Origin of the sequence: Devosia sp. YR412, assembly GCF_900110945.1 — a bacterium.
Taxonomy (GTDB): domain Bacteria; phylum Pseudomonadota; class Alphaproteobacteria; order Rhizobiales; family Devosiaceae; genus Devosia.
The window spans coordinates 907,567-963,425 of record NZ_FOFL01000001.1 but is presented as its reverse complement, the minus strand read 5'-3'; the positions used below and the strand labels follow the sequence as shown (position 1 = coordinate 963,425).

The 55,859-nt window shown below is 63.4% G+C and carries 55 protein-coding genes (2 of these 55 only partly in view); 31 read left to right on the top strand and 24 right to left on the bottom strand.

The window, feature by feature from the left end:
• Positions 1-665 carry the 5' portion of a nitrilase-related carbon-nitrogen hydrolase gene (locus BM045_RS04630; RefSeq protein WP_092180073.1) on the bottom strand. It extends 355 nt beyond the left edge of the window, so the window shows 665 of its 1,020 coding nt (coding positions 1-665); the start codon lies at positions 663-665; its stop codon lies beyond the left edge, outside the window.
• A 174-nt stretch (positions 666-839) separates the two neighbouring features.
• Between BM045_RS04630 and BM045_RS04625 the strand changes: the two genes are divergently transcribed.
• Entirely contained in the window at positions 840-1,529 is a 690-nt protein-coding gene (locus tag BM045_RS04625) for a GntR family transcriptional regulator (protein ID WP_092180071.1), read from the top strand.
• A gap of 42 nt (positions 1,530-1,571) precedes the next feature.
• Entirely contained in the window at positions 1,572-2,999 is a 1,428-nt protein-coding gene (locus BM045_RS04620) for an MFS transporter (protein WP_092180069.1), read from the top strand.
• Between the two features lie 67 nt (positions 3,000-3,066).
• Here the strand turns inward: BM045_RS04620 and BM045_RS04615 are convergent, their stop codons facing one another.
• Together BM045_RS04615 and BM045_RS04610 are read right to left on the bottom strand one after the other, a co-directional pair.
• Positions 3,067-3,993 carry a dihydrodipicolinate synthase family protein gene (locus BM045_RS04615; RefSeq protein ID WP_092180067.1) on the bottom strand — a complete coding sequence of 309 codons (927 nt, stop codon included), beginning with the start codon at positions 3,991-3,993 and terminating at the stop codon, positions 3,067-3,069.
• Positions 3,994-4,048: 55 nt separating this feature from the next.
• Positions 4,049-5,035 carry an ABC transporter substrate-binding protein gene (locus tag BM045_RS04610; RefSeq protein WP_092180065.1) on the bottom strand — a complete coding sequence of 329 codons (987 nt, stop codon included), beginning with the start codon at positions 5,033-5,035 and terminating at the stop codon, positions 4,049-4,051.
• 145 nt (positions 5,036-5,180) lie between these two features.
• On the opposite strand from BM045_RS04610, the gene BM045_RS04605 reads away from it, so the two are divergent.
• Positions 5,181-6,368, top strand: coding sequence for a M20 aminoacylase family protein (locus BM045_RS04605; protein WP_210184976.1), 1,188 nt, complete (start codon positions 5,181-5,183; stop codon positions 6,366-6,368).
• Between the two features lie 66 nt (positions 6,369-6,434).
• Here BM045_RS04605 and BM045_RS04600 read toward each other — a convergent pair whose 3' ends face one another.
• Positions 6,435-7,202 (bottom strand): ABC transporter permease, encoded by a 768-nt coding sequence (locus tag BM045_RS04600; RefSeq protein WP_092180063.1) that lies wholly within the window; start codon positions 7,200-7,202, stop codon positions 6,435-6,437.
• A complete protein-coding gene (locus BM045_RS04595) occupies positions 7,199-8,050 on the bottom strand; it encodes an ABC transporter ATP-binding protein (RefSeq protein WP_244522873.1) in 852 nt (283 codons plus the stop codon). Before BM045_RS04595 ends, BM045_RS04600 begins: the two co-directional genes overlap by 4 nt.
• A gap of 210 nt (positions 8,051-8,260) precedes the next feature.
• Between BM045_RS04595 and BM045_RS04590 the strand changes: the two genes are divergently transcribed.
• Both BM045_RS04590 and BM045_RS04585 read left to right on the top strand, forming a co-directional pair.
• Positions 8,261-8,938, top strand: a complete 678-nt coding sequence (locus BM045_RS04590) for an SDR family oxidoreductase (protein ID WP_170848372.1) — start codon at positions 8,261-8,263, stop codon at positions 8,936-8,938.
• A 19-nt stretch (positions 8,939-8,957) separates the two neighbouring features.
• Positions 8,958-9,641 carry an SDR family oxidoreductase gene (locus tag BM045_RS04585; protein ID WP_170848371.1) on the top strand — a complete coding sequence of 228 codons (684 nt, stop codon included), beginning with the start codon at positions 8,958-8,960 and terminating at the stop codon, positions 9,639-9,641.
• Between the two features lie 9 nt (positions 9,642-9,650).
• On the opposite strand, the gene BM045_RS04580 is transcribed toward BM045_RS04585, so the two are convergent.
• Positions 9,651-11,009 (bottom strand): sensor histidine kinase, encoded by a 1,359-nt coding sequence (locus BM045_RS04580; protein WP_092180057.1) that lies wholly within the window; start codon positions 11,007-11,009, stop codon positions 9,651-9,653.
• On the bottom strand, positions 11,006-11,674 hold the full coding sequence (locus BM045_RS04575) for a response regulator (RefSeq protein WP_092180056.1): 669 nt from the start codon (positions 11,672-11,674) through the stop codon (positions 11,006-11,008). The genes BM045_RS04580 and BM045_RS04575 overlap by 4 nt, the downstream gene beginning before the upstream one ends.
• A 170-nt stretch (positions 11,675-11,844) precedes the next feature.
• Here BM045_RS04575 and BM045_RS04570 point away from each other — a divergent pair, with 170 nt between their 5' ends.
• The 6 genes from BM045_RS04570 (at position 11,845) to BM045_RS04545 (ending at position 19,675) form a co-directional block, all read left to right on the top strand.
• Complete coding sequence (locus BM045_RS04570; protein ID WP_092180055.1) at positions 11,845-12,132, top strand: hypothetical protein; 288 nt, start codon at positions 11,845-11,847, stop codon at positions 12,130-12,132.
• Positions 12,133-12,315: 183 nt separating this feature from the next.
• Positions 12,316-13,509, top strand: coding sequence for an efflux RND transporter periplasmic adaptor subunit (locus BM045_RS04565; protein WP_170848370.1), 1,194 nt, complete (start codon positions 12,316-12,318; stop codon positions 13,507-13,509).
• A 3-nt stretch (positions 13,510-13,512) separates the two neighbouring features.
• The gene (locus tag BM045_RS04560) at positions 13,513-16,668 is read left to right on the top strand and encodes an efflux RND transporter permease subunit (RefSeq protein ID WP_092180051.1); all 3,156 of its coding nucleotides are present in this window, start codon (positions 13,513-13,515) and stop codon (positions 16,666-16,668) included.
• Positions 16,669-16,793: 125 nt separating this feature from the next.
• Positions 16,794-17,540: an SDR family NAD(P)-dependent oxidoreductase gene (locus BM045_RS04555; RefSeq protein ID WP_092180049.1), complete on the top strand. Its 747-nt coding sequence runs from the start codon at positions 16,794-16,796 to the stop codon at positions 17,538-17,540.
• 69 nt (positions 17,541-17,609) lie between these two features.
• Positions 17,610-17,921: a hypothetical protein gene (locus BM045_RS04550; RefSeq protein WP_092180047.1), complete on the top strand. Its 312-nt coding sequence runs from the start codon at positions 17,610-17,612 to the stop codon at positions 17,919-17,921.
• A 29-nt stretch (positions 17,922-17,950) separates the two neighbouring features.
• Complete coding sequence (locus BM045_RS04545) at positions 17,951-19,675, top strand: ABC transporter ATP-binding protein (RefSeq protein WP_092180045.1); 1,725 nt, start codon at positions 17,951-17,953, stop codon at positions 19,673-19,675.
• Here BM045_RS04545 and cobM read toward each other — a convergent pair.
• Genes cobM through cobF form a run of 7 tightly spaced genes read right to left on the bottom strand, consistent with a single transcriptional unit; the run spans position 19,672 to position 25,679 of the window.
• Positions 19,672-20,430, bottom strand: coding sequence for a precorrin-4 C(11)-methyltransferase (gene cobM, locus BM045_RS04540; protein WP_092180944.1), 759 nt, complete (start codon positions 20,428-20,430; stop codon positions 19,672-19,674). The genes BM045_RS04545 and cobM overlap by 4 nt on opposite strands.
• Complete coding sequence (cbiE, locus tag BM045_RS04535) at positions 20,427-21,632, bottom strand: precorrin-6y C5,15-methyltransferase (decarboxylating) subunit CbiE (protein ID WP_092180043.1); 1,206 nt, start codon at positions 21,630-21,632, stop codon at positions 20,427-20,429. Before cbiE ends, cobM begins: the two co-directional genes overlap by 4 nt.
• The gene (locus BM045_RS04530; RefSeq protein WP_092180041.1) at positions 21,629-22,390 is read right to left on the bottom strand and encodes a precorrin-3B C(17)-methyltransferase; all 762 of its coding nucleotides are present in this window, start codon (positions 22,388-22,390) and stop codon (positions 21,629-21,631) included. Before BM045_RS04530 ends, cbiE begins: the two co-directional genes overlap by 4 nt.
• Positions 22,387-23,109 carry a precorrin-2 C(20)-methyltransferase gene (locus BM045_RS04525; RefSeq protein ID WP_092180039.1) on the bottom strand — a complete coding sequence of 241 codons (723 nt, stop codon included), beginning with the start codon at positions 23,107-23,109 and terminating at the stop codon, positions 22,387-22,389. Before BM045_RS04525 ends, BM045_RS04530 begins: the two co-directional genes overlap by 4 nt.
• Positions 23,106-23,738 carry a precorrin-8X methylmutase gene (locus tag BM045_RS04520; RefSeq protein WP_092180037.1) on the bottom strand — a complete coding sequence of 211 codons (633 nt, stop codon included), beginning with the start codon at positions 23,736-23,738 and terminating at the stop codon, positions 23,106-23,108. Before BM045_RS04520 ends, BM045_RS04525 begins: the two co-directional genes overlap by 4 nt.
• Before the next feature lie 2 nt (positions 23,739-23,740).
• Positions 23,741-24,913: a precorrin-3B synthase gene (gene cobG, locus BM045_RS04515; RefSeq protein ID WP_170848369.1), complete on the bottom strand. Its 1,173-nt coding sequence runs from the start codon at positions 24,911-24,913 to the stop codon at positions 23,741-23,743.
• 37 nt (positions 24,914-24,950) lie between these two features.
• Positions 24,951-25,679, bottom strand: coding sequence for a precorrin-6A synthase (deacetylating) (gene cobF, locus BM045_RS04510; RefSeq protein ID WP_092180033.1), 729 nt, complete (start codon positions 25,677-25,679; stop codon positions 24,951-24,953).
• 90 nt (positions 25,680-25,769) lie between these two features.
• Between cobF and BM045_RS04505 the strand changes: the two genes are divergently transcribed.
• From BM045_RS04505 to BM045_RS04495, 3 genes are all read left to right on the top strand, one after another.
• Entirely contained in the window at positions 25,770-26,111 is a 342-nt protein-coding gene (locus tag BM045_RS04505) for an ArsR/SmtB family transcription factor (protein ID WP_092180031.1), read from the top strand.
• Between the two features lie 10 nt (positions 26,112-26,121).
• Positions 26,122-26,625, top strand: coding sequence for an SRPBCC domain-containing protein (locus tag BM045_RS04500; protein WP_170848368.1), 504 nt, complete (start codon positions 26,122-26,124; stop codon positions 26,623-26,625).
• Positions 26,626-26,762: 137 nt separating this feature from the next.
• Positions 26,763-27,116: a CopM family metallochaperone gene (locus tag BM045_RS04495; RefSeq protein ID WP_092180028.1), complete on the top strand. Its 354-nt coding sequence runs from the start codon at positions 26,763-26,765 to the stop codon at positions 27,114-27,116.
• A gap of 42 nt (positions 27,117-27,158) precedes the next feature.
• Here the strand turns inward: BM045_RS04495 and BM045_RS04490 are convergent, their stop codons facing one another.
• The gene (locus BM045_RS04490) at positions 27,159-28,196 is read right to left on the bottom strand and encodes a LacI family DNA-binding transcriptional regulator (RefSeq protein ID WP_092180026.1); all 1,038 of its coding nucleotides are present in this window, start codon (positions 28,194-28,196) and stop codon (positions 27,159-27,161) included.
• A gap of 191 nt (positions 28,197-28,387) precedes the next feature.
• Between BM045_RS04490 and BM045_RS04485 the strand changes: the two genes are divergently transcribed.
• The 4 genes from BM045_RS04485 (at position 28,388) to BM045_RS04470 (ending at position 32,952) form a co-directional block, all read left to right on the top strand.
• Entirely contained in the window at positions 28,388-29,929 is a 1,542-nt protein-coding gene (locus BM045_RS04485; protein WP_092180024.1) for a sugar ABC transporter ATP-binding protein, read from the top strand.
• Positions 29,922-30,914, top strand: a complete 993-nt coding sequence (locus BM045_RS04480; protein WP_244522872.1) for an ABC transporter permease — start codon at positions 29,922-29,924, stop codon at positions 30,912-30,914. The genes BM045_RS04485 and BM045_RS04480 overlap by 8 nt, the downstream gene beginning before the upstream one ends.
• Positions 30,915-31,019: 105 nt before the next feature.
• Positions 31,020-31,970: a substrate-binding domain-containing protein gene (locus BM045_RS04475; RefSeq protein WP_092180020.1), complete on the top strand. Its 951-nt coding sequence runs from the start codon at positions 31,020-31,022 to the stop codon at positions 31,968-31,970.
• Between the two features lie 265 nt (positions 31,971-32,235).
• Complete coding sequence (locus BM045_RS04470) at positions 32,236-32,952, top strand: DUF1428 domain-containing protein (RefSeq protein WP_092180018.1); 717 nt, start codon at positions 32,236-32,238, stop codon at positions 32,950-32,952.
• Between the two features lie 168 nt (positions 32,953-33,120).
• On the opposite strand, the gene BM045_RS04465 is transcribed toward BM045_RS04470, so the two are convergent.
• The 3 genes from BM045_RS04465 to BM045_RS04455 are packed head-to-tail and all read right to left on the bottom strand — an operon-like array spanning position 33,121 to position 35,964.
• Positions 33,121-33,315: a heavy-metal-associated domain-containing protein gene (locus BM045_RS04465; RefSeq protein WP_092180016.1), complete on the bottom strand. Its 195-nt coding sequence runs from the start codon at positions 33,313-33,315 to the stop codon at positions 33,121-33,123.
• 1 nt (position 33,316) lies between these two features.
• Positions 33,317-33,727, bottom strand: a complete 411-nt coding sequence (gene cueR, locus BM045_RS04460) for a Cu(I)-responsive transcriptional regulator (RefSeq protein WP_092180014.1) — start codon at positions 33,725-33,727, stop codon at positions 33,317-33,319.
• Complete coding sequence (locus BM045_RS04455; RefSeq protein ID WP_092180012.1) at positions 33,724-35,964, bottom strand: heavy metal translocating P-type ATPase; 2,241 nt, start codon at positions 35,962-35,964, stop codon at positions 33,724-33,726. The genes cueR and BM045_RS04455 overlap by 4 nt, the downstream gene beginning before the upstream one ends.
• A gap of 147 nt (positions 35,965-36,111) precedes the next feature.
• On the opposite strand from BM045_RS04455, the gene BM045_RS04450 reads away from it, so the two are divergent.
• Positions 36,112-36,828, top strand: coding sequence for a Crp/Fnr family transcriptional regulator (locus BM045_RS04450; protein ID WP_092180010.1), 717 nt, complete (start codon positions 36,112-36,114; stop codon positions 36,826-36,828).
• Here BM045_RS04450 and cydC read toward each other — a convergent pair.
• Positions 36,825-38,474: a thiol reductant ABC exporter subunit CydC gene (cydC, locus tag BM045_RS04445; protein ID WP_092180008.1), complete on the bottom strand. Its 1,650-nt coding sequence runs from the start codon at positions 38,472-38,474 to the stop codon at positions 36,825-36,827. The two genes, BM045_RS04450 and cydC, sit on opposite strands and share 4 nt — an antisense overlap.
• Entirely contained in the window at positions 38,471-40,192 is a 1,722-nt protein-coding gene (gene cydD, locus BM045_RS04440) for a thiol reductant ABC exporter subunit CydD (RefSeq protein ID WP_170848367.1), read from the bottom strand. The genes cydC and cydD overlap by 4 nt, the downstream gene beginning before the upstream one ends.
• A 136-nt stretch (positions 40,193-40,328) precedes the next feature.
• Here cydD and BM045_RS04435 point away from each other — a divergent pair, with 136 nt between their 5' ends.
• From BM045_RS04435 to BM045_RS04420, 4 genes are all read left to right on the top strand, one after another.
• A complete protein-coding gene (locus tag BM045_RS04435; protein WP_092180005.1) occupies positions 40,329-41,939 on the top strand; it encodes a cytochrome ubiquinol oxidase subunit I in 1,611 nt (536 codons plus the stop codon).
• Positions 41,936-43,084: a cytochrome d ubiquinol oxidase subunit II gene (cydB, locus tag BM045_RS04430; protein WP_092180003.1), complete on the top strand. Its 1,149-nt coding sequence runs from the start codon at positions 41,936-41,938 to the stop codon at positions 43,082-43,084. Before BM045_RS04435 ends, cydB begins: the two co-directional genes overlap by 4 nt.
• Before the next feature lie 9 nt (positions 43,085-43,093).
• Positions 43,094-43,225, top strand: coding sequence for a cytochrome bd-I oxidase subunit CydX (cydX, locus tag BM045_RS04425; protein WP_092180001.1), 132 nt, complete (start codon positions 43,094-43,096; stop codon positions 43,223-43,225).
• A 261-nt stretch (positions 43,226-43,486) separates the two neighbouring features.
• Positions 43,487-43,633 carry a DUF1127 domain-containing protein gene (locus tag BM045_RS04420; protein WP_092179999.1) on the top strand — a complete coding sequence of 49 codons (147 nt, stop codon included), beginning with the start codon at positions 43,487-43,489 and terminating at the stop codon, positions 43,631-43,633.
• 76 nt (positions 43,634-43,709) lie between these two features.
• Here the strand turns inward: BM045_RS04420 and ybaK are convergent, their stop codons facing one another.
• Complete coding sequence (gene ybaK, locus BM045_RS04415; protein WP_092179997.1) at positions 43,710-44,183, bottom strand: Cys-tRNA(Pro) deacylase; 474 nt, start codon at positions 44,181-44,183, stop codon at positions 43,710-43,712.
• Between the two features lie 39 nt (positions 44,184-44,222).
• Complete coding sequence (locus BM045_RS18685; protein ID WP_139198700.1) at positions 44,223-44,402, bottom strand: hypothetical protein; 180 nt, start codon at positions 44,400-44,402, stop codon at positions 44,223-44,225.
• A gap of 118 nt (positions 44,403-44,520) precedes the next feature.
• Here BM045_RS18685 and BM045_RS04405 point away from each other — a divergent pair, with 118 nt between their 5' ends.
• Entirely contained in the window at positions 44,521-45,426 is a 906-nt protein-coding gene (locus BM045_RS04405) for a LysR substrate-binding domain-containing protein (RefSeq protein WP_092179993.1), read from the top strand.
• A gap of 126 nt (positions 45,427-45,552) precedes the next feature.
• Here the strand turns inward: BM045_RS04405 and rhaI are convergent, their stop codons facing one another.
• Together rhaI and BM045_RS04395 are read right to left on the bottom strand one after the other, a co-directional pair.
• Positions 45,553-46,842 carry an L-rhamnose catabolism isomerase gene (rhaI, locus tag BM045_RS04400; protein ID WP_092179991.1) on the bottom strand — a complete coding sequence of 430 codons (1,290 nt, stop codon included), beginning with the start codon at positions 46,840-46,842 and terminating at the stop codon, positions 45,553-45,555.
• 10 nt (positions 46,843-46,852) lie between these two features.
• Entirely contained in the window at positions 46,853-48,952 is a 2,100-nt protein-coding gene (locus BM045_RS04395) for a bifunctional rhamnulose-1-phosphate aldolase/short-chain dehydrogenase (protein WP_092180941.1), read from the bottom strand.
• A 188-nt stretch (positions 48,953-49,140) separates the two neighbouring features.
• Here BM045_RS04395 and BM045_RS04390 point away from each other — a divergent pair, with 188 nt between their 5' ends.
• From BM045_RS04390 to BM045_RS04360, 7 genes are all read left to right on the top strand, one after another.
• Positions 49,141-49,947: a DeoR/GlpR family DNA-binding transcription regulator gene (locus tag BM045_RS04390; RefSeq protein WP_092179989.1), complete on the top strand. Its 807-nt coding sequence runs from the start codon at positions 49,141-49,143 to the stop codon at positions 49,945-49,947.
• A gap of 36 nt (positions 49,948-49,983) precedes the next feature.
• A complete protein-coding gene (gene rhaS / locus BM045_RS04385; RefSeq protein ID WP_092179987.1) occupies positions 49,984-50,970 on the top strand; it encodes a rhamnose ABC transporter substrate-binding protein in 987 nt (328 codons plus the stop codon).
• Between the two features lie 65 nt (positions 50,971-51,035).
• Positions 51,036-52,541 carry a sugar ABC transporter ATP-binding protein gene (locus tag BM045_RS04380; protein ID WP_092179984.1) on the top strand — a complete coding sequence of 502 codons (1,506 nt, stop codon included), beginning with the start codon at positions 51,036-51,038 and terminating at the stop codon, positions 52,539-52,541.
• Positions 52,538-53,515 carry an ABC transporter permease gene (locus tag BM045_RS04375; protein WP_092179982.1) on the top strand — a complete coding sequence of 326 codons (978 nt, stop codon included), beginning with the start codon at positions 52,538-52,540 and terminating at the stop codon, positions 53,513-53,515. Before BM045_RS04380 ends, BM045_RS04375 begins: the two co-directional genes overlap by 4 nt.
• The gene (locus BM045_RS04370; protein ID WP_092179980.1) at positions 53,512-54,510 is read left to right on the top strand and encodes an ABC transporter permease; all 999 of its coding nucleotides are present in this window, start codon (positions 53,512-53,514) and stop codon (positions 54,508-54,510) included. The genes BM045_RS04375 and BM045_RS04370 overlap by 4 nt, the downstream gene beginning before the upstream one ends.
• Positions 54,507-54,839: an L-rhamnose mutarotase gene (gene rhaM, locus BM045_RS04365; protein ID WP_092179978.1), complete on the top strand. Its 333-nt coding sequence runs from the start codon at positions 54,507-54,509 to the stop codon at positions 54,837-54,839. Before BM045_RS04370 ends, rhaM begins: the two co-directional genes overlap by 4 nt.
• A 42-nt stretch (positions 54,840-54,881) precedes the next feature.
• Positions 54,882-55,859, top strand: the 5' portion of a protein-coding gene (locus tag BM045_RS04360) for an aromatic amino acid ammonia-lyase (RefSeq protein ID WP_092179976.1). It continues 582 nt past the right edge of the window; 978 of the gene's 1,560 nt are visible here — the first part of the coding sequence; it begins with the start codon at positions 54,882-54,884; its stop codon lies beyond the right edge, outside the window.

Sequence of the window (55,859 nt, the reverse complement as noted above, 5' to 3'; positions counted from 1 at the left end):
TAGCACATGTTTTCGGCGGCGCGGCAGATCTTGGCCGCGTCGGCGCGGGCATTGGCCGGCTCGTTGGACGGGTGCAGCAGGATTTCGGCGCCGCGCAGCATGAAGACGCGAGACAGTTCCGGCGAGGCGACTTCACCACAAGGGAAGATGGCCATGCGACCCAGTTCCGTATCGGCCACCGGGAAGATGCCGTCTTCACCATAGACTTCGCGGTATTCCTCGATGATATCGTGCGGCGACGTCCAGCTGGCCGTGTTGATGCGGCGGTAGCGCAGGATCACTTCGCCCTTGGGGTCGAGCAGGAAGGACGAGTTGAAATAGCGGTCAGGCCACTTGGGATCGACCTCGAAGTGGTTGCCGGCGATGTAGATGTTGAACTTGCGGGCAACGTCGGCCAGCGTTTCGGTGATCGGGCCGGGAATGGCGGCGCAGGCGCGCTCGATCCATTCGCTCACTGGCGTGGCGCGTGGCGGACCCTGGAAGGCAAATTCAGGCAACACCACCAGCTTGGGCGGGTTCGGCCCGGTGCAGGCTTCCTCGATCTTGGCAATGGCGACGGCCATGTTCTCGTCGATGATCGCCCAGGTCTCTGCCTTGGTCGTGGCATTGCTGGCCACCTTGCTGTCGATTTGAATGCATGTGGCGCGCCACGGTTTGATCGCCATTTGTAAGCTCCAGGCAGAAGGTTGGCAGGAAGGTGTTCCAATGGAATACCAATGGCACACGGTACTTGCAAGCCCTGCGTTCATGCATTAATATGACTGTAATAGTCAGATTAAATACGTCGCGTTGACGGCGGTATATCCTTGGTCTACCAAGGTATAAAGTGAGGGTTCACTATGGTTCTGCTCGATTCTGTCGACGCGGCCCGCCTTGATCGTGGCGAGTCCGAGGTCAGCCTCAGCGATTTCGCCTATACGCAAATCCTCGACCTGCTGCTGGCGGGCCAGTTGCACGCCGGTGCCATCCTGCAGGAGCGGCGCCTGGCCGAGCTCTTGTCCATCTCGCGCACGCCCGTCCGCGAAGCGCTGGCGCGGCTGGAAAACGAGTCGCTGGTGTCGCGCCGCCATGGCCGCATGCTGGTGGTCACCGATGTCAGCGTCGAGAGCTACATCAATCTACTCGACATGCGCCGCATCCTCGAAATGGAAACCGCCGCCCGGGCCACTGGCCGGCTCGATGCCGCCAAGGCGCAGGCAGTGCGCGAAGCCATCGACGAGCTCACGCAATATGAGACTATTACCCCCGGCCAGCACTGGGCCGTGGATGATCTGGTGCACAGCACCATTGCCCAGGCGGCCGGCAATCCGCTGGTGGCCGATTCCATCCGCGACCTGCGCCGCCGCACCCATATCTTCAACACCTCGCGCATTCCGCAGCGCCTGTTCGTCGGCGCCTCCGAACATCTCGGCCTGATCGACGCGGTTATGGGCTCCGATCCGCAGGAATCCGCCCGCCGCATGGCCGAACACCTCGACAACGTGCGCGACGCCATCATCGATTTCATCCTGGGACGCCGCCGCTCCTGATCCCTGCCGCAGGTCCGCGACGGGCCGCTTGAAAGGCCCGCCATGACGACCGCCTCTATTAACTCTGAAATCGGCTCCGGCAAGGAGCGCCTTGTCATCGGCGCGGTCATGCTGGCGCTGTTCATGGCGGCGCTGGAACAGACCATCGTCGGCCCCGCCATGGGCGATATCGCCGCCGACCTCGGTGGCGGCGCATTGCTCTCCTGGGTTCCCACCGCCTATCTGTTGGCCGCCACGGCAGCCTCGCCCATCCTCGGCGCCATTGCCGACCTGCGTGGTCGCCGGCTGGCGCTCTATCTTTGCGTTGGCCTGTTCCTCGCCGGCTCGGTCCTCGCGGCTCTGTCGCCCAATCTCGCCACCCTGGTGGCCGCGCGCCTGGTCCAGGGTGCCGGGGCAGGTGGCCTCACCGCACTGCCCTTCGTCGTGATTGCCGATCGCGTGCCAATGAACCGCCGCGCCACCTATTCCGCCTATATTTCCACTATCTATGCGGTGGCCAGTATCTTCGGCCCGGTAGCGGGCGGCGTGCTATCCGACTATGTGCATTGGAGCGCCATCTTCTGGATCAATGTGCCGCTCAGCCTGATTGTGCTGTTCGGCATCTGGTCGCTGTTCCGCGACGATACGGTGGCCAAGCCGCGCTCGATCGATTTCATCGGCGCGGGCCTGTTGATCGGCGGCACCACCACCAGCGTCATGGCGCTCAATGGCTTCACCGGCGTCTCCGAGACCGGCATTCCGGCGCTAGTCTGGTTGATCGGCGCAGTGACTTTCTGGGCCGGCTTTGGCTGGCGCATGGTCAAGGCGCGGGCGCCGCTGGTGCCGCTGCAGATCCTGACCGACCGCACCATCCTGCTCTGCGCGTTGGGTCTGCTGTGCTGCCAGGGCAGCAATATCGGCATGGCGGTCTATCTGCCGCTCTATTACCAGCAGCAATTCGGCCTCTCGGCCAGCGGTGCCGGCTTTGCCATTCTCGGCCTGCTCTGCGGCATCATGTCGGGCGCCTATATTCCGCCGCGCCTGCTGCTGCTCAATCCCAGCTACAAGCCTTTGGTGCTGGGTGCCGCTGTCGTCGCCCTTTGCGGAGCGCTGGCCTTGACCCTCGTGCTGGCCTTCATGCCTACCCTGGTTGGCGTCGAGATCGCCACGGTGGCGCTGGGTCTCGGCATCGGCTCGGCCTATCCGATCTTCACTCTGGCCACCCAGAATGCCGCCGGCAATGCCCGCATGGGTGCCGCGCTCGGCGTGCTGGGTTTCATGCGCGCCATGGGCGGTACCATCGGCGTCGCCGCCGTGGGTGCCGCGGCAGTGGCCTCGGGCCTGACCCGCATGGAGGGCGAGGCGGTCGCTTCGGGCGGCATTCCGATGTGGACGATTTCGCTGGTCGCCGCCGGCCTGCTCAGCCTCTGCGTGCTGGCTCTCGTCGCCCTGCCGCCGCGCGAACTCGAAGGCTATGTCCGCACCAAATAGAAGAACCCTCGGCGCATAAAAAAGCCCCGGCGCGATGCCGGGGCTTTCTTTGTTTTGTGCAGGGAAATCAGCCCAGTTCGGCCAGCCGCTTTTCCTGGCGGGCGATCAGTCGTTCGATTTCGGCAATGCCGGTCGGGGGCAGGGGTGCTGCTGGATTGCGCTGCGCCGCGCTGGCGATGACGCCGCGCTTGGCCAGCACATATTTGCGCACGCCGAGGCCCGCGCCCGGCTGCTGCTCGTAGCGCACCAGCGGCAGATAGGCGTCGAAAATGTCCTGCGCCCGGTCCACATCGCCAGCAGCCATCAGGCGCACGACCTCGACCATCATTTCGGGGAAGCCGAAGCCGGTCATCGCGCCGTCGGCGCCACGGGCCATTTCCTCGGGCAGGAAAATGCCGCCATTGCCGCAGAGAATGGAAATGCGGCGTCGGCCATTGGCCTCGGCCTTGCGCAATTCCGAAATCTTGGTCAGGCCCGGCCAGTCTTCATGCTTGAGCATGACAATGCTCGGATGGGCCTCGATGATCTTGCCCAGCGCCGGGATGCTGATCGGCACATTGGTCGAGAGCGGAAAATCCTGCAGCACGACCGGCACGTCCGTGCCGATCTGGGCAATGACCTGGTCGTAATAGCCGGTGATCTGTTCATTGGTGCGCAGGCCCATCGGCGGCGCCACCATGACGCCGGCAGCGCCGAGATCCATCACTGCCTTGGTCAATTCGCCAAGCGCTGCGAGACCCGGTGCCGAGACGCCCACCACCACAGGCTTGTCGCCGGCACGGGCGAGTGTCTGGCGGGTGATATCCAGCGCTTCTGCCTGGGTCAGCTTGGGCGCTTCGCCCATCATGCCCAGAATGGTCAGTCCATCCGCGCCGCTCTCGAAGTAGAAGTCGTTGACGCTGTCGACGCTCTTGCTGTCGATGGCGCCGGTTTCGTCAAACGGGGTCACCGCGATGACATAGACGCCTTTGCTATCGGCGGAGATGGTGGGCATGCAAATACTCGCTAGGTAGAGAGAAGAACGCCGCCCGAAGGCGGCGTTCGGATGATTATTCGGCGGTGTAGACCACGTCTTCGGCGGTCAGGTCATAGGTGGTGTGGTGCACCTTGCCGACCACGTCGATATTGTGGGTGACGCGGTCCATGTTCCACTTGAAGCCATTTTCGGCAAACACGGCATTGTCCGGACCAAAGGAGAAGGTCATGGCGAAGGGAACGGCATCGACCTGGGTCTCGCGCAGCATGCCTTCGACGCCAGCGGTGATCGCATCAACGGCCGCGTCTGGATCGGCAGCGGCGGCTTCGAACGAGCACTGCACGCCCTTGGCAAAGCGGGCAACGAGGCCGGGATTGCTTTCGATCAGCGCGTCAGAGGTGAAGACCGAAGCGTTATAGATGTCGAGCTTGTCGCCATAGAAGATCGGGCGAACGGCCAGGCCACTCTGCTGGGCCAGCGTGTTGAGCTGGACCGTGGACGTGATGTAGCTGGCCAGGGCATCGATCTGGCGACCGAGCAGCAGGCCGTTCAGCGCCGAACCGTCGACCAGCACCTCTTCAACCTTGGAATAGTCGCCGCCGGCCAGTTCGAGGCCATATGGCACGTATTCCAGCGCAGCATTGCCAACGGACGAGCCGAGCTTTTTGCCTTCGAGGTCGTTCAGCGTCTTGATCGGGCTGTCTTCCAGCACAGCGACGGCCAGTGGCGACAGCGAGACGATCGGCAGGATGGCCTTGACCGGAGCGGCTTCACGGCCGATCGAGCCGATGATCACGCCGAGGTCGGTCACCGAGAAATCGGCCACGCCGGTGGCGACCTTAGTCACGGCATCAGCCGCGCCATAGCCGCGCGAAATGGTGATGTTGATGTCCTGCTCGGTGAAGCAGCCCTTCTCGGCGCCGAGGTAATAGGCAGCCGAAATGCCGCCTGGCGTCCAGTCGAGCTGGAAGGAAACATCATCGGCCGCGAAAGCGGTTCCGGTCTGCAGAGTCAAGGCGAGGCCAGCGAGAAGTCCGGCCGATTTAAGGATCGAATTCATGTGTGATGCCCTTCCAGTTACGATGCCGTTGCAACTGGCATACCATTAGAATACCGTAGGTGTATCGTCTAGCGGATTTTTTGAGCGCTTTGCGTTTCTGCCTAAAGTTCGCGCGACTTCGCGATTGTCAGCTGAGAAGAGACCCATGATTGATACGGAAAAGGTAATGCAGGCGCTCAAGGCGCATGAGGCGGAAATGATTGCGATCCGGCATGATATCCACATGCATCCCGAAACCAGCTACGAGGAATTCCGCACCTCCCAGCTCGTCGCCGACAAGCTGACCGAATGGGGCATCGAGTTCGAGCGCGGCATTGCCGGCACCGGCCTTGTTGCCGTCATCAAGGGTAACCGCCCGGGCAATCGCGCCGTCGGCCTGCGCGCCGATATGGATGCGCTCAACATGGTTGAGACCAATACCTTTGCCCATCGCTCGACCATCCCCAACAAGATGCATGGCTGCGGGCATGACGGGCACACCGCCATGATGCTGCACGCCGCGCGCTACTTGAAGAACAATCCCGATTTCGCCGGTACGGTGAACTGCATCTTCCAGCCGGCCGAAGAGGGCGGTGCCGGTGGCCTCAAGATGATCGAGGAAGGCCTGTTCGAACGCTTCCCCTGCGACGCGGTCTATTCGCTGCACAACAAGCCCGGCCTGCCGGTCGGCAAGTTCGTCACCCGCAATGGCCCGCAACTCGCCTGCGCCGACAGCTGGACCATTACCCTGCACGGCACCGGCGGTCATGGCGGCGCGCCGGAAAAGTCGACCGACACCACCATCGCCCTGGCGCAGCTGATTCTGGGCATCCAGACCATCATCTCGCGCAATGTGCCTGCGCTCGAAACCGCCGTGCTCAGCATTGGCACCGTGCATGGCGGCATGAGCTTCAACGTCATGCCCTCCGAGATCGTTATCACCGGCACCACGCGCTGCCACAAGCCCGAGATTCGCGACCTCTTGGAAAAGCGCCTGACCGAGATCTCCCATGCCGCTGCCGCCATGAGCGGCTGCACGGCCACGGTCGATTACCAGCGCGGCTATCCGCCTCTGATCAACACCCGCGCCGAAACCGACAAGGCGATCCTCGCCGCCGCTGCCGTCTCGGGCATGGACAATGTCGATGGCGACAATCCGCCGATCAATGCCGCCGATGATTTCGCCTACATGCTGCAGGTGCGGCCGGGCTGCAATGTCATGCTGGGGCAGGGCGATGATCCCAAGTGGAAGAACAACCACATGCCCGGTTATGACTTCAACGACGAGATCATCTCCATCGGCGCCGCCTATTGGGTGTCGATCGTCGACCAGGAACTCAATACCGTCGACTGAGGTGTTGGCCAAATGACAGAGGGCGGGTCCGCGGACCCGCCCTTTTTTGCTGCGCTGAATTTGGTCTCAGTGGCCGGCTTCGCGGCGGATCGACCAGCCGAAGAACACGCGGTGCACCAGGTTGACGCTCTCGTAGAGCAGCACGCTGATGATCGCCAGCATCACCACGCAGGCCATGGCTGTGGGGATGGCGAACTGTGCCGTCGAAGAGGTCACGAGGAACCCTAGCCCCTTGTTGGCATTGACGAACTCCGCCACCACCGCACCGACCACCGCAACGGTTACGCCGATGCGCAAGCCGCCGAAGATGAAGGCCACGGCATGCGGCAGGCGGACGGTGAGGATTTCCGTCAGAGGCGAAGCGCCGGCGACGCGCGCCAAGTCTAGCATTTCCTCGGGCGTATCGAGAATGCCGCTGGCCGTCGCCACCATGATCGGGAAGAAGGCGATCAGTGTGACAATGATCAGGCGGGCGGTGATGTCGGTGCCAAAGATCACCACGAGGATCGGCGCGATCGCGACGATCGGAATGGCATTGAGAAAGACGATCAGCGGATAGATTGCTTCCGAGGTCACCCGGTTGACCGAGACCAGCACGCCCAGCGGAATGCCGACCGCGCAGGACAGGGCAAAGCCGATCAGGATGGTGGTCAGCGTCTCGAGGCTATTGCTGAAAATGGTCGGACCCAGCCGCATGCCGCCGTTCCAGATGTCGAGCGGTGATGGCAGCAGGTAGACCGGCACCTTGAGGCCCCAGCTGATCACTTGCCAGGCGACGAGGAATAGCAGGAAGGTAAAGAGGGGCGCGAGGATGCGGCGCGTGGTGGAGCTCATGACACTGCCTTGCGGTGGCCGCGCGGTCCGAAGATGTCGTCGCGGATGCGTTGGGAATATTCGATGAAGGCGGGGAGGGCGGCGCTTTCATGCGAGCGCGGCTTGGGAATATCGATCTCGATCAGGTCCTGCAGGCGACCCGGCCGGGCCGACATCACCGCCACGCGATCCGACAGCAGCACGGCCTCGTTGATCGAATGGGTAACCAGGAGAATCGTCTTCTTGGTGCGCGCGTGAATGTCGAGCAGGTCGAGCTGCAGGTCTTCGCGCGTCAGCGCGTCCAGCGCCCCGAACGGCTCGTCCATCAGCAGGATCTTGGCGTCGAGGATCAGGCTGCGGGCAATCGCCGCGCGCTGCTGCATGCCGCCGGACAGCTCATGCGGCATGCGTTCGGCCATGTCGTCGAGCCCGACCAGCGCCAGCAGGTCATGCGCCCGCGCAATATCTTCGGCGCCGACCCGGCCCTTCAGCACGCGCACCGGATAGAGCACGTTCTTCAGAATGGTCAGCCAGGGCAGGAGCGTTGCGCGCTGGAACACGATGGCGACTTCCGAGAAGCCGCGCAGGTTGGGATCGCCACCGATCCAAACATCGCCGCTGGTGGGCTTTAGCAGCCCTGCCAGCATGCGCAATACCGTCGACTTGCCGCAGCCCGATGGGCCAACCAGCGAGACGATTTCTTCGCGGGCGATATTGAGGTTGAAATCTTCCACCGCAACGACCGGATCGCCGCGCTTGGTGGGAAAGGTCACCCCGACATGCGAGAGCTCGATGAGCGGCTTCGACGCCGCAGCGTCGGCGTCTGGGGTGGGGTTTTTGCCTGTCGGCATGTCGGAAACTGCGAGCATGAGCGAGATGCGCCTTTGATCATTCCACGACGTTTCAGAGACGTCAGTGCCAAAGGTATACCAACTGTGCACCGATTTTGCCAAGCACGAATGCTGGCTTGCTAGGCAGTTTCCACCAGCGCGCACTTTCTGGGCAGTTTTCCACCGTCTCCGCCTTGCACAATGCTCACAATTAGGTATACCAACGCTATACCAATAGGTCAGGTGAACATGCCCACGCTTTTGATATCCGGCGCCAACAGAGGGATCGGCCTAGAGCTGGCCCGGCAGTTTTCCGCAGGCGGCTGGACGGTGATCGGCACCGCGCGCGACGTTGCTGCGGCCACCGAACTCGCAGCCCTTCCCAACACCACCGCCATGCAGCTCGAAGCCACCGACGGCGACTCGATCGCCGCTCTGGTCAAGCAGCTCGACGGCCAACCCATCGACGTGCTGATCGCCAATGCCGGCATTGCCGTCAATCTAGCGGCCAAGCCGGCGGAAGTGACGCGCGAGGATTTCCTCCACGTCGTGCGCACAAACACCTTCGCTCCGCTGGCCCTGGCCGGCGCGCTCAAGGCCAATATCCTCGCCAGCGAGCGCAAGATCGCTCTGGCCATGTCGAGCCTGATGAGCTCGATCGAGGCCAATAACTGGGCGACGCAATATACCTATCGCGCCTCCAAGACCGGCCTCAATGCCGTCTGGACCGCGCTCACCCAGGAATGGAAGCCGCTGGGCATCACCTGCGGCCTGATCCGTCCCGGCATGGTCGCCACCCAGATGACCGACTTCAAGGGCATTGCCGTGGAAACCAGCGTCGCCGGCCTCAAGAAGGTCGTCGAAGGCCTGACCCCCGCCGATGCCGGCCGCATCATCGGATATGACGGCACGGACGTGCCCTGGTAAGCGCTGGAGATCGCAGAAAATGCCATCAGTTTTGATCACTGGCGCCAATCGGGGCATCGGCCTCGAATTCGCCAAGCAATATTCCGCCGCCGGTTGGCAGGTCATCGCCGCCAGCCGCACGCCTTTGGCCGCCAAGGATTTTGCCCTGCTCGGCTATGACGTCACCGAAATGCGCTATGACGCCATGGACGACAAAAGCGCCGCGGCGCTGGCCAATCGCCTGAAGGGCCGTCCCCTCGATGTCGTCATTCTCAATGCCGGTATCGGCAGCGGTCCCGAACTGGCGCCCGAGGCCATCACGCCGGAACATTGGGAGCCCATCATGCTCACCAATACTTTCGCGCCGCTGCATCTCGCGGCCCTGCTCGAACCCAACCTCAAGCTCGGCGAGCGCAAGGTGCTGGCCACCGTCTCTAGCCTTGCGGCCTCGATGAGCCAGTACAAGGTGCCCGGCCAGTTCGCCTATCGTGCTTCGAAAGCCGCGCTCAACCAGATGTGGCGCAGCCTCTCGGTCGACTGGAAGGACTGGGGCTGCATCTGCCTGCCTTTGCGTCCCGGCAAGGTCAGCACCCGCATGACCAATTTCGACGGCGATCTGACGCCCGAAGAATCCGTCCGCGGCATGCGCAGCGTCATCGACAGCGCCACGCCCGAAATGAGCGGCCTGCATTGGGGTTACGACGGCAAGGTCGTGCCCTGGTAGTCGAAACTTCTAGCCGGCGCCTGGTGGCGCCGGCAGGCTGATCTCGAAGCAGGCGCCACCGTCCGACATGTCGGACACCGAAATCCGTCCACCATGGCGCTGCACAATATCCTGCACGAGGCTCAGCCCAAGACCCGCCCCCTGCTGCAACACCGCCAGCCGGTGGAACGGCCAAAAGATCTCTTCGCGATGCTCGGGTGGAATGCCCGGGCCGGTATCGCAGACCCGGATCATCCGGTCGGCGGTGACCTCGACAGTGATCGCCACCTTTGGCCCACCATGCGCCAAAGCATTCTGGATCAGATTGGCAATGGCCCGCGAAAGGGCAGGGGCGTCGCCCACGATGGCGACCTTCCCTCTTGGTGCCTCGAAAGCAATCTCGCTGCCCGCCGCAATGGCCAGCGGCGCTAGATCCGCCGTGACCTGAGACACCATATCAACCAGTTCGATCGGCCGGAAATCGGCCGGCGACAGGTCCATGCGATGCAGGTCGAGCAATTGATTGGCCATGCTGGAGAGCCGCGCCACATCGATAAGCAATTGCTGCTGCTCGGCACTCGGCGGCAACAGCTCCAGTCGCGTCTGCAAAATAGCGATCGGCGTGCGCAATTCATGCGCCGCATCGGCCATGAAGCGCTGTTGCCGGGCAATGCCCTGGTCCAACCGCTCCAGCGCCGCATTGAACGCCTGCACCAGTGGAATAAGCTCGGCCGGCACCGCCGTCGACGACAGCCGCAGGCCATGCTGGCCCATATCGATCCGCTCAGCCTCCGCCGCCACCTGCTCGACACCGCGCAGTGAGCGCCGGATCAGCTGCGGAATGGTCAGAAGGGTAACGATCGTCAGGAACAGCAGCAGGCCAACAAAGAACGGGTTGGAAAAGGCGATGGTGAACAGGCGCCACGAGACCGGCGGCCCGCCCGCGGTCATGATCCAAACCTTGCCAATCTTGGTCTCGCGACTGCGGACCAGCGCATAGGGGCTCTCCGGCGTGCCCACATTGTTGAGATTGGCCGAGGATATGTGCAACAGCGCGCCGGGAAACACCCGCATCTGCTCCGGCACGGCGCCGAGGCTGACCGTCTTAGTGTCGGCGTCGACGGCGTAGAACCAGAATTGTGGATAGCTATCGACCACCTTTTGCAGGTCGCGCGTCACATCGACCGCCAGCTCTCCAGCCTCGGTTCTCTGCAGCGACTTAACGATGTCGTCGATAACCCCGTCGTCGAGACCCTGGCTGCTGGCAATGAGGTTGACCAGGGGGAAGGCGGCAGCCAGCGTGAAGGCCACCAGCACCAGCGCCTGCATGGTGATCAGGCCCTTCGACAGCGCCCGTCGCAGCGAATTCTTGTACTCGCTTTTGTTCATGGCAGCGCCCGCAGCAGATAGCCTATGCCGCGAATGGCGTGGATTTCGACACCCGCCGGCGTCAGCTTCCGGCGCAGTCGCGAGATATGTGCGTCCAAGGTATTGGAGGCGATGTCGTCGTCAAAGCCATAGACCGCCTCTTCCAGCGCCGAGCGGTTGACCACCCGGCCGGCGCGCCGCACCAACAGGTCCAGCGCCAGCAGTTCGCGACGCGGCAGCACCAGCGGCTCGCCATCGATCATGGCCGCGCTTTCATGTAGGTCGAACTTCAGCCGCCCGACCGTGACGCTGCTCTCCATCATCTGCACCGGCCGCCGCATCACTGCGCGGATCCGCGCCAGCAGCTCGTCGACGAGGAAGGGCTTGGCGAGATAGTCGTCAGCCCCGGTCTCCAGCCCCGTCACCCGATGATCGGGCGATCCGAGCGCCGACAGTACGATAATCGGCAGCCCTTCCTGGATTTCGCGAAGCCGCGGAATAAGGCTCAACCCGTCGCCGTCGGGCAATTTCCGATCGAGGATCACCGCGCTATGCACGCCGCTATGCGCGGCCTCCTCGGCCAGTGCCAGCGTGGTCACGTGATCGACCACAATGTCGTGTCGCGCCAGCGCCGCGATGAGCGCCTTGGCCAGATCCAGTTCGTCTTCGACGAGCAATATACGCATGAAAACCTCGGTATCCGACGACGATAGCGGACCAACATTGCCCCTGCATTGCGGCGGTTCAACCAGCCAAACCCCTGTCCGGCAAGCGATCTCCGAATAATTTTCGGACGCAATGTTTGGACAATCCAGCGGCGCGAAACAGCATTCATCACCAACCAAGGAATGATGAAATGAACAAGTTCGTATTTGCCGCCGTCGCCGCCACACTGTCGCTGGGCGCCCTGTCAAGCGTTGCCATCGCCGAAGAAGACATCAGCGCCAGCACCTGGGAAGATAACGCAGCCGTCATCACCGACGAGTCGAAAATGGCCATCACCGAGGCGCTGGTTGCGCAGGGCGTGTCGGTCGGCAGCGTCGAAGAATGGGGCAATAATGTCATGGTGTGGTCCACGGGTGCCGATGGTTCGTATTCCATGAGCCTCTACGATTCCGCGACGCTGCAGCCTGTTTCGCGCTGATTTCGCCAAGGCCGCGGACGGTTTATCGTCCGCGGCTTGCTGCCCAATACTGTGCTGCGACAACCCGCTGGTTTCGAATGCCGCGGTTTTGTCGCATAAAACCACCAGATTGGCTCAGGCTTTCGCCCGGGCCATTAATCTTTTCTTTTCAGGGTTCTCCCCGCCACAACGAGGATGCGCGACATGACCGCAGCACACGACAAGCCCGAATGGGCACAAAGCAAGCGTGAGAAGGCCAATGCCCAGCGCGTCGCCGAGGGCAAGAAACCCCGCCGCCGCATCATGCCCTGGATCGTCTTGGCGGTGATCGTCATTGGCGGCGTCGTGTTCTTCGTAACGCGCCCGCCAGCGCCCGTCGCCGAGGTGGCCTCCACCGAACCCGTCGCGCGCCAGCTGCTAAGCTCCGAAATTGCCGAAATCCAGCCAACTCTGCTGCAGCAGAGCGCGCGCGTCACCGGCACGTTGGTCCCGGCCAAGCTGTCCGCCGTTGCCTCGCAGGCCTCGGGCCGCGTGTTGAGCGTTGCCGTGCGTCCCGGCGATGCCGTCAAGGCCGGCGACGTCCTCGCTGAGATCGATCGCGCCACCCTCGAACTCCAGCTCAACCAGCAGCGCGCCACCGCCGATGCCACCAGCGCTCAGTTGGTCTCCTCAGAGCAGGCGCTCGAACGCACCGAACAGCTGGCAAGCCAGGGACTGGCTAGCCCTTCGACGCTGGAACAGGCCCGTTCGGCCACCGCTGCCTTGCGGGCCAATCTTGTTGCACTCGAAAGCGGCGTGCAGACCGCCGAAATCGCTCTCAGCAATGCCTCCGTCCCGGCGCCCTTCGACGGCATCATTTCCGAGCGCTCGGTCGAACCGGGCCAGACCATCAATGCCGGCACGACGCTCTTCACCGTGGTCAATCTCGAGGAGATGGAATTCCAGGCCGCGGCCTCGGTCAATTCCAGCGCCATGGTCGCTCCCGGCCAGACCGTGACGGTCTCCGTCACCGGCCTCGAAGGCCGCACCTTCGAAGGCACCGTCACCCGGGTCAATCCGGTGGCCGTGACCGGCACCCGCACCGTGCCGATCTATGTCTCCCTGCACAATCCCGACAATCTGCTGCGCGGCGGCATGTTCGCCACCGGCCAGATCACCGTCGCCGAAAAGACCGATGCCATCGCCATCCTGGCCAGCGCCGTCCGCGAGGATGCCGAGGGCCATTTCGTCTTGAAACTGGTCGACGGCACCCTGACGCGCCAAGCGGTGGAGCCGGGTGATCCTTGGGATCGCGGCCGTCTCGTCGAAGTCACCGGCCTCGTGCCCGGCGATGTTGTGGTCGCCGCGGCGCTGACCGAACTGGCCGCCGGCGAAACCTACGAACTGATCGAGGATTAACCGATGTTCCTGACCCGTATCAGCGTCAATCACCCGGTCTTTGCCACCATGATCATGGTGGCGATCATGGTCTTCGGTGTCTATTCCTACCAGCGCCTCCCCATCGAGCAGATGCCCGATGTGGACTTTCCTGTCGTAGCCGTGGTGGTCAGCTATCCCGGCGCTTCGCCGGAAGCCGTCGAAGCCGATATCGTCGAGCCGCTCGAAGATGCGGTGAACACCATTGCCGGTCTCGATACCGTGCAGTCCACCGCCCAGGCCGGCCAGGCCATGGTCCTGATGATCTTCGACCTGGAAGCCAGCTCCCAGGAAAAAGCTCAGGAAGTCCGCGACAAGATCGATCCGGTCAAGGCCAACCTGCCTGATGGCGCCGGCGACCCGCAGGTGCTGCGCTTCGATCCGAGCGCCCTGCCGATCCTCTCGCTCGCCGTCAGCTCCGATACGCTATCCGATCTCGACCTGACTGCGCTGACCGAAGACATCATCGTCAAGCGCCTTACCAATATCACCGGCGTCGGTAGCGCCACGGTGGCCGGCGGCGTGCCGCGTCAGCTCAATGTTCAGATCGATCCCGACCGCCTGACTGCCTTCAACATCAGCCCCAGCGCTGTCGTCAATGCGCTCCAGGCGGCCAACAAGGATCTCGCCGCTGGCTCGATCACCCAGGACAGCATGGTGCAGTCGATCCAGGTGCTCGGCCGCCTTGAGGACCAGCAGGACTTTTACGACATCATCGTCGGCAACCAGGGTGGCCAGCCGGTCACGCTGCGCGATGTCGCGACCATCGAAGAGGGCAGGGGCGAAACCTCGAGCCTGGCCATCCTCAATGGCGAACGCGCGCTGGCCGTCGACGTGCTCAAGACCCAGGGCGCCAATACCGTCGGCGTCGCTGAAGACATTCGCGACACCATCGATGACCTCCTCGCCAATGAATTTCCCGACGGCTCGGTCAAGATCGAAGTCGTGGTCGATAATGCCAAGCCGGTGGAGGATTCTTTCCACGCCGTGCAGAACATGCTGATCGAGGGCGCCATTCTCGCCGTCGTCATCGTCTTCCTCTTCCTCAACTCCTGGCGCTCTACCGTCATCACCGGCCTGACCCTGCCCATCTCGATCATCGGCACAATGGTGGCGCTGAACTTTTTGGGCTTTAGCCTCAACATGATGACTTTGCTGGCCCTGTCGCTGGCCGTTGGCATCCTGATCGACGACGCCATCGTGGTGCGTGAAAACATCACGCGACACCTCCACATGGGCAAGTCGCACCGTCAGGCGGCCTTCGACGGCACCAATGAGATCGGCCTCGCCGTGATGGCGACGACGCTCTCCATCGTTGCGGTGTTCCTCCCCGTCGCTTTCATGGACGGCATCATGGGGCGTTTCTTCCTGCAGTTCGGCGTCACCGTCTCCGTCGCCGTGCTGATCTCGCTCTTCGTCGCCTTTACCCTTGATCCGATGATGTCGAGCGTCTGGTATGACCCGGCCTCCAATCCCAAGGCCAAGCGTGGTCCGATCGGCCGTGCCGTGCAGCAATTCGACCGCCTGTTTGACTGGATCACCGAGGGCTATCGCCACCTGATCCGCTGGGGTCTGAAGTTCCGCAAGACGGTCCTCCTGATCGCCCTCGGCTCCTTCGTCGGCAGCTTCATGCTGTTCCCGCTGGTCGGCGTCGAATTCATTCCCGCCACCGACAATGGCAATTTCACCGTCACTGTGGAAACGCCGGCCGGCTCCAGCAAGGAATATACCGCCGCCAAGCTCGGTCAGGCCGAAGCCGTGATCCGCGCCTTCCCGATCGTCGAGACCACCTATTCCACCGTCGGCGGTGGGCTGGCTTCGTCCGGCGCCAATAGCGGCACCATGACCGTGACCCTCATCGACAAGGCCGAGCGCGACCTGACCCCGATCGAGTTCATGCCCGAGGTCCGCACGGCCCTGGCTGCCGTGCCGGGCGCAAACTTTCAGGTCTCGGCTGCTTCCGGTCTCGGTGGCTCCAGCGCCCCGGTCTCGATCACGCTCTATGGCGACAGCTTCGATGTGCTCAAGCGCCTTGGCGACCAACTGGTCGGCGAACTGGGCCAGATCCCGGGCCTGATCGATATCAAGTCTAGCCTTGACGAAGCCCAGCCGGTGGTCGGCATCAACGTCAACCGCGACCTAGCCGACAACCTCGGCGTCTCGATGGCCCAGATCGCCGCCACCCTCGGGCCATTGATCAGCGGTGACGACGTCGCCGACTGGACCGCCACCGATGGCAAGATCTATTCGGTCGTGGTGCGCCTGCCCGAATATCTGCGCAATGACATCGACGCCATCGGCAACCTCCCTATCGCCCAATCCGGCGCCACCGGCTCAAGCTCCATGGTGACCCTGGCCCAGGTGGCCGATGTCGTCGAAAGCACTGGTCCGGCGACCATCAACCGTCAGGACCTGCAGCGTGGCGTGACGGTGGAAGCCTATCTCGAAGGCGTCGAGCTGGGCAGCGTCACCGCACAGCTGCAGCAGGCGGTCGACAAGCTCGACTTCCCTACCGGCTATCGCACATCCATGGGCGGCGAAGTCGAACAGATCGCCGATACCATGGGCTCGGTCGGTTCGGCCCTGCTGCTGGCAGTGGTCTTCATCTACCTGGTGCTGGCATCGCAGTTCGGCAGCTTCCTGCAGCCGATCGCCATCATGGGCGCTTTGCCCCTGGCGCTGATCGGCGTCATGGTGGGCCTCTTGGTCGGCGGTTCGACGCTCAACATGTTCTCGGCCATCGGCTTCATCATGCTGATGGGCCTCGTGGTGAAGAACGCCATCCTGCTCGTCGACAATGCCAACCAGCATGTCCGCGAAGGCTGGAACCTCTATGAGGCTCTGGTCGAGGCTGGCGTGACGCGTTTCCGCCCGATCATCATGACGACGCTTGCCATGATCTTCGGCATGTTGCCGCTGGCGCTGAGCCTGCATGAAGGCAGCGGCCAGAACGCTCCGATGGCCCATGCCGTCATCGGCGGCCTGATCAGCTCCACCATCCTGACGCTCGTCGTGGTGCCGGTGCTGCTGACCTATATCGACAGCTTCAGCGCCTTCACCCGCCGCTTCATGCCCAAGGCACCGCATGACGACGAAGGCCACGAGACCCCGGTTCCGGCCGAGGGTGCCGCCAAGCACTAGACGTCCTCGACCCACGATAATCAAAGGCCACGCAACATCCTGCGCGGCCTTTGTCTTTTCCGGCTGGCCATTGGCAAGCCATCCGTCCGGCGCTACCCCTAGAGCAGGGAGCGAGGACCCAATTCATGAATACGATCGATCTTGACGGCCAGACCGCCGTCGTCACCGGCGGTGCCCAGGGCATCGGCTTTGCCATTGCCCAGCGCCTGATCGCCTCTGGCGCGAGCGTCAGCCTTTGGGACAGCAATGCCGAGGCTCTGAAACTGGCCGTCGACAATCTTGGCGCAGCGGCAAGCAGCAAGCAGGTCGACATCACCGATCTGGCCGGTCTGCAGCGTGTCCACGCCGAGGTCGAAGCCGAGCTGGGCAAGGTCTCCATCCTGGTCAATTCGGCCGGCGTCGCCGGGCAGAATGCCAGCCTGGAAGATTATGACCCCGACGAATGGCGCCGCGTGGTGGAGATCAATCTCAACGGCACCTTCTACGTCAACAAGGTGGTGATCGCTTCGATGAAGGCGGCTAATTACGGCCGCATCGTCAACATCTCCTCGGTGGCCGGCAAGGAGGGCAATCCCAATCTCTCCGCCTATTCCGCCGCCAAGGCCGGTGTCATCGGCCTGACCAAGTCGCTTGGCAAGGAACTGGCCAAGTTCGACATTGCAGTTAATGCCATCACGCCCGCCACCGCCAAGACCCGCATTCTCGACACGCTGACCAAGGAATTCATCGACTATATGCTGGTGCGCATCCCGCGCGGCCGCTTCCTCGAAGTCGATGAGGCGGCTGCCATGGTGGCCTGGCTGGTCAGCCGGGAAAACAGCTTCACCACCGGTAGCGTTTTCGACCTCTCAGGCGGCCGCACCACCTATTGACGATAACATGATTGAACAACTCCACTTAATATGCGATTGGCCTGCTATCGCCATGGAGGGAGTTCCAGCATGTCGTCCAATGATCGTGACGCCACCTATGCCGCCATCCGCGCGGCCATGCTGGCCTCCTATGCCGGCACGCTGGCCTCGACGCATATGTCGCCTCTTGAGGCGCTGGAGTGCATCGCCGCGGCCGTCGGCTCGATCTATCGCGAAGTCGCCGATAGCCATCTCGACCCGGAGGGCTGCACCTGCGGCTGGCGGCCCAATGAGGTGATGGATATCGTCGCGCTCGAACAGGCCATTGCGGCAAATGCGGCGCGCGAGGACGAAATGGTCTATTTCGACTTGCGCTCCATCACGCCTGTCGGTCATGGCTGAGGGCAACACCAGCCAAAGTTAGTGCCTTCATGCTCAAGCGGTTCTTTTCCTATTACGCGCCCTACAAGGGCCTCTTCGTGCTCGACTTCGGCTGTGCGGTGATCGCCGGCCTGCTCGAACTGGCCTTTCCCATGGCCGTAGCCTATTTCATCGACACGCTGCTGCCGCGCGAGGAATTCGGCATCATCCTGATGTCCGGCGCGGGCCTGCTGGGCATTTATGTCTTCACCGCCGTGCTGATGGGCGTGGTCAATTATTTCGGCCACATGCTGGGCATCGGCATCGAGACCGACATGCGCCGCCAGGTCTTCGATCACCTGCAAAAACTCAGCTTCCGCTTCTTCGACAACAACAAGACCGGCCACCTGATCACCCATGTGACCAAGGACCTCGAAGACGTCGGCGAAGTGGCCCATCACGGCCCCGAAGACGTCTTCATCGCCGTGATGACCTTCATCGGCGCCTTCATCCTCATGTTTACTGTGAACTGGAAGCTGGCGCTGATCACCACGCTGATCGTCCCGGTGATGACCCTGCTGGTCAGCCGCTATGGCGCCAAAATGACCGAGAACTGGCGCAAGCTGTTCCGTCAGGTTGGCGATTTCAACACCCGTATCGAGGACGCCATCGGCGGCATCCGCGTGGTGAAGGCCTTCGCCAATGAGGGCCACGAAGCCAAGCTGTTCGCTGGCAACAACAATGCCTATCGGACGACCAAGCTGCAGGCCTATGGCTATATGACGGCGTCCATCACCATCACCTATCTCTCGACGCGCCTGGTGCAGCTGATCGTCATGCTGGTCGGCGCTTGGCTCGTGGTACAGGGCGAGCTCAGCAATGGCGGCTTTGTGAGCTTTCTGCTGCTGGTCAATGTCTTCATGCGCCCGGTGGACAAGATCACCTCGGTGCTGGAAAGCTATCCCAAGGGCATTGCCGGCTTCCGCCGCTTCACCACGCTGATCGACACCGAGCCCGATATCGCCGACCGCAAGGACGCCGTGGCGGTCAAGCACCTGCGCGGCGACATCATCTTCAAGGACGCGACCTTCTCCTACGAAGCCGGCCGCAAGGTGCTCGAAGGACTCAACCTCACCGTCAAGGCCGGCGAAACCGTCGCCGTGGTCGGCCCCTCCGGCGCCGGCAAGACCACGCTCTGCTCACTGCTGCCGCGCTTCTACGAACTGGATTCCGGCTCGATTACCGTCGACGGCATGGATATCCGCGACATGACCCAGACCTCGCTGCGCAGCCAGATCGGTATCGTGCAGCAGGATGTCTTCCTGTTCGGCGGCACCATTCGCGAAAACATCGCCTATGGCCAGCTCGGCGCCAGCGATGATGCCATCTGGGACGCCGCCAAACGCGCCCGCTTCGACACCGTCATCAAGCGCCTGCCGGATGGTCTCGACACCATGGTCGGCGAGCGCGGGGTGAAACTCTCCGGTGGCCAGAAGCAGCGTGTCGCCATCGCCCGCATTTTCCTCAAGAATCCGCCGATCCTGATCCTCGACGAAGCCACCTCGGCACTCGATACCGCCACCGAAGTCGCCATCCAGCGCTCGCTGACCGAACTGTCGCAGGGCCGCACCACCCTGGTCATCGCCCATCGCCTCGCCACCATCCAGCACGCCGACCGCATAGTCGTGATCGACGAGACCGGCATCGTGGAAGAGGGCCCTCACGAGGCCCTACTTGCAAAGGACGGCGCCTACGCTGTGCTGCACAAGGCGCAGTTCGGCTACTTGGCCAGCTAGACCCGGTCCCTGAAGCGCCGCTGATAGTCGGGATCGTACAGTGACGATTCCCGGAAATCCTCGGCGCCCAGCCCCCGCCCGACAAAGATAATCGCCGTCCGCTCCACCGGGTCTTCGGCAAAACGCGCCTCGATATCGCCCAGCATGCCTCGGATGATCTTCTGGTCTGGCCACGACGCATGAAACACCACGGCCACCGGGCAATCGGCGCCATAAAGCGGCGTCAGCTCCGCGACCACGCGATCCAGCGCATGGATGGCCAGGTGGATGGCCAGCGTTGCGCCAGTCGCTCCAAAGGCCGCCAGCGTTTCGCCTTGCGGCATCGGCGACGCCCGGCCCGACACCCGCGTCAGCACGAGGCTCTGCGCCTCGGCCGGAATGGTCAGCTCGCGCCCCAAGACCGCCGCCGCCGCTGCAAAGGCCGGCACCCCGGGTGTCAGCGTGTAGCCAATGCCCAGCCGATCCAGCCGCCGCATCTGCTCGGCCACGGCGCTCCACACCGACAGGTCGCCCGAATGCAGCCGCGCCACATCCTGGCCACCCGCCTCGGCCCGGACGTATTCTGCCTCGATCTCGTCCAGCGACAGCGGCGCCGTATCGACCAGCCTCGTCCCGGGCCCGCACCAGTCAAGCATCTCCTTGGGCACGATCGAGCCGGCATAGAGACACACCGGACAGCTCTGCAGCAGCTTCATGCCGCGCACGGTGATCAGGTCCGCCGCGCCGGGTCCGGCGCCGATGAAATGCACGGTCATGGCTTGGTCCAGGCCCATTGGGTGATCGGCATGGCCGGGCGCCAGCCGGTCATCGCGCCCACGGCATCAGCACGGGCAATCTCGATGCGCGTCAGTGTCCCGCCTAGTTCGGCATGGCGCGCCAGCAGCAGCGCTTCCATTTCCAGCGTCACCGCATTCGCCACCATGCGCCCACCGGGGCGCAGCGCCGCAATGGCCGCCTCGAAGACACCCGGCTGGGAGCCGCCGCCACCGACGAAAATCGCATGCGGCGGTTCAAGTCCTGCAAGAGCCTGCGGTGCGGCGCCATGAATCAGGGTGAGATCAGGAACGCCCAACGCCTTTGCATTGAGCAGTATTCTCTGACTACGTTCGGGGTTCGACTCTATCGCAATTGCTTTAAGACTGGGATCGGCCAGCATCCACTCGATCCCGATCGAGCCCGAACCTGCACCAATGTCCCACAGCAGCTCGCCACGCCGTGGCGCCAGGGCCGAAAGCGTCAGCGCCCGCACCTCGCGCTTGGTGATCTGCCCATCATGCTCGAACAGCGCTTCATCCAGTCCCGGCGTCAGCGGCAGCACCCGCGCGCCGGGCAGGGCGACGACGCTGATGGCGCAGATGTTGAGCGGGTTGATATTTTCCAACGCAAAATGCATCGCGACCTGCGACCGCACCACCTCATCCGGCCCGCCCAGCGCCTCCAGCACGGTGATGATGGAAATGCCGAAACCCGCCTCGGTCAGCAGTTGAGCCAACGCGGCCGGACCATGCTCATCCGAGGTCAGCGCCAGGATGCGCGTCCCAGGATGCAGGTGCGGTCGGACGAGGTCGAGCGGCCGACCATGCAGCGACATCGTCACCACATCCTGCAGCGCCCAACCGAGCCGGCCAGCTGCAAGCGAAAAGGACGAAAGATGGGAGAAAACCGCAAGCAAACTAGGATCAAGCTTCCTGCAAAGTGTCGCTCCGACGCCATAGTGGAACGGGTCGCCGGAGGCCAGAACGCAGACCTTGCGGCCCGCTAGCGCCAGCACTGCATCAACCGAATCCGAGAAGGGCGACAGCCACTGACGCGCCTCGCCGGTGATGATCGAACCGGCCAATTCCAGGTGCCGCGCCCCGCCGAACACCACTTCCGCCTCGGCAATGGCCGCCTTCGCCGCCTCGCCCAGACCGGGTAAACCATCCTCTCCAATGCCGACAATGCTCAGCCACCTCATGCGCCGCCCCCGGTGGAGCGCGGCGAATAGACCAGTGGCGGCAGGCCCTCACGCTCGATCACCCGCGTCTCGGGCGAACCGATGATGACACAGGTCGCCATGTCAGCCCGCGCCGGTTCGGCCTCCGCCAGGGTCATGATGGTGATCGCTTCGTCGGGTCGCCCGGCCGCGCGACCAAAGATCACCGGCGTCGACCACGGCAGCACTTCGCGCAGGATCGCAAAGGCCGCGCCCAGCTGATGCGGTCGGGCTTTGGAAATCGGATTATACAGCGCGATCACCAGTCCCGCCCCGGCCACCGCGCGCAACCGCGCCTCGATGACGGTCCAGGGTTTAAGATTGTCCGACAGCGAGATAGCGCAAAAATCATGCCCCAGCGGCGCACCGACCCGCGCCGCGACAGCCAGCATGGCCGTGATCCCTGGAACGATCTGTAAATCCACCTGCCGCCACGATGGCGGCCCGGCCTCCAGCGCTTCCAGCACCGCCGCCGCCATGGCGAAGACGCCCGGATCGCCACCCGAAACCACGCAGACCTGCTCGCCTGAAGCCGCCGTGTGCAGCGCATCCTTGGCGCGCGACAGCTCCTCGCGATTGTCCGAAGCGACGCGGCGCTGGTCCTCGCGCAGCGTCAGCCGGTCCAGATAGGGCCCATAGCCAAAGAACACATGGCTCGCCGCAATGGCCGCCAAAGCCTCGGGCGTGGTCTGTTCCGGATTGCCCGGCCCGGTGCCGACGACGAAAAGTTTGCCGCTCATGGCCGCGTGCTCCAGCCGGGCACCAGCACGATGGCGAAATAGGGCGCCACATCGTCGGGTTTGTCGGCGAGGCGGATATGGTGGCCATTGGCCATGGTGCCGCGTTCGACATAGATGGCGCTGTCCAGCTTGCCGGCCGCTTCCACGGCGCGACGGATCTTTGGCAGGTTGCGGCCCACCTTCATGATCACCGCGCCGCCATTGCCGCTGAGCCGGTCGCGCAGCTCGACCTCGTCCAGCGTGCCGGGCAGCACCGACAGGATATCATCGCCCTGCACCAGCGGCAGGCCGGCCTGTGACCAGCAGCCCGACATGGCGGTAATCCCCGGCACCACCTCGGTGTCATAGCGCTGCGACAGGCGGACATGGATATGCATATAGCTGCCGTAAAACAGCGGATCGCCCTCACTCAGCACGGCCACAGTACGGCCGGCATCGAGGTGCCCAGCGACCCGCTCGGCGGCTTCGGCATAGAAGGCGGCCGTGGCGGATTTATAGTCGTCGTGGCGCCGGTCGATCTCGGTGGTCACCGGATAGCCGAGTTGTTCCTCAATCTGGCCGGTAACCAGGTCGGCGACGATGGCGCGGGCATTGCTCGAATTGCCCTGCTTGGCGAAATAGGCAATGACGTCAGCGCTTTCGATAGCGCGCACCGCCTTGAGCGTCAGCAATTCCGGATCGCCCGGCCCGGTGCCGACGCCGACAAGTTTGCCCCTCATATGCCCGACCTCGCCAGCGCATTGAGCGCCGCTGCCGTCATCGCCGAACCACCGAGACGGCCGCGTACAATCGCATAAGGCACGCCGTATGAATGATCGGCCAGCGCAGCCTTGGACTCCGCCGCGCCTACAAAGCCCACCGGCATGCCGAGGATCGCCGCCGGCTTAGGCGCGCCATCACGCAGCAATTCCAGCAGGAAAAACAAGGCGGTCGGCGCATTGCCGATGGCCACCACCGAACCCTCCAGCCGCGGCAGCCAGAGACGCAAAGCGGCAGCCGAACGGGTATTGCCGATCTCGGCGGCGATCACCGGCGTCTGCGGATCGCGCAAGGTGCAGATCACTTCGTTCGCGGCCGGCAGCCGCGCCGCCGTCACGCCGCGCGCCACCATTTCGGCATCGCAAAAGATCGGTGCGCCCTTGGCCAACGCCGCCGTGCCCGCTTCGACAAAACCGGGCCCGAATTCAAAGGCTTCTGCCGCATCGACCGAGCCGGCAGCATGGATCATGCGCACCGCAAGCTCGGCTTCACCGGGCGAAAAGCGCGTGAGATCAGCCTCTTGGCGAATGATGGCGAAGGACTTGGCGTAGATCGCATCGCCATCCTTGATGTAGTCGTATTGCAGCATCGTCATCCTTGCGCGCCGGCCAGCACGGCACCGAGTTGGTCCGCGCGCAACAGCGCCTGTGGCGTATCGCTCGCCCGGCCATGGATGACAAGGCCATAGCCGTCAGATCGCCCCACCAGCGTCACATCCGATACGCCCGGATGTGCGCAGCCCTTGGCGCAGCCCGAAACATGCAGGCTGGTGTTGGCCGGCAGAAGCAATGCCAGCCGCGCCGCGTCACTGCGCGCTGCGATATGCCCGGAAGCACAGCCGGCGCTGCCGATACAGGCCCTGATACGGGTGCGCGGATCGCGTGGATCCATGATGAAACCGACCTGCGCAGCCTCGGCCAACAGGCTGTCATCGGCGCCAACGGCGAGCAGACTGTGATGCGGCCCCAGCCGGAACTCGCTGATGCCGAAGCGCCAGGCGTCTTCGGCCAGCGCAGCGATCGATTCCCAGGCCATGGCGCCAAACGGCAGGCCGAGGCCGGTGACGTCGTGGCGATGCAACTGGAATTTTCCGATGGGTGAGGTCACGGGCTGCCGCACGGGGGCGGAAGGTTGCACCAGATCGCCCAGATCGAGGTCCCGCAGGTCCGTCGCCCGCGCCAATGGGCCAAGGTTTGCCAGCGCCGTCAGCATGATGCGGGCGCAATCGAGCGGTTGGCTGGTCGTGCCCAGCAGCTCCGCGCCAACCGAAATCAGCCAGCGATCGCCGCCCACCGCGACGAAACGCAGGTCGGCTTTCAGCGCCTCCAGCCCAATCTGCCCATTGCCATCGACCACCACTGTGACCTTGGGACCAAGCCGAGCCGCCAGCGGCGCCGACAGCTCCTTGATCGCTGCAGCCAGCGGTCGCGGATCGACGAACTCCAGCGGATCATCGCCAGCCAGCGGCGGCACTTCCACCACGAGGCCGGTTTCCACCGCCACCACGTCCCGCACGTCGCGGGCAAAGCGGGAGACCACGGCCTCGCCCAGCCCGCGCACCTGCAAATTGCCGCGGGCGGTTATTTCAATGACGCCATTGCCATAGGTGCCGCAGATGCTGGCCAGCCGCTCCAGCCGGATCGGGTCGATCCGCCCGCCGGCCAGCCGGATGCGCGCCAAAAGGCCGTCGCCGGTCTGCATCGGCGCGTCGAGCGTCGGGCAGGCGCCGCGGCGTTGGGCTGCAATGGGCAGGGCATAGGACATGGGGCTTTTTAGCGGATTGCGGCGGCCGGGGGAACCGTCAGTCCGGCTTGCGCAGCAGATAGGTATCCATGATCCAGCCATGCCGCTCCCGCGCCGCCTTGCGGGCTTCGACGATCTGCTCGCGCACCGCGCCGAGCCGGCCGGAGATGGTGATTTCGTCCGCCGTTCCGAGATAGGCGCCCCAGAAGATATCGAGTTCTGGATCGGCCTGCATGAAGGCGGTCTGGCCGTCGAGCATGACCACGGTGTCTTCCTTCACATCATCCAGCTTGCGGCCGGTGGTGATGTGGACCGGCTCACCGATGCGGTTGAGAGCAATGCCATGGGAGGCGGTCAGGGCCTGGATGGACGTGATGCCGGGGACGATTTCCACGGCGTATTGGCCGCGCAGCTTTCCGACGATGCGGATGGTGGAATCGTAAAGGCTCGGATCGCCCCAGACCAGGAAGGCCGCCGCACCGTGCTCGGGCATATCATCCAGCAAGCCCTTGAAAATGCTGGCGAGATCATCGTGCCAGTCCTGCACGCCGGCACCATAATCCGGACTGGCGGCATCGCGCTTCGGCACGTCATAGCCCACGGTGCGGCTCGCCGGATTGGTCACATAACGCGCAATGATATCGCGGCGCAGGGCAGCGAGATCACCCTTGCCGGCGCCCTTGTCGGGCACGAACAGCACGTCGGCGCGGTTGAGCGCATTGATCGCCTGAACCGTCAGATGCTCCGGATTGCCGGCGCCGATGCCCACGATGAGGATGGTTTTCATGGCTCCTCCTTGCCCGAGGGCAGGGCGGTTGACAAGCCGGTCGCTGCGCAGTATTAAACCAAGTAGTATTATACAAAACTGTTAAATAATATGACCGACCCGCTAAGCGCAACGCTGTCTGCCCTCGCCGATCCGACCCGCCGCGCCATCCTGGCCCGGTTGGCGCTGGGCGAGGCCAGCGTCAACGAACTGGCCGAGCCCTTTGACATGACGCTGGCCGCGGTCAGCAAGCATATCAAGGTGCTCGAAAGCGCGGGCCTTGTCAGTCGCGGCCGGCAGGCGCAATGGCGGCCCTGCAGGCTGGAGGCCGGCCCCATGCGCGACGTCGCCGCCCTGCTCGAAACCTATCGCCGCTTCTGGGAGCAGAACCTCGACCAGCTCGATGCCTATCTCACCACTTTGCAGACCCCGAAATCCAAAACCAAGAACTGAGGAGACCAAGATGACTGTTCAATCCACCCCCAACCTCTTCAAGACCGAATTGCCCGACGATCAACCGCTGATCATCATGTCGCGCACATTCGACGCGCCACTGGACCTGGTCTGGACCGTGTGGACCAGTCCCGAGCATGTTGTACACTGGTGGGGACCCCGCGAGGACAACCGCGTCGTCGAACTGGACGTGCGCAAGGGTGGCAAGTGGCGAATCGTCTCGTCCATGGGCGACGGCCAGGACGTGACCTTCTTAGGCACCTATCTCGATGTTCAGCCCAAGAGCTTGATCCGCAACACTTTTGTCGTGGAGGGCATGTTTCCCGAGGATGACCGCTTCTACGAGGAACACAATTTCGAAGCGCGCGATGGCAGGACGTTTTATCGTTCCGTGTCCAAGCTCGAGAGCTTCGAACAGCGCCAGGGCGTGATCGACAGCGGCATGGAAGGCGGCGCCAATGCCTCCATGGCCAAGTTTGATGCGATCCTGGAACGGCTGAAATCGGGGGGCTAGGGCACTCGCATCGGGGTGGTTTGCGTTAGCAGACTGTTAGCATTGACGCGGTGGCTGCGTGAAACAATGCTCGAAGGCATTGACCTTCCCAAAGGGCAAGGGGGCAGCCTGGTCGAACCATCAATGAGGTTGACGCCATGAAGTCGTTCTTGTTCGCCGTATCCGTCGCCATGCTTTTAGCCGTGCCAGCCCAGGCGCAGGATCACACGGGCCACGCCATGGCGGCGCCAGCCACCGGCCCCGCCAGCGAGGCCTATGCCGCGGCCAATGCGAAAATGCACCAAGACATGTCTCTAGAACTGACCGGAGATGCCGATTTGGATTTCATCCGTTCAATGATCCCGCACCATCAGGGTGCGGTCGACATGGCGCGCATCGTGCTGGAGCACGGCAGCGACCCCGAGGTGAAGGCGCTGGCCGAGGCCGTTATCGCCGCGCAGGAAAAAGAAATTGCCTGGATGGAGGAATGGTTGGCGAAGCGGGGTTATTAGTCTCTCTACGCGTCGCTGGGGGATGGTATCTGTGCTGCTGCATCACTGCTGGCGGTCATCCCATCCAGCCCGCCCCACCGAATTCCGCACGATCAACTCCGCCCGCAGCAGCACTTCCTTCTGTCTTGGCGGCTTGCCCTCCAGCAGCGCCAGCAGCAGGTCCATGGCTTCTTCGCCGATCTTGAGGCGGGGTTGTTTCATCGTGGTCAGCGAGGGGGTGACGAAGCTGGCGAAGGAAATGTCGTCAAAGCCCATCACCGAAAATTGCTGCGGCAGGTCGTAGCGCCGGGCATTGAGCGAGATGATCACGCCCAAAGCCGTCGCGTCATTGACGCAGAAGAAGGCGCTCGGCAGCACGTCGCGAACGAACATCGCCTCGGTCGCCTGGCGGCCCGACTCGGTGGTGCCGTCGCCATCGAGGATCAGGCGCGGATCGACCTTGATGCCTTGCCCTTCCAGCGCCGCGCGGTAGCCGCGCTCGCGCAGCATGTTGACCGCCTTGCTGGTCGAGTGGCCGATGAAGGCGATGCGGCGATGGCCCTGCGAAATCAGATGCTCGGTGGCAACGCGGGCGCCCTCGAAATTGTCGACGCCGACAAAGGGCACGTCGCTATTGCTGACCGGCTCGTTGACCGCCACCATCGGCGGCAGCCGCGCCTCGCCGGTCTCGGTGCCAAAGCCATAGGGCAGGTGGCCGGTAAACAGGATCAGCCCGTCAGCCTGGTTGGAACTGATGAAGCGCAGATAATCGGTCTCGCGCGTCGCGTCATTCTGCGTATTGCCAATCAGCACGCCATAGCCGCGCTTGCTGGCTTCGGTCTCAAGCCCGACGAGAATATTGGAAAAATTTGGATCGCCGACATCGGGCGCCAAAATCAGGATCATGTTGGAGCGGCGCATGCGCAGCGAGCGCGCCATGGCATTGGTCGTATAGCCGGTCTGGGCAATGGCTTCGGTGACGCGGCGACGGGTCTCGTCGGCCACCTTCGTCGGCTCGTTGATGGCGCGGCTGACCGTGGCGATGGAGACGCCGGCAATCGCCGCTACCTCATCGATGGTCGCCAGCTTGTGCTGCTGCAAGGTTCACTCCGCACGCCCGCTGGCGTCCCCCATCGCCTGTAGCAGATGGTTTGCCGGACACCAGTCCCTCCCACAGGCTCGCCCCGTTTTCCGTTTGTGTAAACCTTTACATCATCCATGAAAACCTTTACATGACTCAATCAAGGATGAAGAGCCGGGTAAACTTGGCCGCATTCGAGGGAGGGGTATCCATGAGCAGTGCCGAAGGCACGCCTGCGTCTGCAATTCTGTCCGCGCACAGGATTTCCAAGTCGTTCGGCGACATCCCGGTGCTGTTCAGCGTCGACTTCGACGTCAAGCCCGGTGAGGTTCATGCCATCATCGGCGAGAATGGCGCCGGCAAATCCACCCTGATCAAAATCCTTTCCGGCATCGAAGAGCCGACCTCCGGCTCGATCAGCCTCGATGGCCAGACCGTGGTCCTGCCGCCCAATGGCGCGGCCGAGGCGCTGGGCATTGTGCTGATCCACCAGGAGCAGAACCTCGCCGAACACCTGACGGTGGCGGATTCGATCTTCCTCGGTCGCGAACTCAAGATATTCGGTTTCCTCGACGTCCGCGAAATGCGCAAGCGCGCCCGCGCCGTCATGGAAACCCTGCATGTCTATGTCGACCCCGATGCGCGGATCTCGACGCTGTCGGTGGCCGACAAGCAGATGGTGGAAATAGCCAAGGCGATCAGCCGCGATGCGCGCGTGCTGATCATGGACGAGCCGACGGCAGTGCTGTCGGTGGGCGAGACCGAGACGCTGTTCGAGCAGATCCGCCGCCTGACCGACCGCGGCGTCGCGGTGATCTTCATCTCCCACAAGCTCGACGAGATCATGCAGCTGGCGGCGCGAGTCACCGTGCTGCGCGACGGTCAGTTGATCGCCACGGTCGGCACCGAGGCACTGACGCCCGATTCCATCGCCCAGATGATGGTGGGGCGCGAGCTCTCCAACCTGTTCCCGCCCAAGATCGAACCCGATGTCGATGCGCCGGTGGTGCTCGGCGTGCGCAATCTCGTGGCTAAGGGCGTCAAGGATATTTCCTTCGACCTGCGCCGTGGCGAAATCCTCGGCTTTGCCGGGCTGATCGGCTCGGGCCGAACGGCTGTGGCCGAGGCGGTGGTCGGGCTGCATCACCTCAATGGCGGCGAAATCACCCTCGACGGCAAGCCCGTCAACTTCACCCGCGTCGCGCAATCGGTCGATGCCGGGCTCGCCTATATGACCAAGGATCGCAAGGGCAAGGGCCTGCTGCTCAACATGGGCCTGCGGCCCAACCTGACGCTCCTCACCCTGCAGAAGCACCTCAAAGCCGGCTTCCTCGATACGGCGAGCGAGACCCGCGCGCTGGAGCGGGCGGTGCGCCGCTTCGATATCCGCGCCCGCGACGCCAGCGTTGCGGTCGGGCGGCTGTCGGGCGGCAATCAGCAGAAGCTGATGCTGGGCAAGACCATGGAAAGCGAACCGGACATCATCATCATGGATGAGCCGACGCGCGGCATCGATGTCGGCACCAAGCAGCAGATCTATCACATCATCGCGGCCCTCGCGGCCGAGGGCAAATCGATCATCGTCATCTCCTCGGAAATGCAGGAGGTGATCGGCCTCGCCCACCGTGTCGTGGTGATGCGGGAAGGGCGCCTGGCCGGCATGCTGGAAGGCGCCGAGATCACCGAGTCCGAAATCATGCGGTACGCCGCCGGCATCAAGCAGAGTGAACACAATGAGCGCATCAATGCCTGACGCCATGGCCAAGCCCGCCCGGGCCTTCCGCATCGATTTCAAGACCGCCGGGCCGCTGGTCGCCCTGGCCCTGCTGGTGCTGCTGGGCATTACGCTCAACGAGAATTTCCTCAGCTACAACAACCTGACCAACGTGCTGGCGCGCTCCAGCTTCATCGGCATCATCGCCATCGGCGCCACCTTCGTCATCACCTCGGGCGGGCTTGACCTGTCGGTCGGCTCGATGGCCGCAGTGATCGCCGGCGTGATGATCATGGTGATGAATTGGTTGATCCCCTCCATGGGCATCGGCTGGGGCGTGGTGCTGGCCGGCATGCTGGCCGGCGTACTGCTGGGTGGCGTGGCCGGCACCTTCAACGGACTGATGATCACCCGCGGCCGCATCGAGGCCTTCATCGTGACGCTGGGCACCATGGGCATTTTCCGCTCGCTGGTCACCTTCCTCGCCAATGGCGGCACGCTATCGCTGAATTTCGAAGTCGCCGACGTCTATCGCCCGGTCTATTACGACGGCCTGCTCGGCGTGCCCTATCCGATCATCGTCTTCGCGCTGGTCGCCATCGGCGGCGAAATCGTCATGCGCCGGACAGCCTTTGGTCGCCATTGCGCCGCCATCGGCTCCAACGAGCAGGTCGCGCGCTATTCCTCGATCAATGTCGATAATGTCCGCCTGCTGACCTACATCCTGCAGGGCACGCTGGTTGCCGTGGCCGTGCTGCTCTATGTGCCGCGCCTCGGCTCGGCATCGAGCACCACGGGCGTGCTGTGGGAGCTGGAGGCCATTGCCGGCGTGATCATCGGCGGCACCACTCTCAAGGGCGGCTATGGCCGGGTCTGGGGCACCGTGGTCGGCGTGGTGATCCTCGGCCTGATCGGCAATATCCTCAATCTGCAGAGCCTGATCAGTCCCTATCTCAACGGGGCGTTCCAGGGCGTCATCATCATTCTTGCCGTGCTGTTGCAACGCGGAAGCCGCAACAGCTGAGCAGGACAAGGCTTTCCGTGCCGGTCGAACAGTCGTCAAGCGCTGGCCGGCACTGGAGAATACCGGGTTACATCGCCCAAAACGGGCACTTACGGGAGGACTGAAATGAAACTGGTAAAATCCCTCATGGCAACGGCCATCGTGGCCGGCAGCCTGGGCGGCGTCGCCGTCGCACAGGACAAGGTGACCATCGGCGTTTCCGTGCCGGCGGCCGACCATGGCTGGACCGGCGGCGTCAACTATTTCGCCCAGCAGGCCATCGAGCGCCTCGGCACCACCTATCCGGATGTCGAATTCGTCTTTGCTTCGGCTCCCGACGCGCCCAAGCAGATCGCCGACATCGAGGACATGGTTTCGACCCGCAATATCGATGCCCTGGTCATCCTGCCGGGTGATCCGGACGCCATGACTTCGGCCATCAAGCAGGTCAAGGATGCCGGTAAGTTCGTCACCGTGGTCGATCGCCAGCTTTCGATCGCGGGCGTCGAAAACCTCTATGTCGCCGGTGACAATCCGGGCCTTGGCGCCAACTCCGCCGCCTATTTCAAGGAAGCGCTGCCCGAGGGCGGCAATGTGGTGATCCTGCGCGGCCTGCCGATCCCGATCGACCAGCAGCGTTTCGACGGCTTCATGGGCGGCATCGAAGGCACCCAGATCAAGGTGCTGGATGACGAATTCGCCAACTGGAACCGCGATGACGGCTTCAAGGTGATGCAGGACTTCCTGACCCGCTTCCCCGACATCAAGGGCGTTTGGGCCCAGGATGACGATATCGCCCTCGGCGCCATCGAAGCCATCAAGCAGGCTGGCCGTGAAGACGAAATGTTCATCGTCGGCGGCGCCGGCATGCAGCAGATCCTCAAGGCCGTCGAAGCCGGCGACAAGCTGACCCCGATCGACGTCAGCTACAGCCCGGCCATGATCGCCACGGCCATCGAGCTGACCACCTCGCACTTCACCGGCGGCATCCAGGTCGGCGGTCGCTACATTCTCGACTCCACCGTCATCACCCAGGACAATGTCGGCGAATATCTCGACGCCAACAGCCCGTTCTGATCGTTCAGAATCCGTTCATCTCAATGCAAAGGGCGCCCACAAGGCGCCCTTTGTGCATTACGCCGCTTTGACAACTTGTCGCAGGAACATTTCGCCCTGACAGGCATTTATGCTGCGAGCCTCTGACGACGCCGGACGATTTGGCGCCGTTGAGGCTCACCAATCTCTCCCATCCCTGTCTAAACCGCCCACCTTCAACCGTTGTGAAGACGGAACTATCCTCGCGCCGAGGATTTTCCTGAGCAGCAGAGAGAGGGAGAGCCCAATGACCTATATTTCCGGCTTCGTTTTGGCCGTGCCCACCGCCAACTACGACAAATATCTCAAGACCGTCGAGGATAGCCTCGGGCTGTTCAAGGGCTATGGCGTGACGCGGGTGATCGAAGCCTGGGGCGACGACGTGCCCGAGGGCGAGGTCACCGATTTCCGCCGCGCCGTGAAGGCAACGCCCGATGAAACGATCGTGTTCTCCTGGCACGAATATCCCGACAAGGCGACGGCCGACGCCGCGGCCAGGATCATGATGAATGATCCCGCCATGGAAGCCTTCGGCGCCAACATGCCGTTTGACGGCGCGCGCATGATCTATGGCGGCTTCGCCGGCCTGCACGAAGTGGGTACGCGGGGCGGCCGGCCGGGCTATGTCGATGGCTCGCTGATCCCGGTCAAGACCGCGCGCAAGGATGACTATCGCGCGCTGCTCGAACGGCAGGGCGCGATCTTCAGCGAACGCGGCGCCACCCGTTTCGTCGATGCCTGGGGCGACAATGTCCCGGACGGCAAGCTGACCGACTTCCGGAAGGCCGTGGCGGCCACGGCCGACGAGACGGTAGTGTTTTCCTTCATCGAATGGCCGAGCAAGGCGGTGCGCGACGCGGCCTGGCAGGAAATCTACACCGACCCGCGCATGCATGAAGAGGATGCCTCGGGCGACGAGGCCCGCCGGGTGTTCGGCGGCTTCGTGCCGCTGCTGGATGCCTGAGGACCGCGTCGTCCTGTCGAGAGATTGAGCCCGGACCTACCCCCACCCGACCCCTTCGCGGCCACCCGCCCCACAAGGGGGAGGGAGACGGTCGAGCCGAGGGTCCCCAGTCGTTCTTCCCTCCCCTCGATGGGGAGGGATCGAGGGTGGGGTGATGGCTAGGCGCGATCACTCCGGCGTATAACCTGCTTCTTCGATCGCTTCTTTGCCCTTGGCTGCATCGCCGGTGAAGCGCACGCTATGCGTGGCCAGGTCCACGGCGATTTCGGCGCCGGGCAGGGCCGCCTGCAGGGCCCTGGTGACTGTGCCGACGCAGTGGTTGCAGGTCATGTCGTTGACGGTCAATGTCGTCGTTTCAGTCATGTCAGTGTCCTTGCTTGGCGGGGCCTTCGCCCGCCAGATCATCGAGAATGGGGCAGTCGGGACGGTTGTCGCCGCCGCAGCAATGGGCAAGATGCGTCAGCGTCTTGACCATCCCCTGCAGCTCGGCAATCTTGGTTTCGAGCGCCGCGATATGGGCCGTGGCCACGTCCTTGACCTCGCCGCTGGCCCGCGACTTGTCCTGCCAGAGGCCGAGCAAGGTGGAGGTTTCATCGACCGAGAAACCCAGCGTGCGGGCGCGTTTGACGAAGCGCAGCACATGCACCTCGTCTTCGCCATAGACGCGGTAATTGCTGCCGGTGCGCAGTGGCGCGCGGATCAGGCCGATGGATTCATAATAGCGGATCATCTTGGCCGAAACGCCGGTGGCGCTGGAGGCTTCACCGATATTCATAAGGTCACTCCCGCAATGGTGCGCAGGCGCTGCGCATTGCCGACCACAAACACCGATGACAGCGCCATAGCGCCGGCGCCGATCATCGGATTGAGCAGCAGGCCGAAGGCCGGATAGAGCACACCGGCCGCCACCGGGATCAGCAGGACATTATAGCCAAAGGCCCAGAACAGGTTTTCCCAGATATTGCGCATGGTGGCGCGGCTGACGGTCAGGGCATTCAGCACGCCCCTGAGGTCACCGCCGAGCAGCACCACGTCGGCGCTCTCAATGGCCGCGTCGGTACCGGTGCCGACGGCAATGCCGACATCGGCTTCGGCCAGGGCCGGGGCGTCATTGATGCCATCGCCGACATAGGCGACGCTGCCGTGCTGGCGCAAAGACTTGATCGCCTCGACCTTGTCACCCGGCAACACTTCGGCGCGCACTTCGTCGATGCCGAGCTGGCGGGCAATGGCATTTGCAGTGCGCGCATTGTCGCCCGAGATCATCGCGGTGCGAAGGCCCATCGCATGCAGCGCCGCAATCACCGTCTTGCTGGTCGGCGTGATCGTATCGGCGACGACAATGGCCGCCGCGAGCTTGTCATCCACGGCGGCAAACACCGGCGTCTTGCCCTGGTCGGCGAGGCGGTCGATGGCCTCGGCGAAATCGGAAAAGTCGAGATGGGCGAAGTGGCGCTGCGCACCGATCGAAACCAGCCGCCCATCGACGCGGGCCGTGACGCCATGCCCGGCTTGGGACTGGAATTCGGTGACCGTGCCGAGGTTGAGGCCTGATTGTTCTGCGGCCGCGACAATCGCGGCGGCGATCGGATGTTCGGACCTTGCTTCGACGGCCGCCACCAGGGCCAGCACCTCGTCATGCTCGAAATCGTCATCGAGGATGAAGTCGGTCAGCACCGGTTTCCCCTCGGTCAGCGTGCCGGTCTTGTCGAAGGCGACCACCCGGGCGTCGCGCAGCTGCTGCAGCGCCTCGCTCTTGCGGAACAGCACGCCCAGTTCGGCGGCGCGGCCGGTGCCGACCATGATGGAGGTGGGCGTGGCCAGCCCCATGGCGCAGGGGCAGGCGATGATCAGCACGGCCACGGCGTTGACGAGGCCAAAACTATAGGCGGGTTCGGGGCCGAAGATGGCCCAGACGGCGAAGGTGGCCAGCGCCAGGGCGATGACGGCGGGGACAAACCAGGCGGTGATCTGGTCCACCACGCCCTGGATCGGCAGCTTGCCGCCCTGGGCTTCCTCGACCATTCGGATGATCTGCGCCAGCATGGTGTTGGAACCGACCTTGGTGGCGCGGAAGCTGAAGCTGCCCGAGGTATTGAGCGTGCCGCCGATGACCTCGGCACCGACCGATTTCGAGACGGGCAGGCTTTCGCCCGAGATCATGGATTCATCGATATGGCTTGAGCCGTCCACGATTTCCCCATCCACGGCGATCTTTTCGCCGGGGCGGACCAGGATGATATCGCCGGCCACGACCTGCTCAATGGGCAGTTCCACGCTTGCGCCATCACGATGCACACGCGCCGTTTTGGCCTGTTCGCGCACCAGCCGCTGGATGGCTTCGCCGGTGCGGCCCTTGGCGAGGGCTTCCAGCCAGCGGCCCACCAGGATCAGCGTGACGATGACGGCGGCGGCTTCGTAATAGATATAGCGGGTGCCCTCGGGCAGCAGCTGCGGCGCGAAAGTGGCGACGACGGAATAGAGATAGGCGGCGCCCGAACCGAGCGCGACCAGCGAGTTCATCTCGGGCGCGCCGCGGAAGAGCGCCGGAATGCCGAGCTTGAAGAAGCGCCAGCCGGGGACGAAGAGCACAATGCTGGTGGCGATGAAATAGGCCACCCAGAGCGTCTGCATGGGCACGGCAGCCATCAGCCACATGTGGAAGGGCATGTAGAAATGGCCCGCCATTTCCAGCACGAACAACGGCAGGGTCAGCACGGCAGCAATCAGCACGTCGCGGCGGAGGATCGCCGCGTCTTCGTCGTGATGATGATGGGCATGCGATGGCATGTCGGGCGTCTGGCTGCCGGCGTATCCAGCCTTTTCAATCGCCTGGATCAGCGCTGTCGTGTCACCGCCATGGACGGTAGCGCGTTCTGTGGCGAGATTGACCGATGCGGCGGTGACGCCGGGGACTTTCAGCAGCGACTTCTCCACCCGCGCCACGCAGGAGGCGCAGGTCATGCCGGTGATGTCGATGGAAAGCGGCTTGGAATGGACATGTTCGTTCATGGGATTCTACCTCGTCCGGCAGGATATAGAGGTTCCCATGGTGGGAAGGTCAAGAGCTGGCGTGCGGCACCTTGGCACTGCGACAGTTCTGCATATTAAAGCGGCGGGCATGCAGGCCTATATCGGACCTGTCAGGAGACGATTGCCATGCAGCCCGTCCGCAACGACATCCACAATTCGGCCATGCCCGTGCTTTGCCAAAGCTGCGAGTCCCGGCATCAGGGTATTTGTGGCGCTCTGACGCCGGAGCAATTGCTCGCGGTGTCGCGCCATACCCGTCGCGTGCATCACGCCGCCGGTGACGAACTGCTCGCCGATGCCGAGCCGATCACCAGCTATGGCAATGTGCTGCGCGGCGTCGTAAAGCTCTCGAAAGTGCTCGAAGACGGCCGCCAGCAGGTGGTGGGGCTGCAGTTTGCGCCTGACCTGCTGGGGCGGCTGTTTGCCAGCGAAAGCCGGGTCAGCGCCGAAGCGGCGTCGGATGTCGACATGTGTGTCATTCCCAAGCCGGCGCTGGAAGCGCTGGTGCGGGCCAATCCCGAGCTCGAACACCGCGTCATGCTGCAGACCCTGCGCGAGCTCGACGAGGCGCGCGACTGGATGGTGACGCTGGGCCGCAAAACCGCCGCCGAAAAAGTCGCCAGCTTCCTTTATCTCATCGCCAGCCATATCGATCCGGCCGGCGAAGTGACCACCTTCGACCTGCCGCTCAGCCGCGCCGATATCGGCGATTTCCTCGGCCTGACCATCGAGACCGTCAGCCGCCAGATGAGCAAGCTCAAGGCCGACGGCGTGATCGAGATCGAGAATTACCGGCATGTCTTGGTGCCCGATCTGGCCCGCCTGCGGGTGCGCTGCGGCTAAATCAGCCGCCCGCTTCGCATTTCCAGCACACGATCCATCGTTCCTTCAGGGATGGCTGCATGGGTGACGAGGATCACGCTGCGGCCCTTGGCGGCCTGATGCAGCGTTTCGAAAAACGCCACTTCGGCATCGCGGTCGAGGCCGGTGGTGGGCTCGTCGAGCAGCAGGATTTTGGCCGGCGACAGCAGCACGCGCGCCAGGCACAGCCGGCGGGCCTGGCCGACTGATACGCTGCGGCCGCGTTCACCGAGCAATGTATCAAGACCCAGCGGCAGGGCGCGGACGAAGTCTTCGATGCCGGCATCAGCCAGCGCCGACCACAGCGCGTCATCATCGGCATCCGGACGGCCGATGAGCAGGTTGGCGCGGATGGCGTCGTTGAACAGCGGGCTGTCCTGGCTGAGCAGCGCCATGCTGGCGTGGATATCGGACTGGCGCAGCTTGCTCAGGGCCGTGCCGCCGAGCGTGATGCTGCCGAGCTGCGGATCGGCTAGTCGCAATAGCAGATTGAGCAGGCTCGACTTGCCGCCGCCGCTGGCGCCGGTGATGGCGAGATGTTCGCCGGGCGCGATGGTCAGGTCGAGATTGGCCAGCACTGGCGGGCCGCCATAGCTGAAGGTGACATCGTTGAGGGTGATCGTCGGGCCGGCGGGCAGGGGGGCGGGCGTAGTCGGGTCGGCTACGACAAGCGGGGTTTCGGCGATGGCGGTGAGGCGCTCGGCGGCGGCCATGGCGGTGGTGAGCTTGCTGACGCTGCGCACGATGACGCTGGTGGCCTCGAAACTCCCCATGATGGCGAGCAGCAGGCCGGCAAGGATCGGCCCATCGACCATGCCGGCTTCAAAGCTCTGCAGCCCCAGCCAGAGCGCGCCGACCAGGGCGAGCGCGGCGAGGGCCTGCACGGCGAAACCGGCAAAGGCCGTGAGGCTGGCGAGGTGGCCGCGAGCCTCGGCCAGCTTGCCGGCGGTATCGACAAAGCCGTCCTGCGCCGTGCCCAGCACGCCATAAACCGTCAGATCGGCATGGCCTTCGATACCGTCGAGCACCGCAGCGCGCGCATCGGCAGCGCGAGCAACCACAGCATGGCCGGCGCGACGGCTGGTTAGTACCAAGCCAGCTGGTACCAGCAGCACGGCGGCGCCGAAGCACAGCCCATAGACCAATGCGGCGCTGGGCAGCAGCCAGGCGAGGACGCCGGTCAACGCCGTGCCGATAATCAGCGCGGCGGCGATCGGGCCGATGGCGACAAGAAAGGCGGTATCCAATGCATCGACATCGGCCGTCAGCCGGCTGACCAGATCGCCATGGCGCAGGCTGCGGTCGGCCAGCGGCAGGCGGGGAAACAGCCGGGCAAACAGCCAGCCGCGCAGATTGGCGAGCAGGCGCAGGGTGGCGTCATGGCCGCTGAGGCGTTCGCCATAACGGGCCAGAATGCGGATGAAGGAGAAGGCGCGAACCAGCGCCGAGGGCACGAAGAGGTTGAAGGCGAGGCCCATGGTGGTCAGCGCGGCGGCGGTGATGAACCAGCCCGAGGTGCCGAGCAAGGCGACGCCGGCGGCAACGGCGACCAGAGACAGCAGCAGCGCCAGGGCAAAGCCGCCGAATTGGCTGAGGAACAGGCTGCGGAAGGCGAGGAGCGATTTCATGCGACATGGCCTCGGCTGTGGGCGGGCAGGGGCGTGGGGAGCAGGCTTTCGCCGGCGATGCGCCAGGCTTTGTCCATGCGGGCGGCGACGGCCAGCGAATGGGTGGCGATGATCAGGGTGCGGCCGCGGGCATAGAGTTTCAGCTCGTCGAGCACGTCCTGCTCCAGTGCGGCATCGAGATGGGCGGTGGGTTCATCGAGGAGGATCAGCCCGGCATCGCGCAGATAGATGCGAGCGAGGGCAATGCGCTGGGCCTGGCCGCCGGAGAGGCCCAGGCCACCCTCGCCGAGCTGGGTGTCGAGCCCCTCGGGCAGCGCATCGGCAAAGCTCGCGACATGGGCGCGCTCGGCAGCGCGGCGGATTTCGGCGAGGCTGGCACCCGGTCGGGCCAAGGCGATGTTCTGCGCCATGGTGCCGGCAAAGATGCGCGGCTTCTGGCCCAGCATGGTGACGCGGCCGCGCAAATCGGCTTCCGGCCAGTGGGCAAGCGGCTGTCTATCGAGGTCGATAGCGCCTTCAGAAAGCCGCAAGCGCGCCATGGCTTCGAGCAGGGTCGATTTGCCAATACCGCTGGGACCGAGCAGGGCGAAATGTTCGCCGGGAGCGATGCTGAGATCGCTGTTGGAGAGGATGACGCGGGCACTGTCGGGCGTGCGCAGGGTCAGCCTGCTGATGGTGACGCCCACGGCGCCCTTGTTGCGAATAACTGGGGCGTCGGCGAGCGGTGCGGCTTCAGTCGGCAGGGCGCCAAGCTGGGCGGTGATTTCGCCAATGGCTGCCTTGGCCGAGGCGCGATCATGATAGTGCGCGGCGAGCAGGCGCAGCGGATTGTAGATTTCCGGCGCCATCAGCAACAGGAACAGGCCCAGTTCCAGCGTCATCGGGCTGGAGCGCAGCTGCAGGTAGTCGATGAAGGTGAGGCCAATATAGAGCGCCACGCCGGCGACGCCGAGCGCCGCGAAGAATTCCAGCACCGCCGAAGAGAGGAAGGCGATGCGCAGCACACGCAACGTCCGTTTGCGCAATTCGTCGCTGGCGGCGACAATTCCCGCGGTTTCCGCCTCGGCCCGCCCGAAGAGTTTCAGCGTCACCAATCCCCGCAAGCGGTCGGCAAAGCGGCCGTTGAGCAGGCTCAGTGCGCGAGCCTGCTTGTTAGTGGCGATCTGGGCGCCCCAGCCGGCCAAGGCCATGAACAGCGGGATCAGCGGTGCGGTGATAAGGAACAACAGTCCTGTCAGCCAGTCGAGCGGCAGGATGATCGCGCCGAAGGCCAGCGGCAGAATGGTGGCGCCGACCATGGCGGGCAGGTAGCGCGAAAAGAACGCATCCAGCGCCTCGACCTGGTCGATGATCGCCGATGACGCCGCGCCCGATTGCGCCTGTTCGGCCTCGCGCGGCGAGCGGGCCAGCAACTGCGCAAACAGCGCATGGCGCAGGCGCGACTTGATGGCCTCGGCAGCGGCTGTGCCGGCGCGATCGCCCAGTGCGCCGAGCGCTGCGCGGAGCAAGAGGATAATGAGGATCAGCGAAATGGACGGACCCAGCGCCGCCATCGGCGTGCCGCCCTCGATGGTCTGGCCGATCACCCCGGCCAGGGTCCAAGCCTGCCAGACCAAAAGGCCGCCGCCAAGAAGCGGTGCCGCAATGGCGAGGATCAGCCACAGCCCGCCGTGGCGGCTGAGGCCGGAAAGTGTCTTGCCATTCTGGCGGTCGGTCATTGTCATGTTTTGAGGCTATATCTTGTGGCACTGGAAACCCTTGATCTGAATCAAGGCGCGGGCAAAGCTCATTGGCGCATAGAGTGGGCAGGACGGCGCCGACTCGGGCGCTGCCAAGCATAGAGGCAGTACCGCCATGATCGACATGACCGTTGTCGAACTTTCGCGGTGGCAATTCGCCGCCACCGCCATGTACCATTTTATCTTCGTGCCGCTGACCATTGGCCTGTCCGTGATGATGGCCATCATGGAAAGCGTCTATGTGATGACCGGCCGCGAGGTCTGGCGCAAGGCGACCCTGTTCTGGGGCACGCTGTTCGGCGTCAATTTCGCCATGGGCGTCGCCACCGGCATCGTCATGGAATTCCAGTTCGGCATGAACTGGAGCTATTACAGCCATTATGTCGGCGACGTGTTCGGCGCCCCGCTGGCCATCGAAGGCCTGATGGCCTTCTTTCTTGAGGCCACCTTCATCGGCCTGTTCTTCTTTGGTTGGGATCGGCTGAGCAAGCTCGGCCACCTGACGGTCACCTGGCTGACGGCGATCGGCGCCAATTTCTCGGCGCTGTGGATCCTGATCGCCAATGGCTGGATGCAGAACCCGGTCGGCGCCAAGTTCAACCCCGACACCATGCGCATGGAAGTCACAGACTTTATGGCGGTGATCTTCAACCAGGTGGCGCAGGCCAAGTTCGTCCATACCGTCAGCGCCGGCTATGTCTGCGGCGCGGTGTTCATCTTCGCTATTTCCTGCCTGTTCCTCTTGCAGGGCAAGCATGTCGAAATCGCCAAGCGCTCGATGGTGGTGGCGGCCAGCTTCGGTCTTGCGTCGGCACTGTCGGTGGTCGTGCTGGGTGACGAGAGCGGCTATGTCGCGACCGAGCACCAGAAGATGAAGATCGCGGCCATGGAGGCCAGCTATCACACCGAGCCGGCCCCGGCGCCCTGGACAATTTTCGCTTTACCGGGTCCCGATGGCGGCGCGCCGACCTGGTCGATCCAGGTGCCCTGGGTGGGCGGTCTGATCACCACGCGCTCGTTCGACAAGCGGCTGGACGGCATCGAGGAACTCGTCGCCCATGCCCAGACCCGCATCCGATCCGGCATGATTGCCTATGATGCGCTGCAGGAAATCCGGGCCGGCAATGTCGATGGCGACGATGTCGATGCGCGCCTGGTGTTCGAGCAGCATTGGCCCGATCTCGGCTATGGCCTGCTGCTGAAGAAATACCGCGAGGACGTCGGCAATGCCACCGACGAAGAGATCGCGCAGGCCGCCGAGGACACCGTGCCCGAGGTCTGGCCGCTGTTCTGGACCTTCCGCATCATGATGGGGCTGGGCTTCTTCTTCATCGCCTTCTTCGCCATGTGGTTCTATCGCGCCTCGCGCGGTTGGCTCGAATCCAATCGGCCGCTGCTGTGGGTGGGCTTCCTCGTGCTGCCGCTGCCCTGGGTCGCTATCGAGTCGGGCTGGTTCATCGCCGAATTCGGCCGCCAGCCCTGGGTGGTGGAAGGGGTTCTGCCCACCTTCTATGCCGCCTCCGGTCTCCACTTCTGGGACCTGGTGATCTCGCTGAGCTTCTTCACGCTGCTCTACTCGACGCTCTTCGTCATCATGATCCTGCTGATGATCAAGATCATCAAGGCCGGGCCGCAGGACAAGCTGTTTACCGCCGAAGAGGATGACCAGGACTTCGTCGTCGCCGCTTTGCCGGCCACGCCAGCCAACAAGGAGCTCGGATCGTGAGCAGCATTCCACTCGACTACGAAACCCTGCGCCTGATCTGGTGGCTGCTGCTCGGCGTCTTGCTGATCGGCTTTGCCGTGATGGGCGGCCGCGACATGGGCGTCGGCGCGCTGTTGCCCTTCGCCGCCCGCACCGACGAGGAGCGCCGTGTGCTGCTCAACGTCATCGGCCCCACCTGGGAAGGCAATCAAGTCTGGTTGATCCTTGGCGGCGGCGCCATCTTTGCCGCCTTCCCGCCGCTCTATGCCGTCAGCTTCTCCGGCTTCTATCTCGCGATGATCGTCATCCTCCTGGCGCTGATCCTGCGGCCGGTCGGCTTCAAGTTCCGCGGCAAGATCAAGGATCGACGCTGGCGGGCCACCTGGGATTGGGCCCTGTTCATCGGCGGCTTCGTGCCGGCGCTGATCATGGGCGTGGCGGTGGGCAATGTGCTGCTTGGCGCGCCCTTCCACCTCGATGACACCATGCGTGCCTTCTATACCGGCAACTTCTTCGGCTTGCTGACGCCCTTCGCGCTGCTGGCCGGCCTGGTCAGCCTCGGCATGATCGTGACGCAAGGCGCTGCCGTCATCGCCGGCCGCACCGAGGGGGCATTGGCTGACCGGGCACGGACTTATGGCAGTGTCGTCGGCGTGGTGACGCTGGTGCTGTTTGCGCTGGCCGGCGTCTGGGTGGCGCTGGGCCTCGATGGCTATGCGATCACCAGCGTGGTGGATGGCAATGCCGCCATCAATCCACTGGCCAAGGCGGTGGTGCTGACCCGCGGTGGCTGGATGGCCAATTATGGGCTTTATCCCTGGATGATCGCTGCACCGGTGCTGGGCTTTGCCGGCCTGATCGCCGCGGTGGCCGGCCTGCAATTGCGCTGGCGCATGGCCACGCTGACGGCCTCAAGCATTGCCATCTTCGGCATTGTCTCGACGGCTGGCCTGTCGCTGTTCCCATTCCTGCTGCCGTCCTCGACGCGGCCGGAGGCGAGCCTGACGCTGTGGGACGCCAGCTCGAGCCACCTGACACTGTTCATCATGCTGCTGGTGACCGCCTTCTTCCTGCCGATCATCCTGCTCTACACCGCCTGGGTGTTCCGCGTGATGCGCGGCACGGTCAGCCCGCAGTCGCTCGAAAAGAACCCCAACGCCTATTAGGAGACGCACATGTGGTATTTCTCGTGGATCCTCGGCCTGGGTCTGGCCTGTTCTTTCGCCATCCTCAACGCCATGTGGTTCGAGCTGCGCGAAGACCGGCGCATCGCGCGTGAAGAGGGCAGGGAGCCTATCCAACGCTGAGCGCATGGCTCTTTACCGGATGGTCAAAAATCCATTAATGCGGGCGCCGAGCAATGGGCGCCCGTTTTTCTTTGCTAATTCAATGGATTGGCTATGCCTTGGCGTGGCGGTAGCTGCCTTGCCGAAGCCGCGCAGCTGAACCGAATATGAAGCATCTGCCTCTTTTGTTTGCACGGAATGCATAACGGATGTGCAGCAAGTCCATCTTCTAATCACGACGGGCGGGGTCTACATAGAGGTCATCAAACGAAGGGGAATAAAATGAACATCCGCCAGAAAATCGCACAGTTTGCCCAGTATCAGCGCACGATGCGCGAGCTCAACGCTCTCGACAACCGTCAGCTGAATGATCTCGGCATCACCAAGGGCGACATCAAGAACATCGCTCGCGGCACCTACGCCAATTAACACTTGGCTGCTGCATTAGACTTGAGATGAAGGCGTCCGCTTGGGCGCCTTTTGTCTTGTCCGGGGTATGGTTTTATTAACGGATCAGGTCCGCGGCATTGCCACCCAGCGCCGCCACCAGATCATCGGGCTTCATGCGGATCTGCAGCCCGCGCTGGCCGCCGTTGAGGAAGACTTCCTCCTCCAGCGTTGCCAGTTCTTCGACCGCAGTGGGCACGGGTTTCTTCTGCCCGAACGGGCTGATGCCGCCCACCTTGTAGCCCGTCAGCCGTTCCGCATCGGCGGGCTTGATCATATGCGCCGACTTGCCGCCAAAGGCCGCCGCCAGCTTTTTCATATTCACTTCCTCGTCCGACGGCACCACCACGCAGACCGGCTTGCCGTCGACCTCAGCCATCAGGGTCTTGAGCACGATGGAGGGTGAAACGCCCATGGCCTCCGCCGCCTGCAACCCGACCCGATCGGCATCGGGATCATAGTCATAGGTGGCCGTGGCAAAGGCGATGCCGGCTTTGGTCAGCGCAAGCGTGGCGGGCGTGGTCTTGGACATGGATGGATTTAGATAAAGCCGCCGGGGAAAGGCAAGACCTCAGCGGCCACGCTCCACTACATGGCCCTCCGAAACTCCAATGTCCCGCAGCAGATGCGGCGAGGAATGGATCAGGTCGATCGTGGCGCGGCGGCGACGACGGGTCACGCTCAACGGCCAGGAAAAATGCCAGCGTGGCAGATGGATAGCAGTCAAACTCGGCTTGGCTATGGTGCTCATGTCTATGACCGTCCTTATGCAGACGGCTCCTGCTGTGTTGTCCATGCACGCAGAATGGCTGGCGCGGCGCCGGATTTCCAACTAAAGCTCGCAGGGTACGCATAAGGAGATTTGATCCATGTCTTCCTTGCCGCCGCTGACGGCGATCCGCGCTTTCGAGGCCGTTGCGCGCCATCTGAGCTTCACCAAGGCGGGCTCCGAGCTGGGCATGACCCAGGCGGCGGTCAGCTATCAGATCAGGATTTTGGAGGAGCGCGTCGGCGCGGCGCTGTTCCTGCGAAAGCCGCGCCAGATTGCGCTGAGCGAGGTCGGCGCGCGGCTGGCGCCGCAGGTGCACCAGGCCTTTGGATTGCTGCACGAGGCCTTTGCCGATACGCGCGGCCAGGTGGATCATGTGCTGGCCATCAGCTCGGTCGTGACCTTTGCCAGCCAGTGGCTGGCGCAAAATCTGGGGCTGTTCCAGCTCGAGCATCCTGAGATCGCCGTGCGGCTCGATAGCGGCAATGCTATGGCCGACCTCGTCCATGACGAGATTGATATCGGCATCCGCTCCCTTGGAGCGCCGCAGGGCAATGGCCTCGTGTCGCACCTGCTGGTCAAGTCGGACTTCACGCCGCTGCTCAGTCCGGCCTTGGCCGACAGCGTCGGCGGCATAAGGCGGCCGGAAGACCTGCTGAAACTACCCATGCTCGATGCTCAGGACGAGTGGGTCGAACAGTGGTTCGCGGTGGCCGGTGTCGCCGGCTACAGCCCAGCAGGACGCCCCAATTTTAGCCTGGGCGTGCAGAGCCTGTTGGCCCAGGCCGCCATGGCGGGGCAGGGCGTCACCATGCTGACGCCGGCATTTTTCCGAGAGGAGATCGCCGCGGGCCGTCTCATTCAGCCCTTCGATCTGCTGGCGCCGGCAGGACACGGCTACTACCTCGTCTATGCGGAAAGCCGGCGCAACGCGCCCAAGATCAAGGCTTTTCGGGACTGGATGCTGGCGACGACGGCTTACATGCGCCCGGCGTCGTTACCCTAAATGCAAAAAGACCCGGTGATTGCTCACCGGGCCTCTCTATCCGCCGCTGGGAGGAGCGTTGGAAAGTCTCTTTGTGGTCGCCTTTGCGAACCGGAAAACCGGTTCCCACTTTTCCTGCAAAGGCTCTTAGACGATGCCGCCCGAGCCGCCTTCGACTTCGGGGCGGATTTCCGCGACCTTGGCGCGGTAGCCGGCAGCGCGATAGGTGCCGAGCAGGTCGATGGCGCCGCCTTTTTCGAGGCGCGACATGGCTAGGATCGGCTCCACATCGGTGCGATAGGCGACGCGCAGAGCCTGCGTTGCGGCCAGCGCATCATTGGCGTCCTGCGCCGCCTTGATGCCCTTGCGATCAACCAGAAGCGCCTGCGCATAGGCGCGCTGCACGTCCGATGCCGACAGCATCAGCGACTCGATCGGGTCGGTGACATTGTGCGACTGGTCGAGCATATGCGCCGGGTGGAAGTCCGGCTGGCGGGCTTCGATATCGACCAGTTCGTTGAAGACGAGGAACAGGCGGTAGGGGTCGACCGCACCGGCGTCGAGATCGTCGTCGCCATATTTGCTGTCATTGAAATGGAAGCCGCCGAGCTTGCCGAACTGGGCAAGGCGGGAGACGATCATCTCGATATTCACATTCGGCGCATGGTGGCCGAGATCGACGAGGCAGAGCGCCTTGTCGCCCAACTCCTTGGCGATAATGTAATTGGTACCCCAGTCCTGCACGACCGTTGAATAGAAGGCCGGCTCGTACATCTTGTGTTCGGTATAGAGGTTCCAGTCGTCGGGCAGGGCGGCATAGACCGCCTTGGCCGAGTCGAGGTAATTGGCGAACTGGTCGGCGAAATTGACCTGGCCGGGGAAGTTGGAGCCGTCGCCGATCCAGATCGTGAGAGCCTTCGAGCCAATCGTCTTGCCGATCTCGATACATTCGAGATTGTGCTCGATCGCCTGGTCGCGGGTCGCCTTGTCGGCGGCCGAGAGCGAACCGAACTTGTAGCTCTGCAGCTGCCCGCGGGCATCCGAAAAGGTGTTCGAATTCATCGCGTCGAAGCCGAGGTTGAAGCGGCTGGCCGCCTGCTTCAGCCGGTTGGGATCGGCCTTGTCCCACGGAATATGCAGCGAGACGGTATTGGTCGCCTGCGTCAGCTGGCTGATGACGGCGCAATCCTCGATCTTGTCAAAAATGTCGCGCGGCTCGCCCTTGCCGGGAAATTTTGCAAAGCGCGTGCCGCCGGTGCCGACGCCCCAGGACGGGACGGCGACGGAAAAGCCGGCAACCTTGGCCTTGATGGCGTCGATCGAAATGCCGCGACGGTCGAGGCGTTCGCCCAGGCTGTCATAATCGGCATGCAGGTCATCCACGCGCCGGGCATTTTCTGCCTCGACGACGGATGGGTCGATGATGTGTTCGGTCATCGCGCGATCCTTAGCGGGTGAACGACTGGGCATTGCCAGCGTCGACGTTGATGATATTGCCGGTCGACTTGGCCGAGGCTTCCGACGCGAAGAAGTAGATGGCTTCGGCAATATCCTCGGGGAACACCGAACGCTTGAGCAGCGAGCGCTCGCGGTACATTTCCTCGAGGCCATCCTTGTCGGTCTTGTAGGTCGAGGCGCGCTGCTCGAGCCATTCGCCGGCCCAGATCTTGGAGCCACGCAGCACGGCATCCGGATTGACCACATTGACGCGGATCTGCTCGCCGGCGCCTTCGAGCGCCAGGCAACGGGCCAGGTGGATTTCGGCAGCCTTTGCGGTGCAATAAGCGGAAGCATTGGGCGACGCGGCAAGGCCGTTCTTGGAGGCGACGAAGACGACATTGCCGCCGATCTTCTGGGCCCGGAACAGGCGGAAGGCTTCGCGGGAGACGAGGAAATAGCCCGTGGACAGGATGTCCATGTTCTTGTTCCAGAGTTCCAGGGTCGTCTCTTCGATCGGTGCCGAGGAGGCGAGGCCGGCGTTGGACACCAGGATATCGAGGCCGCCAAATTCGACCACGGCATGGGCAAAGCCGGAGATAACCTGCTCTTCCTTGGTGACATTGATGTTCACGGGGCGGACGAAGTCCTTGCCGAACACACCGGTCAGTTCCTCGGTCGCATTGTCGAGCGCGGTCTGGTCGATGTCGGCCAGCACGACGCAGGCACCTTCACGGAGAAGACGGACGGCCGTGGCCTTGCCGATGCCGCCGGCGCCGCCGGTGACGAGGGCAATCTTGCCGGCCAGCGACTTGGGCTTGGGCATGCGGGAAAGCTTGGCTTCTTCAAGCAGCCAATATTCGATGTCGAAGGCTTCCTGCTCGGGCAGGCCCTGGTATTCGGAGACGGTCGAGGCGCCGCGCATCACGTTGATGGCGTTGACATAGAACTCGCCGGAAATGCGGGCGGTGGCTTTGTCCTTGGCAAAGGTCAGCATGCCGACGCCAGGGATCAGGTAAACCACGGCATTGGGATCGCGCACGGCGGGCGAGTTGTCGTGCTTGCAGCGATCGTAATAGGCCTGGTAGTCGACGCGATAGGCGGCGATCTGGTCGGCAAGGCCGGCGATCACGGCATCGACGTCGGGCTTGGCCGGGTCGAAATCGATGACCAGCGGACGGATCTTGGTGCGCAGGAAGTGGTCGGGGCAGGAGGTGCCCAGGGCCGCCAGCGGACGCAGATTGTTGGAATTGACGAATTCCAGCACGGCGGCGCTGTCGTCGAAATGGCCCAGCTTGTGGCTGTCTTCCGAGATGAAGCCGCGGATCTTGGGCATCAGCTTGGCGGCGACGGCGCGACGGGCGTCGGCATCGAGCGACTGGGTGGCAGGGCCGCCGAAGATCACCTTGCCTTCGGTCTGCTGCTCGAACCATTCGATCGCCTGGTTGATGATGGCGATGGTGGTTTCGTAGCATTCCTTGGGCGTGTCGCCCCAGGTGAAGAGGCCATGGCTCTCAAGGATCAGGCCCTTGGAATTGGGGTTCTCTTCGCAATATTTGCCCAGCCACAGACCGAGTTCGAAGCCCGGCTTCTTCCACGGCAGCCAGCCGATGCTATCGCCGAAAATCTGCTGGGTCAGTTCCTTGGAATTGACCGAGGCGGCAATGGCGATGATTGCGTCGGGATGCATGTGGTCCACATAGGGATGGTTCACATAGGCATGCAGCGGGGTGTCGATCGAAGCAGCGCGCGGGTTGAGGTTGAACGTGGCATGCGGCAGGTAGCCGACCATTTCGTCTTCGTGCTCGAGGCCGCGATAGAGGCCCTTCAGCGCGCGCAGCTTGTCCATATAGAGCGTCGAAAAGCCGTCGAGCTTGATCGAGGCGCTGTCGCCGCCCGAACCTTTGACCCACAGCACTTCGACGGTCTCGCCGGTCAGCGGATCCTTCTGCATGATCTTGGAGGAAGTGTTGCCGCCACCATAATTGGTGACGCGCTTGTCGCTGCCGAGCAGGTTGGACCGGTAGACAAGACGTTCCGGCTCGCTCATCGCGGCGGCCTTGGCATCATCCCAAAGATTAGCGAGGCGCTTGGGCGCGGAAGTGGACATTGCAGACTCCTCCCAGAGGGTAGTGGTGGTCAGTTTGGTTTGGCCGGACATGGCCACGATCAATCATCAGTGTCAATCATAAACACTCACAACCGCGCATATCGCGCTAACATGTTTTGAAGTTGACGGTTTGATGATTGACACTGAGCGAATTCCACGGATAGGAATGCGTCAGGGAGATAGCAGCCTTGCACGAAACAGAGCGCCAGAGAGTGATCGTCGCAGCCGTTCAGACACGGCCGGTGGTGACTGTTGCCGAACTCTGTGAGGTAACGGGCTCCTCCGAAGCGACCATTCGTCGTGATATTGCGGCGCTGCACGTCAAGGGCGAGCTGCGCCGGGTGCGCGGTGGGGCCGAGGCGGTCAATCCGCCGGAGCAGGCTGCGCTGATGGGCCGGCCGTTTTCGGTCAATGAAACGCTCAATATCGCTCAGAAGCGCGCAATTGCCCGCGCGGCCGTTGATCTCTGCAAGGATGGCGAGCCGATCATCATCAATGGCGGCACCACCACCTATCAAATGGTGCATCACCTGACGGGCCGCCGGCTGTCGGTGTTCACCAACAGTTTCGGCATTGCCGAATACCTGATCCACAACTCGCGCAATTCCGTCGTCATTCCGGGCGGCACCGTCTATCGCGAGCAGAATGTCATCCTGTCGCCCTTCGGCGGCGTGGTGGCTTCGCACTTTTACGCCAAGCGCATGTTCATCGGCTGCCAGGGCATCGGCCCGCATGGCCTGATGGAAGCCGATCCCATGGTCGTGCAGTCCGAGCTCGGACTGATCGGCCAGGCGGACGAGCTGATCGTTTTGGCAGACTCAACCAAGTTTTCGGGCAGATCGAGCCTCATCCTGTGTGGGCTCGACCGAATTGCCGCTGTCATAACCGATAGCGGTATCCGCGACGAAGACCGCCAGATGCTGGAAACGGCTGGCGTGCGGCTCATCGTGGCGGAGACAAGTGCTCAGATCGACCGTCACGCGACGGTTGCCTGAGGAGGAAAGACTGACCATCCCAGGGAGGGAAACCGCATGAAACTGATCAAGCTTTTGGCCACCACCACGGCCGTTGCCGTGCTGCTCGCCGCCCCCGCCTATGCCCAGACCCGCATCGCGCTGGTCGTCAAGTCGCTGGGCAACGGCTTCTTCGACGCTGCCAACAAGGGTGCGCAGGAAGCTGCTGCCGAACTCGGCGGCATCGAAGTCATCTATACCGGCCCGACTGCCGCAACCGCCGAAGCCCAGATCGAAGTCGTCAACTCGCTGATCGCTCAGCAGGTCGACGCCATCGCCATCTCGGCCAATGACCCGGACGCCCTGGTTCCTGCCCTGCAGAAGGCCATGGAACGCGGCATCAAGGTCGTGTCGTTTGACTCGGGCGTTGCTCCCGAAGGCCGCCAGATCCACCTCAACCCGTCGGACAATGCGCTGATCGGCGAGACCATCATCAAGCTGGCGGCCGACTACCTGCCAGAAGGTGGCCAGGTTGCCATTCTCTCGGCCGCTTCCACTGCGACCAACCAGAATGCCTGGATCGAAGCCGCTAAGGCTGCGCTGCCAGAAAAGTTCGCCAATATCGAACTGGTTGCCACCGTTTATGGCGATGATGACTCGGTCAAGTCGACCGACGAAGCCAAGGGCCTGATCGCCGCTTACCCAGACCTCAAGGCCATCATCGCACCGACCACCGTCGGCGTCGTTGCCGCTGCCCAGGTCGTCACCGACCAGGGTCTGATCGGCAAGATCAACGTCACCGGTCTGGCCCTGCCGTCCGAGTTCAAGCAGTTCATCGACAATGGCGCTTCGCAGGCCGTGGCCCTGTGGAACCCGATCGACCTCGGCTACTCGGCGGTCTACCTCGCCAATGACCTGATCAAGGGCGAAGAAGCAGCACCCGGCAAGACCTTCTCGATCGGCCGCGTCGGCGAAGTGACCCTGGACGACACCAATGCCGCCGCGATGGCCGTCCCGTTCCAGTTCGACAAGACCAATATCGAAGAATTCTCCAAGATCTATTGATCTGACCAGGCGAACACGACCCGGCGGCGCTTCTGCCGCCGGGTTTCTCATTTGCAAAGAATGCCATGACCGACCCCATCCTCACGCTATCCGGCATATCCAAGAGCTTTCCCGGCGTGCGGGCGCTGCATGACGTTTCGCTCGAGCTTTATGCCGGGCAGGTCACCGCGCTGATCGGCGAGAACGGGGCGGGCAAGTCGACCCTGGTCAAGACCATGACCGGCATCTACCAGCCCGACGCCGGCGAAATCCGCGTTGGCGGCAAGCTGGTGACCCTGCCGACGGCGCATTCCGCCTCGGCTGTCGGCATTACTGCCATCCATCAGGAAACCGTGCTGTTCGACGAGCTGACGGTCGCCGAAAACATCTATCTGGGCCATGCGCCGACCAATCGTTTCGGGATGATCGACTGGAAAACCATGCGCAAGGAAGCCCGCGAAACGCTGGATTCCATGGCGGCGGGCATTGACCCCGACATCAAGCTCAAGGAACTGGGCATCGCCAAAAAGCACCTGGTCGCCGTGGCGCGGGCGCTCTCCGTTGACGCACAGGTCGTCATCATGGACGAGCCGACCGCGGCGCTAAGCCAGAAGGAAATCGAAGAGCTCTACGTGCTGATCGAGCTGCTCAAGGCCGACGGCAAGGCGATCCTGTTCATCTCGCACAAATTCGACGAAATCTACCGCATCGCCGACCGCTTCACCGTGTTCCGCGATGGCGAGCAGGTCGGCAAGGGCATGATCAAGGAGACCAGCCAGAGCCAGATCGTGCAGCTGATGGTCGGCCGTGCCGTGGAAAACATCTTCCCGCCGCGCAATGCGGTGATCGGCGACGTCGTGCTCGAAGCCAAGGGCCTGAGCCACCCCACCGAATTCGAAGACGTCTCCTTCACCGTCCGCAAGGGCGAAATCCTCGGCTTCTATGGTCTGGTCGGGGCAGGGCGCAGCGAAGTCATGCAGGCCGTCTTCGGCATGACGCAGACCTCGAGCGGCAGGCTGGTGCTCGATGGCCAGGCCATTGCGCCCCAGTCGGCGGCCGATGCCGTGGAAGCCGGCATCGTCTATGTGCCCGAAGAGCGCGGCAAGCAGGGTGTCATCACCGGCGAGCCGATCTTCAAGAATGTCTCGCTGCCCTCGCTCAAGAAGACCAGCAAAAACGGCTTCCTGCGCATGGCCGAGGAATTCGACCTCGCCCGCACCTATACCGAGCGCCTGGACCTGCGCGCTTCGTCGCTCAGCCAGAACGTCTCGACCCTCTCGGGCGGCAATCAGCAGAAGGTGGTCATCGCCAAATGGCTGGCCACGCTGCCCAAAGTGATCATTCTCGACGAACCCACCAAGGGCATCGACATCGGATCCAAGGCCGCCGTGCATGAATTCATGGGCGAACTGGTGGCGCAGGGCCTCTCGGTCATCATGGTCTCGTCGGAACTGCCCGAAGTGCTGGGCATGAGCGACCGCATCGTGGTGATGCGCGAAGGTCGGGTCATCGACACGCTGGATAATGACGGGCTCAAGCCCGAGACGCTGGTACGGCTGGCTGCCGGTATTGCCGAGGAGCAGGCCGCATGAACCGCCTTTTGAAACATCGCGAGATCTTCCTGTTTCTCGCCATCCTGCTGGTGCTTGTCCTGGTCACGGCGCGCTTCCCGCGCTTCGCCCAGCCCGGCAACCTTCTCACCATCTTCAACGACAGCTCGATCCTGATCATGCTGGCCCTCGGCCAGATGGCGGTGATCCTGACCCGCTCGATCGATCTCTCGATGGCCGCCAATCTCGCGCTGACCGGCATGGTCGTGGCCATGGTCAATGCGGCTTTCCCCGGAGTGCCGGTGCCGCTGCTGATCGTTATGTGCATCGTCGTTGGCGGTGCGCTCGGCGCCTTCAACGGCATTCTGGTCTGGAAGCTGGAAATCCCGCCCATCGTCGTGACGCTGGGCACGCTGACCATTTTCCGCGGCATGGTGTTTGTCATTTCCGGCGGCGCCTGGGTCAATGCGGCCCAGATGAGCCCGGATTTCATCTCTCTGCAGCGCACCATGTTCCTCGGCCTGCCGCTGCTCAGCTGGTTCGCCATTGTCACGGCGCTGGTCTTCTTCCTCCTAATGACCCGCACCCCGCTCGGACGCGCACTCTATGCCATCGGCGTCAATCCGACGGCCTCGGTCTATACCGGCATCAATGTCGGCCGCACCAAATTCTATGCCTTCGTCATTGCCGGCGCCGTGGCCGGGCTCTGCGGCTATCTCTGGATTTCCCGCTATGTCATCGCCTCGGTCGAAGTGGCCGGCGGCTATGAGCTGACCATTATCGCTGCCTGCGTCATCGGCGGCGTCTCGATTGCCGGCGGCATCGGCTCGGTGGCCGGCGTGCTGCTTGGCGCGCTGTTCCTCGGCATCATCAACAACGCCCTGCCGGTGATTGGCGTCTCGCCCTTCTGGCAGATGGCCATTTCGGGCACGGCCATCCTCCTGGCCGTCGTGCTCAACGCCCGCGGCGAACGCCGCCATGGCCGCATCATCCTCAAGAAGGCAGAAGCTGTATGACCGAGATTCACGCTACCGGCCGCAGCCTGCCCAATCGCCTCGACAAGCCGCTGAAGTCCGCCGTTCTGAGCTGGGAGAGCCTCCTGGTTCTCGTGGCCGTCGGCATCTTCATCCTCAACAGCTTTGCCTCGCCATACTTTCTGAATGCCTGGAGCCTGAGCGACCTCACCTTCAACTTCACCGAGAAGGCGCTGATCGCTTTGGCCATGGCGCTGCTGATCATCTCGGGCGAGATCGATCTGTCGGTCGCGGCGATCATTGCGCTGGCCTCGACCATGATGGGTCTGGCGCTGCAATATGGCGCCGATACGCCAACCCTCGTCGCAGTCGGCGTCGGCGTCGGCATTCTCTGCGGCGCCTTCAACGGCTTCCTCGTTACCGGCCTCAAACTGCCGTCCATCGTCGTTACCATCGGCACCATGAGCCTGTTCCGCGGCATCGCCTTCATCGTCCTGGGCGACCAGAGCTTCAAGGGCTACCCGGCGAGCTTTTCCTGGTTCGGCCAGGGCTATGTCTATTGGGTGATCTCTTTCGAGCTGGTGCTGTTCCTCGTCTGCGCCGTGATCTACTGGGTGCTGCTGCACCGCACCAATTTCGGCCGCCGGGTGTTTGCCATCGGCAATAACGATGTCGCCGCCCAATTCTCTGGCGTCCGCGTCGATCGCATCAAGTTCATCCTGTTCTGCCTCACTGGTTTGATGAGCGGCATCGCCGCTGTGCTGCTGACCGCACGTCTCGGCTCGACTCGTCCGTCAATCGCTGAGGGCTTCGAGCTCGAAGCCATCACCATGGTGGTGCTGGGTGGCGTCTCGATCCTCGGCGGCGCCGGCTCGATCATCGGCGTGGTGCTGGCGGCGCTGATCGTCGGTCTGGTCACCTTCGGGCTTGGCCTGCTCAACGTGCCCGGCATCGTCATGACCATTTTCACCGGCTCGCTGCTGATCGTGGTGATCGCGCTGCCCATCCTGTTCCGCATGTGGAGGAACCGCGCATGATCGAAGACGCCGGCTACGAAAAGCACGCCTTCAAGATGCAGCTCAATCCCGGCATGGCGGCCGAATACAAGAAGCGCCATGACGAGATTTTTCCCGAACTGGTCGACCTGCTGCATGAGGCCGGCGTGAAGGATTATTCGATCCATCTCGACGCGGAAACTAACACGCTGTTCGGCGTGCTATGGCGCCGCACGGACCACACCATGGCCGGGCTCCCGGCCACCGCCGTGATGCAGCGCTGGTGGGCCCATATGGCCGATGTCATGGCCACCAATCACAAGAACGAACCGATCTCGATGGACCTCACGCCGATGTTCTGGATGAAGTAGCGGCCCTGTTCATTCTCCCTGCAATCTCATACGATTGCCGCCATGAATGAACGCTCGACCGCCCTCCACGCCGCCCCCATCACGCTCAGCGGCAAGCCGCTGAGTTTTTCCGACATTGCCCGCATCGGCAGCCGCCGTGTGCACCTGCTGGCCGACCCCGACTCAATGGTGCGGGTGGCCGCAGCGCGCGAGGTCGTGGAAACCGCCATCGCCAATGGCCAGCCGGTCTATGGCTCCACCACCGGCGTCGGCGCGATGAAGGATGTCGAGTGGACCGACGACCAGCTCGATACCTTCAACATGGGCCTGGTGCGGGCGCATCACTTCGGCACCGGCGAGGCCTTTTCCAGCGACATCATCCGCACCGCCATGGCGATCCGGGTGAACATGGCGCTGACCGGCCGCGTCGGCTGCACCACCGACCTGGTGGAGGCCTATCTGGCGCTGCTCTCGGCCGATGTCGTGCCGGTGGTGCGCCGTACCGGCTCGATTGGCTGCGCCGATATCGGCTTGATGGGCCAGATTGGCGCCGTGCTGACTGGGGCAGGGGAGGCGACCTTCAACGGCCACCGCCAGCCGGCCGCCGATGCGCTGTCCGCCGCTGGCCTCAAGCCGGTTCGGCTTGCGCCGCGCGATAGCCTGGCCTCGATTTCCACCAATGCTGTCGGCTATGCCGCGGCCGCCAGTGCCATCCGCGATGCCGCCGCCGTCACCCGCGTCATGCTGGCCACCGGCCTCACCACTGCAGGCGCACTGGGCGCCTCGCGCGATCCGTGGAAGGCCGTGGCCCATGTCGGCACCGAGCGCGAAGCGGGCATCGGCGCCTGGCTCTATTTCAACGCCAAGGGCTGGGACTGGCCCGATGCCACCCATATTCAGGACCCGCTGAGCCTGCGCATGATGAGCCAGGTATTTGCCACCGGCTTCGAGACGCTGGTCGCCTCGGGCAAGATCCTGCTGGCCGCAACCGGTCGCACCGATGACAATCCGGTGGTGGCTGGTGGGCAGGTGCTCACCTCG

Bases quoted from the DNA above. Each gene is read 5' to 3' on its own strand.
- BM045_RS04625 (WP_092180071.1), top strand. From the start codon at position 840: ATGGTTCTGCTCGATTCTGTCGACGCGGCCCGCCTTGATCGTGGCGAG.
- BM045_RS04620 (WP_092180069.1), top strand. From the start codon at position 1,572: ATGACGACCGCCTCTATTAACTCTGAAATCGGCTCCGGCAAGGAGCGC.
- BM045_RS04615 (WP_092180067.1), bottom strand. From the start codon at position 3,993: ATGCCCACCATCTCCGCCGATAGCAAAGGCGTCTATGTCATCGCGGTG.
- BM045_RS04610 (WP_092180065.1), bottom strand. From the start codon at position 5,035: ATGAATTCGATCCTTAAATCGGCCGGACTTCTCGCTGGCCTCGCCTTG.
- BM045_RS04605 (WP_210184976.1), top strand. From the start codon at position 5,181: ATGATTGATACGGAAAAGGTAATGCAGGCGCTCAAGGCGCATGAGGCG.
- BM045_RS04600 (WP_092180063.1), bottom strand. From the start codon at position 7,202: ATGAGCTCCACCACGCGCCGCATCCTCGCGCCCCTCTTTACCTTCCTG.
- BM045_RS04595 (WP_244522873.1), bottom strand. From the start codon at position 8,050: ATGCTCGCAGTTTCCGACATGCCGACAGGCAAAAACCCCACCCCAGAC.
- BM045_RS04590 (WP_170848372.1), top strand. From the start codon at position 8,261: ATGCCCACGCTTTTGATATCCGGCGCCAACAGAGGGATCGGCCTAGAG.
- BM045_RS04585 (WP_170848371.1), top strand. From the start codon at position 8,958: ATGCCATCAGTTTTGATCACTGGCGCCAATCGGGGCATCGGCCTCGAA.
- BM045_RS04580 (WP_092180057.1), bottom strand. From the start codon at position 11,009: ATGAACAAAAGCGAGTACAAGAATTCGCTGCGACGGGCGCTGTCGAAG.
- BM045_RS04575 (WP_092180056.1), bottom strand. From the start codon at position 11,674: ATGCGTATATTGCTCGTCGAAGACGAACTGGATCTGGCCAAGGCGCTC.
- BM045_RS04570 (WP_092180055.1), top strand. From the start codon at position 11,845: ATGAACAAGTTCGTATTTGCCGCCGTCGCCGCCACACTGTCGCTGGGC.
- BM045_RS04565 (WP_170848370.1), top strand. From the start codon at position 12,316: ATGACCGCAGCACACGACAAGCCCGAATGGGCACAAAGCAAGCGTGAG.
- BM045_RS04560 (WP_092180051.1), top strand. From the start codon at position 13,513: ATGTTCCTGACCCGTATCAGCGTCAATCACCCGGTCTTTGCCACCATG.
- BM045_RS04555 (WP_092180049.1), top strand. From the start codon at position 16,794: ATGAATACGATCGATCTTGACGGCCAGACCGCCGTCGTCACCGGCGGT.
- BM045_RS04550 (WP_092180047.1), top strand. From the start codon at position 17,610: ATGTCGTCCAATGATCGTGACGCCACCTATGCCGCCATCCGCGCGGCC.
- BM045_RS04545 (WP_092180045.1), top strand. From the start codon at position 17,951: ATGCTCAAGCGGTTCTTTTCCTATTACGCGCCCTACAAGGGCCTCTTC.
- cobM (WP_092180944.1), bottom strand. From the start codon at position 20,430: ATGACCGTGCATTTCATCGGCGCCGGACCCGGCGCGGCGGACCTGATC.
- cbiE (WP_092180043.1), bottom strand. From the start codon at position 21,632: ATGAGGTGGCTGAGCATTGTCGGCATTGGAGAGGATGGTTTACCCGGT.
- BM045_RS04530 (WP_092180041.1), bottom strand. From the start codon at position 22,390: ATGAGCGGCAAACTTTTCGTCGTCGGCACCGGGCCGGGCAATCCGGAA.
- BM045_RS04525 (WP_092180039.1), bottom strand. From the start codon at position 23,109: ATGAGGGGCAAACTTGTCGGCGTCGGCACCGGGCCGGGCGATCCGGAA.
- BM045_RS04520 (WP_092180037.1), bottom strand. From the start codon at position 23,738: ATGCTGCAATACGACTACATCAAGGATGGCGATGCGATCTACGCCAAG.
- cobG (WP_170848369.1), bottom strand. From the start codon at position 24,913: ATGTCCTATGCCCTGCCCATTGCAGCCCAACGCCGCGGCGCCTGCCCG.
- cobF (WP_092180033.1), bottom strand. From the start codon at position 25,679: ATGAAAACCATCCTCATCGTGGGCATCGGCGCCGGCAATCCGGAGCAT.
- BM045_RS04505 (WP_092180031.1), top strand. From the start codon at position 25,770: ATGACCGACCCGCTAAGCGCAACGCTGTCTGCCCTCGCCGATCCGACC.
- BM045_RS04500 (WP_170848368.1), top strand. From the start codon at position 26,122: ATGACTGTTCAATCCACCCCCAACCTCTTCAAGACCGAATTGCCCGAC.
- BM045_RS04495 (WP_092180028.1), top strand. From the start codon at position 26,763: ATGAAGTCGTTCTTGTTCGCCGTATCCGTCGCCATGCTTTTAGCCGTG.
- BM045_RS04485 (WP_092180024.1), top strand. From the start codon at position 28,388: ATGAGCAGTGCCGAAGGCACGCCTGCGTCTGCAATTCTGTCCGCGCAC.
- BM045_RS04480 (WP_244522872.1), top strand. From the start codon at position 29,922: ATGCCTGACGCCATGGCCAAGCCCGCCCGGGCCTTCCGCATCGATTTC.
- BM045_RS04475 (WP_092180020.1), top strand. From the start codon at position 31,020: ATGAAACTGGTAAAATCCCTCATGGCAACGGCCATCGTGGCCGGCAGC.
- BM045_RS04470 (WP_092180018.1), top strand. From the start codon at position 32,236: ATGACCTATATTTCCGGCTTCGTTTTGGCCGTGCCCACCGCCAACTAC.
- BM045_RS04465 (WP_092180016.1), bottom strand. From the start codon at position 33,315: ATGACTGAAACGACGACATTGACCGTCAACGACATGACCTGCAACCAC.
- cueR (WP_092180014.1), bottom strand. From the start codon at position 33,727: ATGAATATCGGTGAAGCCTCCAGCGCCACCGGCGTTTCGGCCAAGATG.
- BM045_RS04455 (WP_092180012.1), bottom strand. From the start codon at position 35,964: ATGAACGAACATGTCCATTCCAAGCCGCTTTCCATCGACATCACCGGC.
- BM045_RS04450 (WP_092180010.1), top strand. From the start codon at position 36,112: ATGCAGCCCGTCCGCAACGACATCCACAATTCGGCCATGCCCGTGCTT.
- cydC (WP_092180008.1), bottom strand. From the start codon at position 38,474: ATGAAATCGCTCCTCGCCTTCCGCAGCCTGTTCCTCAGCCAATTCGGC.
- cydD (WP_170848367.1), bottom strand. From the start codon at position 40,192: ATGACCGACCGCCAGAATGGCAAGACACTTTCCGGCCTCAGCCGCCAC.
- BM045_RS04435 (WP_092180005.1), top strand. From the start codon at position 40,329: ATGATCGACATGACCGTTGTCGAACTTTCGCGGTGGCAATTCGCCGCC.
- cydX (WP_092180001.1), top strand. From the start codon at position 43,094: ATGTGGTATTTCTCGTGGATCCTCGGCCTGGGTCTGGCCTGTTCTTTC.
- BM045_RS04420 (WP_092179999.1), top strand. From the start codon at position 43,487: ATGAACATCCGCCAGAAAATCGCACAGTTTGCCCAGTATCAGCGCACG.
- ybaK (WP_092179997.1), bottom strand. From the start codon at position 44,183: ATGTCCAAGACCACGCCCGCCACGCTTGCGCTGACCAAAGCCGGCATC.
- BM045_RS18685 (WP_139198700.1), bottom strand. From the start codon at position 44,402: ATGAGCACCATAGCCAAGCCGAGTTTGACTGCTATCCATCTGCCACGC.
- BM045_RS04405 (WP_092179993.1), top strand. From the start codon at position 44,521: ATGTCTTCCTTGCCGCCGCTGACGGCGATCCGCGCTTTCGAGGCCGTT.
- rhaI (WP_092179991.1), bottom strand. From the start codon at position 46,842: ATGACCGAACACATCATCGACCCATCCGTCGTCGAGGCAGAAAATGCC.
- BM045_RS04395 (WP_092180941.1), bottom strand. From the start codon at position 48,952: ATGTCCACTTCCGCGCCCAAGCGCCTCGCTAATCTTTGGGATGATGCC.
- rhaS (WP_092179987.1), top strand. From the start codon at position 49,984: ATGAAACTGATCAAGCTTTTGGCCACCACCACGGCCGTTGCCGTGCTG.
- BM045_RS04380 (WP_092179984.1), top strand. From the start codon at position 51,036: ATGACCGACCCCATCCTCACGCTATCCGGCATATCCAAGAGCTTTCCC.
- BM045_RS04375 (WP_092179982.1), top strand. From the start codon at position 52,538: ATGAACCGCCTTTTGAAACATCGCGAGATCTTCCTGTTTCTCGCCATC.
- BM045_RS04370 (WP_092179980.1), top strand. From the start codon at position 53,512: ATGACCGAGATTCACGCTACCGGCCGCAGCCTGCCCAATCGCCTCGAC.
- rhaM (WP_092179978.1), top strand. From the start codon at position 54,507: ATGATCGAAGACGCCGGCTACGAAAAGCACGCCTTCAAGATGCAGCTC.